The sequence below is a fragment of the Mesorhizobium sp. PUT5 genome (genome assembly GCF_052216645.1).
Classification (GTDB): Bacteria; Pseudomonadota; Alphaproteobacteria; order Rhizobiales; family Rhizobiaceae; genus Mesorhizobium.
The window spans coordinates 3,184,520-3,238,808 of sequence record NZ_JBQOSO010000003.1 but is presented as its reverse complement, the minus strand read 5'-3'; the positions used below and the strand labels follow the sequence as shown (position 1 = coordinate 3,238,808).

59 protein-coding genes and 1 tRNA gene (1 of these 60 only partly in view) are annotated in these 54,289 nt (G+C 66.8%); 27 read left to right on the top strand and 33 right to left on the bottom strand.

From position 1 onward, the window contains the following. Window positions 1–159, bottom strand: partial view of a cold-shock protein gene (locus ACTDI4_RS17285; protein WP_442842319.1) — the 5' portion only. It extends 54 nt beyond the left edge of the window; the window shows 159 of its 213 coding nt (coding positions 1–159); its start codon is at window positions 157–159; its stop codon lies off the left edge, out of view. A 345-nt stretch (window positions 160–504) separates the two neighbouring features. On the opposite strand from ACTDI4_RS17285, the gene ACTDI4_RS17280 reads away from it, so the two are divergent. Then, entirely contained in the window at window positions 505–849 is a 345-nt protein-coding gene (locus ACTDI4_RS17280; protein WP_442842318.1) for a hypothetical protein, read from the top strand. Between the two features lie 5 nt (window positions 850–854). Here ACTDI4_RS17280 and ACTDI4_RS17275 read toward each other — a convergent pair whose 3' ends face one another. After that, window positions 855–1,439: a methylated-DNA--[protein]-cysteine S-methyltransferase gene (locus ACTDI4_RS17275; protein WP_442842317.1), complete on the bottom strand. Its 585-nt coding sequence runs from the start codon at window positions 1,437–1,439 to the stop codon at window positions 855–857. A gap of 314 nt (window positions 1,440–1,753) precedes the next feature. On the opposite strand from ACTDI4_RS17275, the gene ACTDI4_RS17270 reads away from it, so the two are divergent. From ACTDI4_RS17270 to ACTDI4_RS17260, 3 genes are all read left to right on the top strand, one after another. Beyond that, window positions 1,754–2,554 carry a transglycosylase SLT domain-containing protein gene (locus ACTDI4_RS17270; RefSeq protein ID WP_442842316.1) on the top strand — a complete coding sequence of 267 codons (801 nt, stop codon included), beginning with the start codon at window positions 1,754–1,756 and terminating at the stop codon, window positions 2,552–2,554. A 754-nt stretch (window positions 2,555–3,308) separates the two neighbouring features. Further along, window positions 3,309–3,770 (top strand): GFA family protein, encoded by a 462-nt coding sequence (locus ACTDI4_RS17265; RefSeq protein WP_442842315.1) that lies wholly within the window; start codon window positions 3,309–3,311, stop codon window positions 3,768–3,770. A gap of 236 nt (window positions 3,771–4,006) precedes the next feature. Then, window positions 4,007–4,603 carry a DUF4142 domain-containing protein gene (locus ACTDI4_RS17260; protein WP_442842314.1) on the top strand — a complete coding sequence of 199 codons (597 nt, stop codon included), beginning with the start codon at window positions 4,007–4,009 and terminating at the stop codon, window positions 4,601–4,603. A 156-nt stretch (window positions 4,604–4,759) separates the two neighbouring features. On the opposite strand, the gene carB is transcribed toward ACTDI4_RS17260, so the two are convergent. The 3 genes from carB to ACTDI4_RS17245 form a co-directional block, all read right to left on the bottom strand. Further along, complete coding sequence (gene carB, locus ACTDI4_RS17255) at window positions 4,760–8,248, bottom strand: carbamoyl-phosphate synthase large subunit (RefSeq protein ID WP_442842313.1); 3,489 nt, start codon at window positions 8,246–8,248, stop codon at window positions 4,760–4,762. A gap of 263 nt (window positions 8,249–8,511) precedes the next feature. After that, window positions 8,512–9,120, bottom strand: a complete 609-nt coding sequence (locus ACTDI4_RS17250; protein ID WP_442842312.1) for a dihydrofolate reductase family protein — start codon at window positions 9,118–9,120, stop codon at window positions 8,512–8,514. 83 nt (window positions 9,121–9,203) lie between these two features. Beyond that, the gene (locus tag ACTDI4_RS17245; RefSeq protein WP_442842311.1) at window positions 9,204–10,571 is read right to left on the bottom strand and encodes an Nramp family divalent metal transporter; all 1,368 of its coding nucleotides are present in this window, start codon (window positions 10,569–10,571) and stop codon (window positions 9,204–9,206) included. Window positions 10,572–10,810: 239 nt separating this feature from the next. Between ACTDI4_RS17245 and mntR the strand changes: the two genes are divergently transcribed. After that, window positions 10,811–11,260 carry a manganese-binding transcriptional regulator MntR gene (gene mntR / locus ACTDI4_RS17240; RefSeq protein WP_442842310.1) on the top strand — a complete coding sequence of 150 codons (450 nt, stop codon included), beginning with the start codon at window positions 10,811–10,813 and terminating at the stop codon, window positions 11,258–11,260. Between the two features lie 65 nt (window positions 11,261–11,325). Here mntR and ACTDI4_RS17235 read toward each other — a convergent pair whose 3' ends face one another. Together ACTDI4_RS17235 and ACTDI4_RS17230 are read right to left on the bottom strand one after the other, a co-directional pair. After that, on the bottom strand, window positions 11,326–11,928 hold the full coding sequence (locus ACTDI4_RS17235) for a DUF922 domain-containing Zn-dependent protease (RefSeq protein ID WP_442842309.1): 603 nt from the start codon (window positions 11,926–11,928) through the stop codon (window positions 11,326–11,328). Continuing rightward, window positions 11,925–12,374 carry a GatB/YqeY domain-containing protein gene (locus ACTDI4_RS17230; RefSeq protein ID WP_442842308.1) on the bottom strand — a complete coding sequence of 150 codons (450 nt, stop codon included), beginning with the start codon at window positions 12,372–12,374 and terminating at the stop codon, window positions 11,925–11,927. Before ACTDI4_RS17230 ends, ACTDI4_RS17235 begins: the two co-directional genes overlap by 4 nt. Before the next feature lie 208 nt (window positions 12,375–12,582). Here ACTDI4_RS17230 and carA point away from each other — a divergent pair, with 208 nt between their 5' ends. From carA to ACTDI4_RS17215, 3 genes are read left to right on the top strand one after another with little or no spacing between them, the layout of a single operon-like run. Beyond that, window positions 12,583–13,779 carry a glutamine-hydrolyzing carbamoyl-phosphate synthase small subunit gene (gene carA / locus ACTDI4_RS17225; RefSeq protein WP_442842307.1) on the top strand — a complete coding sequence of 399 codons (1,197 nt, stop codon included), beginning with the start codon at window positions 12,583–12,585 and terminating at the stop codon, window positions 13,777–13,779. A gap of 55 nt (window positions 13,780–13,834) precedes the next feature. Continuing rightward, the gene (locus ACTDI4_RS17220; protein ID WP_442842306.1) at window positions 13,835–14,086 is read left to right on the top strand and encodes a type II toxin-antitoxin system RelE family toxin; all 252 of its coding nucleotides are present in this window, start codon (window positions 13,835–13,837) and stop codon (window positions 14,084–14,086) included. 12 nt (window positions 14,087–14,098) lie between these two features. Then, complete coding sequence (locus ACTDI4_RS17215) at window positions 14,099–14,482, top strand: helix-turn-helix domain-containing protein (protein ID WP_442842305.1); 384 nt, start codon at window positions 14,099–14,101, stop codon at window positions 14,480–14,482. A 9-nt stretch (window positions 14,483–14,491) separates the two neighbouring features. Here the strand turns inward: ACTDI4_RS17215 and ACTDI4_RS17210 are convergent, their stop codons facing one another. Together ACTDI4_RS17210 and ACTDI4_RS17205 are read right to left on the bottom strand one after the other, a co-directional pair. After that, the gene (locus tag ACTDI4_RS17210) at window positions 14,492–15,739 is read right to left on the bottom strand and encodes a TCR/Tet family MFS transporter (protein WP_442842304.1); all 1,248 of its coding nucleotides are present in this window, start codon (window positions 15,737–15,739) and stop codon (window positions 14,492–14,494) included. A 96-nt stretch (window positions 15,740–15,835) separates the two neighbouring features. Beyond that, the gene (locus ACTDI4_RS17205) at window positions 15,836–16,774 is read right to left on the bottom strand and encodes a LysR family transcriptional regulator (RefSeq protein WP_442842303.1); all 939 of its coding nucleotides are present in this window, start codon (window positions 16,772–16,774) and stop codon (window positions 15,836–15,838) included. 88 nt (window positions 16,775–16,862) lie between these two features. On the opposite strand from ACTDI4_RS17205, the gene ACTDI4_RS17200 reads away from it, so the two are divergent. Further along, on the top strand, window positions 16,863–17,432 hold the full coding sequence (locus tag ACTDI4_RS17200; protein ID WP_442842302.1) for an NAD(P)H-dependent oxidoreductase: 570 nt from the start codon (window positions 16,863–16,865) through the stop codon (window positions 17,430–17,432). 40 nt (window positions 17,433–17,472) lie between these two features. Here ACTDI4_RS17200 and ypfJ read toward each other — a convergent pair whose 3' ends face one another. The 3 genes from ypfJ to ACTDI4_RS17185 all read right to left on the bottom strand — a co-directional run bounded on the left by ypfJ (window position 17,473) and on the right by ACTDI4_RS17185 (window position 21,599). Then, entirely contained in the window at window positions 17,473–18,402 is a 930-nt protein-coding gene (ypfJ, locus tag ACTDI4_RS17195; RefSeq protein ID WP_442842301.1) for a KPN_02809 family neutral zinc metallopeptidase, read from the bottom strand. A gap of 174 nt (window positions 18,403–18,576) precedes the next feature. Beyond that, a complete protein-coding gene (locus ACTDI4_RS17190) occupies window positions 18,577–19,761 on the bottom strand; it encodes an MFS transporter (protein WP_442842300.1) in 1,185 nt (394 codons plus the stop codon). 167 nt (window positions 19,762–19,928) lie between these two features. Continuing rightward, window positions 19,929–21,599 (bottom strand): Na/Pi cotransporter family protein, encoded by a 1,671-nt coding sequence (locus ACTDI4_RS17185; RefSeq protein ID WP_442842299.1) that lies wholly within the window; start codon window positions 21,597–21,599, stop codon window positions 19,929–19,931. A 428-nt stretch (window positions 21,600–22,027) separates the two neighbouring features. On the opposite strand from ACTDI4_RS17185, the gene ACTDI4_RS17180 reads away from it, so the two are divergent. From ACTDI4_RS17180 to ACTDI4_RS17150, 7 genes are all read left to right on the top strand, one after another. Next, window positions 22,028–22,396, top strand: a complete 369-nt coding sequence (locus tag ACTDI4_RS17180) for an RcnB family protein (RefSeq protein ID WP_442842298.1) — start codon at window positions 22,028–22,030, stop codon at window positions 22,394–22,396. A 257-nt stretch (window positions 22,397–22,653) separates the two neighbouring features. Further along, window positions 22,654–24,579 (top strand): DNA primase, encoded by a 1,926-nt coding sequence (gene dnaG / locus ACTDI4_RS17175; protein ID WP_442842297.1) that lies wholly within the window; start codon window positions 22,654–22,656, stop codon window positions 24,577–24,579. 313 nt (window positions 24,580–24,892) lie between these two features. After that, entirely contained in the window at window positions 24,893–26,908 is a 2,016-nt protein-coding gene (gene rpoD / locus ACTDI4_RS17170; RefSeq protein WP_442842296.1) for an RNA polymerase sigma factor RpoD, read from the top strand. A gap of 209 nt (window positions 26,909–27,117) precedes the next feature. Then, window positions 27,118–27,411 carry a GYD domain-containing protein gene (locus ACTDI4_RS17165; RefSeq protein WP_442842295.1) on the top strand — a complete coding sequence of 98 codons (294 nt, stop codon included), beginning with the start codon at window positions 27,118–27,120 and terminating at the stop codon, window positions 27,409–27,411. 127 nt (window positions 27,412–27,538) lie between these two features. Beyond that, complete coding sequence (locus tag ACTDI4_RS17160) at window positions 27,539–27,964, top strand: secondary thiamine-phosphate synthase enzyme YjbQ (RefSeq protein ID WP_442842294.1); 426 nt, start codon at window positions 27,539–27,541, stop codon at window positions 27,962–27,964. A 144-nt stretch (window positions 27,965–28,108) separates the two neighbouring features. Then, the gene (locus tag ACTDI4_RS17155; protein ID WP_442842293.1) at window positions 28,109–28,759 is read left to right on the top strand and encodes a PadR family transcriptional regulator; all 651 of its coding nucleotides are present in this window, start codon (window positions 28,109–28,111) and stop codon (window positions 28,757–28,759) included. Between the two features lie 94 nt (window positions 28,760–28,853). Further along, window positions 28,854–29,147 (top strand): HlyU family transcriptional regulator, encoded by a 294-nt coding sequence (locus tag ACTDI4_RS17150; RefSeq protein WP_442842292.1) that lies wholly within the window; start codon window positions 28,854–28,856, stop codon window positions 29,145–29,147. Between the two features lie 27 nt (window positions 29,148–29,174). Here ACTDI4_RS17150 and ACTDI4_RS17145 read toward each other — a convergent pair whose 3' ends face one another. Together ACTDI4_RS17145 and ACTDI4_RS17140 are read right to left on the bottom strand one after the other, a co-directional pair. Next, window positions 29,175–29,564 carry a type II toxin-antitoxin system VapC family toxin gene (locus ACTDI4_RS17145; protein WP_442842291.1) on the bottom strand — a complete coding sequence of 130 codons (390 nt, stop codon included), beginning with the start codon at window positions 29,562–29,564 and terminating at the stop codon, window positions 29,175–29,177. Continuing rightward, window positions 29,561–29,920 carry a type II toxin-antitoxin system VapB family antitoxin gene (locus ACTDI4_RS17140; RefSeq protein WP_442842290.1) on the bottom strand — a complete coding sequence of 120 codons (360 nt, stop codon included), beginning with the start codon at window positions 29,918–29,920 and terminating at the stop codon, window positions 29,561–29,563. The genes ACTDI4_RS17145 and ACTDI4_RS17140 overlap by 4 nt, the downstream gene beginning before the upstream one ends. 87 nt (window positions 29,921–30,007) lie before the next feature. Between ACTDI4_RS17140 and ACTDI4_RS17135 the strand changes: the two genes are divergently transcribed. Further along, window positions 30,008–30,874, top strand: a complete 867-nt coding sequence (locus ACTDI4_RS17135; RefSeq protein WP_442842289.1) for an SDR family oxidoreductase — start codon at window positions 30,008–30,010, stop codon at window positions 30,872–30,874. Window positions 30,875–31,035: 161 nt separating this feature from the next. Here ACTDI4_RS17135 and ACTDI4_RS17130 read toward each other — a convergent pair whose 3' ends face one another. Beyond that, entirely contained in the window at window positions 31,036–32,226 is a 1,191-nt protein-coding gene (locus ACTDI4_RS17130; protein ID WP_442842288.1) for an OmpA family protein, read from the bottom strand. A 21-nt stretch (window positions 32,227–32,247) separates the two neighbouring features. Here ACTDI4_RS17130 and ACTDI4_RS17125 point away from each other — a divergent pair, with 21 nt between their 5' ends. The 3 genes from ACTDI4_RS17125 to ACTDI4_RS17115 all read left to right on the top strand — a co-directional run bounded on the left by ACTDI4_RS17125 (window position 32,248) and on the right by ACTDI4_RS17115 (window position 34,215). Then, window positions 32,248–32,937, top strand: a complete 690-nt coding sequence (locus ACTDI4_RS17125; RefSeq protein WP_442842287.1) for a hypothetical protein — start codon at window positions 32,248–32,250, stop codon at window positions 32,935–32,937. 296 nt (window positions 32,938–33,233) lie between these two features. Further along, on the top strand, window positions 33,234–33,695 hold the full coding sequence (locus ACTDI4_RS17120; RefSeq protein WP_442842286.1) for a YcgN family cysteine cluster protein: 462 nt from the start codon (window positions 33,234–33,236) through the stop codon (window positions 33,693–33,695). 157 nt (window positions 33,696–33,852) lie between these two features. Continuing rightward, window positions 33,853–34,215 carry a hypothetical protein gene (locus ACTDI4_RS17115; protein WP_442842285.1) on the top strand — a complete coding sequence of 121 codons (363 nt, stop codon included), beginning with the start codon at window positions 33,853–33,855 and terminating at the stop codon, window positions 34,213–34,215. A 137-nt stretch (window positions 34,216–34,352) separates the two neighbouring features. On the opposite strand, the gene ACTDI4_RS17110 is transcribed toward ACTDI4_RS17115, so the two are convergent. Then, the gene (locus ACTDI4_RS17110; protein ID WP_442842284.1) at window positions 34,353–35,084 is read right to left on the bottom strand and encodes an SIMPL domain-containing protein; all 732 of its coding nucleotides are present in this window, start codon (window positions 35,082–35,084) and stop codon (window positions 34,353–34,355) included. A 132-nt stretch (window positions 35,085–35,216) separates the two neighbouring features. On the opposite strand from ACTDI4_RS17110, the gene ACTDI4_RS17105 reads away from it, so the two are divergent. After that, a tRNA-Ile gene (locus tag ACTDI4_RS17105) sits at window positions 35,217–35,292 on the top strand. 57 nt (window positions 35,293–35,349) lie between these two features. On the opposite strand, the gene ACTDI4_RS17100 is transcribed toward ACTDI4_RS17105, so the two are convergent. The 17 genes from ACTDI4_RS17100 to ACTDI4_RS17020 form a co-directional block, all read right to left on the bottom strand. Next, window positions 35,350–36,462, bottom strand: a complete 1,113-nt coding sequence (locus ACTDI4_RS17100; protein ID WP_442842283.1) for a tyrosine-type recombinase/integrase — start codon at window positions 36,460–36,462, stop codon at window positions 35,350–35,352. A gap of 9 nt (window positions 36,463–36,471) precedes the next feature. Beyond that, the gene (locus tag ACTDI4_RS17095; RefSeq protein ID WP_442842282.1) at window positions 36,472–36,720 is read right to left on the bottom strand and encodes a helix-turn-helix transcriptional regulator; all 249 of its coding nucleotides are present in this window, start codon (window positions 36,718–36,720) and stop codon (window positions 36,472–36,474) included. After that, window positions 36,717–36,953, bottom strand: a complete 237-nt coding sequence (locus ACTDI4_RS17090; RefSeq protein WP_442842281.1) for a hypothetical protein — start codon at window positions 36,951–36,953, stop codon at window positions 36,717–36,719. Before ACTDI4_RS17090 ends, ACTDI4_RS17095 begins: the two co-directional genes overlap by 4 nt. Then, window positions 36,946–37,143: a hypothetical protein gene (locus ACTDI4_RS17085; protein WP_442842280.1), complete on the bottom strand. Its 198-nt coding sequence runs from the start codon at window positions 37,141–37,143 to the stop codon at window positions 36,946–36,948. Before ACTDI4_RS17085 ends, ACTDI4_RS17090 begins: the two co-directional genes overlap by 8 nt. Next, complete coding sequence (locus ACTDI4_RS17080) at window positions 37,136–37,423, bottom strand: hypothetical protein (RefSeq protein WP_442842279.1); 288 nt, start codon at window positions 37,421–37,423, stop codon at window positions 37,136–37,138. Before ACTDI4_RS17080 ends, ACTDI4_RS17085 begins: the two co-directional genes overlap by 8 nt. Before the next feature lie 3 nt (window positions 37,424–37,426). Then, the gene (locus ACTDI4_RS17075; protein WP_442842278.1) at window positions 37,427–37,993 is read right to left on the bottom strand and encodes a hypothetical protein; all 567 of its coding nucleotides are present in this window, start codon (window positions 37,991–37,993) and stop codon (window positions 37,427–37,429) included. A gap of 192 nt (window positions 37,994–38,185) precedes the next feature. Then, window positions 38,186–39,121, bottom strand: a complete 936-nt coding sequence (locus ACTDI4_RS17070) for a hypothetical protein (protein ID WP_442842277.1) — start codon at window positions 39,119–39,121, stop codon at window positions 38,186–38,188. Beyond that, window positions 39,118–39,516: a DUF551 domain-containing protein gene (locus ACTDI4_RS17065; protein WP_442842276.1), complete on the bottom strand. Its 399-nt coding sequence runs from the start codon at window positions 39,514–39,516 to the stop codon at window positions 39,118–39,120. Before ACTDI4_RS17065 ends, ACTDI4_RS17070 begins: the two co-directional genes overlap by 4 nt. Continuing rightward, window positions 39,513–39,860, bottom strand: a complete 348-nt coding sequence (locus tag ACTDI4_RS17060) for an HNH endonuclease (protein WP_442842275.1) — start codon at window positions 39,858–39,860, stop codon at window positions 39,513–39,515. Before ACTDI4_RS17060 ends, ACTDI4_RS17065 begins: the two co-directional genes overlap by 4 nt. A 76-nt stretch (window positions 39,861–39,936) precedes the next feature. Beyond that, the gene (gene istB, locus ACTDI4_RS17055) at window positions 39,937–40,671 is read right to left on the bottom strand and encodes an IS21-like element helper ATPase IstB (protein ID WP_442839287.1); all 735 of its coding nucleotides are present in this window, start codon (window positions 40,669–40,671) and stop codon (window positions 39,937–39,939) included. Beyond that, window positions 40,604–42,172, bottom strand: a complete 1,569-nt coding sequence (gene istA, locus ACTDI4_RS17050; protein WP_442839288.1) for an IS21 family transposase — start codon at window positions 42,170–42,172, stop codon at window positions 40,604–40,606. Before istA ends, istB begins: the two co-directional genes overlap by 68 nt. 244 nt (window positions 42,173–42,416) lie before the next feature. Continuing rightward, window positions 42,417–43,001, bottom strand: coding sequence for a hypothetical protein (locus ACTDI4_RS17045; protein WP_442842274.1), 585 nt, complete (start codon window positions 42,999–43,001; stop codon window positions 42,417–42,419). A gap of 53 nt (window positions 43,002–43,054) precedes the next feature. Beyond that, window positions 43,055–43,249 (bottom strand): hemin uptake protein HemP, encoded by a 195-nt coding sequence (gene hemP / locus ACTDI4_RS17040; protein WP_442842273.1) that lies wholly within the window; start codon window positions 43,247–43,249, stop codon window positions 43,055–43,057. A gap of 131 nt (window positions 43,250–43,380) precedes the next feature. Next, window positions 43,381–43,734 carry a YbaN family protein gene (locus ACTDI4_RS17035; protein ID WP_442843386.1) on the bottom strand — a complete coding sequence of 118 codons (354 nt, stop codon included), beginning with the start codon at window positions 43,732–43,734 and terminating at the stop codon, window positions 43,381–43,383. A 43-nt stretch (window positions 43,735–43,777) separates the two neighbouring features. After that, the gene (locus tag ACTDI4_RS17030; RefSeq protein ID WP_442842272.1) at window positions 43,778–44,974 is read right to left on the bottom strand and encodes an FAD-dependent oxidoreductase; all 1,197 of its coding nucleotides are present in this window, start codon (window positions 44,972–44,974) and stop codon (window positions 43,778–43,780) included. A gap of 178 nt (window positions 44,975–45,152) precedes the next feature. Then, on the bottom strand, window positions 45,153–47,411 hold the full coding sequence (locus tag ACTDI4_RS17025; RefSeq protein WP_442842271.1) for a TonB-dependent receptor family protein: 2,259 nt from the start codon (window positions 47,409–47,411) through the stop codon (window positions 45,153–45,155). A gap of 10 nt (window positions 47,412–47,421) precedes the next feature. Beyond that, window positions 47,422–47,640 (bottom strand): hypothetical protein, encoded by a 219-nt coding sequence (locus ACTDI4_RS17020; RefSeq protein ID WP_442842270.1) that lies wholly within the window; start codon window positions 47,638–47,640, stop codon window positions 47,422–47,424. On the opposite strand from ACTDI4_RS17020, the gene ACTDI4_RS17015 reads away from it, so the two are divergent. From ACTDI4_RS17015 to ACTDI4_RS16990, 6 genes are all read left to right on the top strand, one after another. Continuing rightward, window positions 47,633–48,655, top strand: a complete 1,023-nt coding sequence (locus ACTDI4_RS17015; protein WP_442842269.1) for an ABC transporter substrate-binding protein — start codon at window positions 47,633–47,635, stop codon at window positions 48,653–48,655. The genes ACTDI4_RS17020 and ACTDI4_RS17015 overlap by 8 nt on opposite strands. Window positions 48,656–48,670: 15 nt before the next feature. Further along, complete coding sequence (locus ACTDI4_RS17010) at window positions 48,671–49,480, top strand: ABC transporter permease (RefSeq protein WP_442842268.1); 810 nt, start codon at window positions 48,671–48,673, stop codon at window positions 49,478–49,480. A 2-nt stretch (window positions 49,481–49,482) separates the two neighbouring features. Beyond that, a complete protein-coding gene (locus ACTDI4_RS17005) occupies window positions 49,483–50,238 on the top strand; it encodes an ABC transporter ATP-binding protein (RefSeq protein WP_442842267.1) in 756 nt (251 codons plus the stop codon). Beyond that, on the top strand, window positions 50,235–51,452 hold the full coding sequence (locus tag ACTDI4_RS17000) for an NnrS family protein (RefSeq protein ID WP_442842266.1): 1,218 nt from the start codon (window positions 50,235–50,237) through the stop codon (window positions 51,450–51,452). Before ACTDI4_RS17005 ends, ACTDI4_RS17000 begins: the two co-directional genes overlap by 4 nt. Before the next feature lie 224 nt (window positions 51,453–51,676). After that, a complete protein-coding gene (locus tag ACTDI4_RS16995; RefSeq protein ID WP_442842265.1) occupies window positions 51,677–52,660 on the top strand; it encodes a LysR substrate-binding domain-containing protein in 984 nt (327 codons plus the stop codon). A gap of 2 nt (window positions 52,661–52,662) precedes the next feature. After that, window positions 52,663–54,216 carry a trimethylamine methyltransferase family protein gene (locus tag ACTDI4_RS16990; protein WP_442843385.1) on the top strand — a complete coding sequence of 518 codons (1,554 nt, stop codon included), beginning with the start codon at window positions 52,663–52,665 and terminating at the stop codon, window positions 54,214–54,216. The last annotated feature ends 73 nt before the right edge of the window (window positions 54,217–54,289 follow it).

Below are 54,289 nucleotides of genomic sequence, written 5' to 3'. Positions count from 1 at the left end.
CTCGATCTCGAAATTGACCTTCTGGCCGTCGACGAGCGTGGTCATGCCCGCGCGTTCCACGGCAGAGATGTGGACGAAAACGTCCGCGCCGCCATTGTCGGGCTGGATGAAGCCGTAGCCCTTGGTGGCGTTGAACCACTTGACCGTTCCAGTTGCCATGCGATGTTCCTTTACGTTGCTGGCGTTTCATTGACCGGACAGAACCCGGCCGGTGGCATCGAAATTTTGGAGAGAGACGTCAGCAAACGCGAAAAATCGCGAGGCCAGATCGTTCGGCCGAAATATCAACGGTGCGGATATAGGCAAAGCTTGCGGCAAAAGCAAGGCCGACGCAAAAATGGCGGCGTCGAATTTTTCGGCAGGGCGTGCCGTGCCGGCCCGGATGCCGGCCTGTGCGCACGTTGGGGCAGGGCCGCAGGTCCGCGCCCGGCCGGGAACGCAAGAGGGACGCGCGGCGCGCCCGGCAGCCGTCGGGCCGAGGTGCCGCAGGGCAGGAGAGTGCGCATGGTTCTGTTCAGGAAATCCGCTCTGGCGCTGGCCGTGGGCCTGTCGCTGCTGGCCGGCGGCGCGCAGGCGATCTCGCGCCACGATCCCACCCGCATGTCCTGCCATCAGGTGCAGGCCACGATCGCGCGCGAGGGCGCGGTGATCCTGCGCTATGCCTCGCCGCACACGCCGGGTCTGCCGCTCTACGACCGCTATGTCGCCAGCCGCGCCTATTGCGATGCCGGCGAGGTGCGCGCCCCGGCCTATGTGCCGAGCGCCGACCGCGCCTCCTGCCTGGTCCACAAATGCAAGCGCGTGGACTTCGACCGGCGCTCGCGCCGCTTCATCGTACCGGGCGACTGAACGCTTCAAAACCCGAACGACGCCTGTGCCGAAGGCGGCGGCCCCAGCCGCACGCCCTCCAGCGCCAGCATCCTTTCCTTGGAGGCCGAGCCGCCGGGGGCCGAAAAGCCGCCGATCCTGCCGCCGGCCGCCAGCACGCGGTGGCAGGGGATGACCAGCGGCACCGGATTGGCGCCGAGGGCCGCGCCCGTCTCGCGCGCCAGCCCGGCATGGCCGGCCTGCTTCGCCAGCTCGCCATAGGTGGTGGTCTGGCCGTAGGCGAGCGCGCGCGTGGCGGCATAGATGGCCAGCCGGAAATCGTCGACGCCGGCAAGATCGACCGGCACGTCTGTGAACTCCAGCTTGCGCCCTTGCGCATAGTCGCCGATTGCCGCAACCAGCCGCTCCACCCAGGGCGGCCGCGCCCCGCCTTCGGCCATTGTCTCCTCCAGGCGCAGCATGCGCCGGGCCAGCGCCTCGCGGTTGGCCTGCGGCAGAAAGAGCCGGGACAGCCCCGCCTCGCTCCAGGCGATGCCGAAGAAGCCGAGCGCCGTCTCGAACACGGCATTGCCAGCGCTGATTGGGCCAGCGCTGATTGGGCCAGCGACCATTGGGCCAGCGACCATTGGGCCTGCCACGGCGGGCGAAGCGCCGGGCGGCGGCGCCGTTGCCGGAACGCCGGGAGAGGGCGCGGATGGGGTAGGTATGGGCGATTCGCTCATGGTTCCTGTCCGATGTCGGGCCTGCCCGAAAGCCGCCTCTGATGCTGCTTCGGCTTGCGGCCGGTCAGGTACAAATCGGGAACATGGTGCCATATCCGCGCCGTTTGCGCCACCCGAAAAGCATCGAAACCACAGGTTGCCCGGCCGAATCCGCTGGTGTAAGGAAGTCTTTCACGATCCCGACCAACGGACCCGGACGCGGCTTGCCAGCGAAACATCACGTTCTCTGCCTCGGTGTGCTGCTGGCTTCGGCCGGTCTTTGCGGCTGCACCTCCACGTCGTCCATGGCGCCGGCGCCCGGCCTTGCCGCGGCGGACGTCGAGGCCGATAGCGGCCCGACGCTGGAGCTTCCCGAGACCGTGGCCGTCCTGCCCGAAATCGCCGATCCCGCCATCCAGATCGCCGCCCTGCCGGCCGAAGCCGCCGGCGGCAACGCCTTTGCCGGCTCCACGCCCGGCGTGCCGCTTGCCGCTATCGCCGCCGCTGCCGCGCCGTCCGCTCCGGAGAGCGTGGGGCTGGCGCAGCCGGCCGTCTATGTCGAGCCGTCCGCGCCCGAGGTTCCGCCGGCCGGCCGCGGCGAGATCGACCGGCTGATTTCCAAATACGCGCTGCTCTACGAGGTGCCGGAGGATCTGGTGCGCCGCGTTGTCCACCGCGAGAGCACCTTCAACCCGCGCGCCTACAGCAAGGGCCATTGGGGCCTGATGCAGATCAAGCACGCCACCGCGCGCGGCATGGGCTATTCCGGGCCGGCCACCGGCCTGTTCGACGCCGAGACCAACCTGAAATACGCGGTCAAATATCTGCGCGGCGCCTGGCTGGTGGCGGACGGCAACGCCGAGCGCGCCGACCGGCTCTACCAGCGCGGCTATTATTACGACGCCAAGCGCAAGGGGCTGCTGGACGAGACCGGCCTCGGCGTCGACCGCACGCGGCGCCACCGCCTGCCCGAAGCGCCGATGCCCGAAACGGTGCCGCCGCCGCCGGCCAAGCCCGAGGCCTGATCGGACGGCCGCACAAGGCGCTTCAATTAGCCTGCCAGGCCGCATTTCTTTCTCCCCTCTCCGCCTCGCTTGCGCTCGCCCCCAGGTAGGGCAAACGCATATGAGCTTGGGCGGACAGCACCCCCACCACTTACCCCTCCCCACAAGGGGGAGGGGAATGCGGAACCGCCGCGCCAAAATCCCCTCCCCCTTGTGGGGAGGGGTCAGGGGTGGGGGCTCTTCATAGCCGCCTCCGGGGCCTCGGGGGAAAGGCAGGCCGCGCCTTGTCCTCGCCACGCCCGGTTTTCATCCCGTCTGGCCATTGTCAAAGAGAAATCGGGAAGCGGGGCGCAGGGGCCGTGCCTTCCGAATATCTATATGTGGCGCAGTCCTTGCGCCCCGCTCGGTGTTTCCCACCCTGTCGGCCTTCATGCACGGGGTCCGTTGCCTCCCGGCTGCGCCGGGTTTCGGTGGGTGCTGCGGCGTTCTCCGCTCCCCTTTGCACTCGCTCTTGCGCCGGGGTCAGGCCTGTCGGGCGCTCCTTCCGGCACGGATACCGAGCCCGTGCCCGCAAAGGCCACCGCCATCCCTGCCTGATACCCGGTGCGCACCAGGTCCCGCCAGGAACGGTGAGGCCAGTATGGAAGAGACCCAAAGGGTGTGGACAAATTTTTTCGCGCGTCGCCCGCCTTTGCAGCGACCGGAAGCGCAAAAAGAGCTTTCGCGGCACGCGGCGAGGCCATAGCCTGCCCGAAGCCACACAAGGGAGCCGCCGATGGACGACAAGACATTCCAGCGCGAGGGAAGCTGCCGCTGCGGGCGGGTGCGCCTGCGGGTCGACGCACGGCCGCTGGTGACCATGGCCTGCCATTGCACGGGCTGCCAGAAGATGAGTTCCTCGGCCTATTCGCTGTCGGCCGCCATTCCCGCCCAGAGCTTCGCGGTGGTCGAGGGCGAGCCGGTGGCGGGCGGGCTGCACGGGCAGGCAAGGCACATGTTCTGTCCGCACTGCATGAGCTGGATGTTCACCCGCATCGACGGCATGGACTGGTTCGTCAATGTGCGCACCACCATGCTGGACGACCCGGCCAGCCTGCCGCCCTTCATCGAATCCTGGACGGCCGAAAAGCTGCCCTTCGCGCAAACCGGCGCGCCGCACAGCTATGCGGGCTTTCCGCCCATGGAGGATTTCGGCCGGCTGATGGAAGAATATCGGGGGTGGGAGCCAGTTCGCTAGGGGCAGACCTTGCCCGTACCCCCACCCGGCGCGCTGCGCGCGCCGACCTCCCCTCAAGGGGGAGGTAGGGCGGCCGCGTCTAGAAATGCGCCTTGCAGCGGGCGCACTTCCAGCGACCCTCGCAGCAGGGTCTGGCGATCCAACATCTTTCGAAAAGGCCGATGTCGTCGGCTTTTCAGGCAACCTCGTTGCCGTTGTCGCGTTTTGTCTCGCGGGGCTCAATCCGGAGATTTCCCATGAGATACCTCTTATCCATCGCCGCCGTGGCCATGCTGGCCGCCGCGCCCGCCGCGTTCGCGGCCTCCGACACGTCCGGCACGGCACCGGCGACCGATCAGTCGATGTCCAACGGCGCCATGTCCAACGGGGCCATGTCCGGCATGGCGATGGACAAGGTCGACACCGACAGCTTCGTCAAGACGGCCGCAAGCGCCAACGCCTTCGAGATCGAGACCAGCAAGCAGGCGGAGAAGGACGCGAGCTCCGCCGACGTCAAGGCCTTTGCCAAGGATATGATCAAGGACCATACCAGGATCGGCAAGCATTTCGAAAAAGCGCTGTCCAAGGGCAAGGTCACCGCGCCGTCGGGCGCCGAACTGCAACCCGACGATCAGGCCAAGCTCGACCAGCTCAAGGGCCTGAGCGGCGACGCCTTCCAGGCGAAGTATCTGGAATTGCAGACTGCCGCGCACAAGGACGCGGTCGCGCTTTTCACCGAATATTCCAAGTCCGGCGACAACAAGGCGCTGAAGACGTTCGCCAAGGAGACGCTGCCGGTGCTTGAAAAGCACGAGAAGCACGTCGAGAAGCTCGACAAGGCCCATGCCGTGTGAGACGCGCCGGGCCTAGACCATGATGCCGAAAGGTGTGAAGCGGTTTTCGGACGACATCATGGTCTAACTAATGGATTTTGCCGCATGTTGCAGCCAAGTGATTCCACTTGGCTGCAACATGCTCCAGCCGGCGCGACGTCAAGGGATCTGGTCCGATCAGGCGAAATACGCCTGCAGCGGGCGCACTTCCAGCGACCCGGCCTTGAGCGCGGCGATGGCCTCGGCCACCGCGCTCATGCCGGCCAGCGTGGTGTAGTAGGGCACCTTCTGCATCAGCGTGGCGCGGCGCAGCGACTTGGAGTCCGACACCGCTTTCTGGCCGTCGGTGGTGTTGAAGACGATCTGCACCTGCCGGTTGCGGATGGCGTCCTCGATATGCGGGCGGCCTTCCAGCACCTTGTTGATCTTCTCCGCCTCGATGCCGTTTTCGGCCAGGAAGCGCTGCGTGCCGCCGGTGGCCAGCACCCTGAAGCCGAGGCCGGCCAGGCGTTTGACCGGCGCCAGCACGCCTTCCTTGTCGTCGTCGCGCACCGACACGAACAGCGTGCCCGCGCGCGGCAGGTTGACGCCGGCGCCGAGCTGGGCCTTGGCGAAGGCCAGCGCGAAGTCGCGGTCCAGCCCCATGACCTCGCCGGTGGAGCGCATTTCCGGCCCGAGCAGGATGTCGACGCCGGGGAAGCGGGCGAACGGGAACACCGCTTCCTTGACCGCGATGTGGCCGGGCGTGCGCGCATCGGGCCTTGCGCCGTAATGGGCGAAGGCGGCGTCGAGCGTCTCGCCGGCCATGATGCGGGCGGCCACCTTGGCGATCGGCTTGCCGACGGTCTTGGCCACGAAGGGCACGGTGCGGCTGGCGCGCGGGTTCACCTCCAGAACATAGATGGTGCCGTCCTGGATGGCGTATTGCACGTTCATCAGGCCGCCGACTTTCAGCGCCCTGGCAAGGGCCGCCGTCTGCCGCTCCAGTTCCTCCACGATCTCGGGCGACAGCGAGTGGACCGGCAGCGAGCAGGCGCTGTCGCCCGAATGGATGCCGGCCTCCTCGATGTGCTCCATGATGCCGGAGACGAACACGTCCTTGCCCCCCTGGGCCGCATCGCACAGGCAGTCCACGTCCACCTCGATGGCGTCGGTGAGGTAGGTGTCGAACAGAAGCGGGTTCTTGCCGAGCAGCGTGTTGATCTGGCCGGTCTTGTCGTTGGGGTATTTCTGCTTGATGTCCTCCGGCACCAGCTCCGGCACCGTGTCGAGCAGGTAGGTCTGCAGCATGCCCTCGTCGTGGATGATCTGCATGGCCCGCCCGCCCAGCACGTAGGAGGGGCGCACCACCAGCGGGAAGCCGAGCTCGCCGGCCACGGTGCGCGCCTGTTCGACCGAATAGGCGATGCCGTTCCTGGGCTGGGTCAGGTCGAGCTTCTGCAACAGCTTCTGGAAGCGGTCGCGGTCCTCGGCCAGGTCGATCGCGTCGGGCGAGGTGCCCAGGATCGGAATGCCGTTCTTCTCCAGCGCTTCGGCCAGCTTCAGCGGGGTCTGGCCGCCGAACTGCACGATGACGCCGACCAGCTCGCCGCTTTTCTGCTCCATCTTCAGGATCTCGATCACGTCCTCCGCCGTCAGCGGCTCGAAATAGAGCCGGTCGGAGGTGTCGTAGTCGGTCGAGACCGTCTCCGGGTTGCAGTTGATCATGATCGATTCGTAGCCGGCCTCGGCCAGCGCGAAGCAGGCGTGGCAGCAGCAATAGTCGAACTCGATGCCCTGGCCGATGCGGTTCGGCCCGCCGCCGAGGATCACCACCTTCTTGCGGTCCGAGACGCCGGCCTCGTTGGCGGGGCTGCCGGCGAAGGGCTCCTCATAAGTGGAGTACATATAGGCGGTGGGAGAGGCGAATTCGGCGGCGCAGGTGTCGATGCGCTTGTAGACCGGGTGCACGGCGAGCGAATTGCGCAGATGCGCCACTTCCTTGGCGGTCTTGCCGGTAAGCGAGGCGAGGCGGGCGTCGGAAAAGCCCATGGCCTTCAGCCTGCGCAGATTGGCGGCATCCTGCGGCAGGCCGTGCTCGCGGATGCGGGCCTCCATGTCGATGATGCCGGCGATCTGCTCCAGGAACCACGGGTCGATCTTGCACATGGCGTGCACATCTTCCAGCGAGGTGCCCATGCGCATCGCCTGCGCCACCATGCGCAGCCTGTCGGGCGTGGGCGTGCCCAGCGCCGCGCGGATGGCGTTCTTGTCGTCGCCCTGGCCAACGCCGGGAATCTCGATCTCGTCGAGACCGGTGAGGCCGGTTTCCAGCCCGCGCAGCGCCTTCTGCAGCGATTCCTGGAAGGTGCGGCCGATGGCCATGACCTCGCCGACCGATTTCATGGCGGTGGTCAGCGTCGGCTCCGCGCCGGGGAACTTCTCGAAGGCGAAGCGCGGGATCTTGGTCACGACATAGTCGATGGTCGGCTCGAAGGAGGCGGGCGTGGCGCCGCCGGTGATGTCGTTGTCCAGCTCGTCCAGCGTGTAGCCGACGGCGAGCTTGGCCGCGATCTTGGCGATGGGGAAGCCGGTGGCCTTGGAGGCGAGCGCGGAGGAGCGCGACACGCGCGGGTTCATCTCGATGACGACGAGGCGGCCGTTCTCCGGGTTCACCGCGAACTGCACGTTGGAGCCGCCGGTCTCCACGCCGATCTCGCGCAGCACGCGGATCGAGGCGTTGCGCATGATCTGGTATTCCTTGTCGGTCAAGGTCAGCGCCGGCGCCACGGTGATGGAATCGCCGGTGTGCACGCCCATCGGATCGACGTTCTCGATGGAGCAGACGATGATGCAATTGTCCGCCTTGTCGCGGACGACCTCCATCTCGTACTCCTTCCAGCCGAGCACCGATTCCTCGATCAGCACCTCGGTGGTGGGCGAGGCGTCGAGGCCCGACTGCACGATCTCGAAGAATTCCTGGCGGTTGAAGGCGATGCCGCCGCCGGTGCCGCCGAGGGTGAAGGAGGGGCGGATGATGGCCGGCAGGCCGATCGCGTCGAGCGCCTGGGCGCCGACGCCCATGGCGTGCGAGACATAGCGCTGCTTGCGGTCGCCTTCGCCCAGGTTCCACTGGGTCTCCAGCGCGTCGAGCTCGGTGTCGGAGGCCCCCGATGCCTTCAGCGCGGCGCGCTCGGCCTCGTGCTTCTTGCGGTCGGCATCCTTGACGTCGGTGGCGTTGGCCAGCATCGACTTCGGCGTCTCCAGCCCGATCCTGGCCATGGCCTCGCGGAACAGGGCGCGATCCTCGGCCTTGTCGATGGCGTGGGCGTCGGCGCCGATCATCTCGACATTATAGCGCTCCAGCACCCCCATGCGGCGCAGCGACAGCGCCGTGTTGAGCGCGGTCTGGCCGCCCATGGTGGGCAGCAGCGCGTCGGGGCGCTCCTTGGCGATGATCTTGGCCACCACCTCGGGCGTGATCGGCTCGATATAGGTGGCGTCGGCCAGCTCCGGGTCGGTCATGATGGTGGCCGGGTTGGAGTTGACCAGGATGACGCGGTAGCCTTCCTCGCGCAGCGCCTTGCAGGCCTGGGTGCCGGAATAGTCGAACTCGCAGGCCTGGCCGATGACGATGGGGCCGGCACCGATGATCAGGATGGATTTGATGTCGGTGCGTTTCGGCATGTGTCGGGTCCGTTCGTGCTTGGCTCTGCGCAAAACCCCGGCGCGGGAAGGCCCGGCCGGTGCGCAAGGAGATTCAACTGTCAGGCTAGGCGGGCCTTATAGGGGAGGAATCCGGGGGAGGGAACCCCCGCAATCGCGCTTTTGCGCAATGGCTGCGGCTTTGCGGAATCTCGCCAAACCGTACCCCCATCCCTGACCCCTCCGCGCACGGGGGGAAGGGGACACGGAGCCGCCGCGCTTTTCGGTGCGGGTTTGCCAGTTCGTCAGGCGAAGGAGCCGGTGCGGATCTCGCCGCCGCGCTCGTAGGCGGCGATGACGACGCCGGTGGACGAGGTCTGTGACCCGGTCAGCTTGAGCGCTGCCGGAACGGTGCCTTCGCCGAACAGGCGCTTGCCCCTGCCGAGAAGCAGCGGAAACACCATCAGCCGGATCTCGTCGATCAGGTCGGCGCCCAGCAATTGCTGGATCAGGTCGCTCGAACCCTGGATGAGCAGGTCGGGGCCGTCCTGCTTCTTCAGCTCGCGCAGCGCGGCGAGGGGGTCCCTGCCCAGCCATTCGGTGTTCCGCCACGCCAGCGTGGCGGGCTCGTGCGTGGCGACGTATTTGGTCACCGCGTTGAAGGATTTCGCGATCGGATGGTCCTTCGGCGCATTCGGCCAGTAGGCGGCGAAGATGTTGTAGGTGCGGCGGCCGAGCAGCAAGTCGAACGGCTTGTCGAAGGTTTCGCCGACCACCTTGCCCGTCGTCTCATCCGCATAGTGGAACATCCAGCCGCCATAGGCGAAACCGCTGCTGGGGTCTTCCTTCGGGCCGCCGGGTGCCTGCATGACGCCGTCCAGGCTGACGAAGGTGGCTGCCTTGATCTTTCTCATCGCGCGTCTCCTTGGGTATCGCCCGAAGGACGTATCGCCGGAGCCGGCGCCGACATGGCGGCGCAAAAAATGCCGCCCGGCCTTCAGCCGATGCCGGCGAAGGTGTCGTAGAGCAGCTTGAAGTTCAGCGCCAGGATGATGGCCGCCACCACCCAGGCGAGGATGGCGACGCCGCGCGGGATGGCGAAGGAGCCCATCTTGTTCTTGTCGGACACGAATTGCACCAGCGGGATCACCGCGAAGGGCAGTTGCATGGACAGGATCACCTGCGAAAACACCAGAAGATCCGCCGTCCCGTGCTCGCCATAGATGGCGGTGACGGCCACGACGGGCACGATGGCGATGCCGCGCGTGACCAGCCGCCTGGCCCATTGCGGAATGCGCAGGTGCAGGAAGCCCTCCATGACGATCTGGCCGGCCAGCGTGGCTGTGACGGTGGAATTCAGGCCCGAGGCCAGCAGCGCCACGGCGAACAATATGGAGGCGATGGACAGGCCGAGCAGCGGCGACAGAAGCTCGAAGGCCTGGCCGATCTCGGCCACGTCCTCATGGCCGGAGCCGTGGAAGGCGACGGCGGCGACGATGAGGATGGCGGCGTTGACGAACAGCGCCAGCATCAGCGCCACGGTGGAATCCACCGTCGCCCATTTGATGGCGTCGCGGCGGCCCTCGTCGTTGCGCTCATAGGCGCGCGTCTGCACGATGGAGGAGTGCAGGTAGAGATTGTGCGGCATGACGGTGGCGCCGATGATGCCGATGGCGATGTAGAGCATGGCTGGGTTGGTGACGATCTCGGACGACGGCACGAACATGGCATGCAGGATGGTGCCGGCGGGCGGGGCTGCCACGAAGATCTGCACGGCGAAGCAGCCGAAGATGACGATCAGCAGGGCGATGACGAAGGCTTCGAGGAAGCGGAAGCCCTTGTTCATCAGCAGCAGCAGCAGGAAGGCGTCCAGTGCGGTGATGAGCGCGCCGCCGATCAGCGGGATGCCGAACAGGAGTTGCAGCGCGATGGCGGTGCCGATCACCTCGGCCAGGTCGCAGGCGATGATGGCCAGTTCGCAGGCGATCCACAGCAGGAAGGCGACGGGCCGCGGATAGTAGGCGCGGCAGGCCTGGGCGAGGTCGCGGCCGGTGGCGATGCCCAGCCGCGCGGACAGCGCCTGCAACAGGATCGCCATCAGGTTGGACAGCATGATGACGAAGAGGAGCGTGTAGCCGAACTGCGCGCCGCCGGCCAGATCGGTCGCCCAGTTGCCGGGGTCCATGTAGCCGACCGAGATCATGTAGCCGGGGCCGAGGAAGGCGGCCAGGCGCCGCACCCAGGTGGCGCCCTTCGGCACGGCCACGGTGGCATGCGCCTCCGGCAGGCTAGGCCGCTCGCCCCGCTCGACGCGCAGCAGCCGCCACTCTGAGCGTGAGCGGGCTATGGTCTTGGCGTCCTGCATGGGATTTTCCTGCGAGCTGGGGGCAAGCAAGTGTCCTATTTATGCCTGCGCTCAACATTATGCAATAGGCTATGTTTTATTGATGTGGCTTTTTGGCGGGGCGCGCGGGCAAAGAAAGCTCATGGAAACAAGGTAGCCTGTGCTATGAATGTGCAATGCCGGGAATGGGAGACGCCGGCGCGATTTGCCCCCGCCGGGCCGGCGACATTGAAGGGGCGACATTGAAGGGAAGCAGACAATTGGCGCCCAGGAAGGCCCGCATACCGCGCGACGAGCCGCTGCCGGCTGCCGATGTCCATTCGGAAGGCTTTCGGCAGACGCGCCAGGCGCAGCGCAGCGCGCTGGCGGAAGACTATGTCGAGCTGATCGCCGACCTCATCGAGGACGGTAACGAGGCGCGGCAGGTGGACATCGCCGCCCGCCTCGGCGTGGCCCAGCCCACGGTGGCCAAGATGCTGGCCCGGCTGGCGGCCGAGGGGCTGGTCTCGCGAAAACCCTATCGCGGCGTGTTCCTCACCGAGGCCGGCCGGCGCATGGCCGAGGAGGCGCGCATCCGCCACCAGACCGTGGAGGCGTTCCTGCGCTCGCTCGGCGTCAGCGCCGAGACGGCGCGCATCGATGCCGAGGGCATCGAGCACCACGTCAGCGCCGAGACGCTGGCCGCCTTCCGCAGGGCGATGGAGGCGTAGCCGCCGCCCGAATCCGGGGCAGGGGTGGGGGGATATGTTTGGCGGGCATCCGCACGGCCGCAGCCCTACGCCCCATTGACCAGCGCCAGGATCAGCCGGCGGATCGGACCTGCCTCGCCCATTTCCGCGCGGTCGAAATCGCGGCTGCGCTGCCGCTGCGCCTGCGAAAGCTCGCCAAGGCGCTTGGTCAGCACCTGCCTGATCTTCTTGCAACCGGGATCGTCGGCAACCTTGAGCCCGACGCTGTAGGCCTCGATCGCCTCCACCATCTCCTTGATGAAGACGCCGTGCAGCTTCTCGTGCTCGCGCATGCCGGCGATGAAGGCGGCCCATTGTCGCTGCACCGGCGCCGGCAGCTTCTGCGCCGGCTCGGGCACCGTATAGATGATGGTCAGGTTGGGCCGCGCCGCCGCCAGCGTGCAGCCGCCGGCACCGTCGGGCTCGTATTTGCGCGACCAGGTCAGCTTGAAGTTGGTATGGGCGATGGCGCGGCTGCCGTTGGAAAGCTTCGGGCCGCGCTCGCCGATCGAGGTGTAAAGCTCGATGCCGGTCGTGCCCGAAACCGCGTAGGTCTCGACCTTCTCCACCGCCTGCCATTGCGCCCCCGCAGCCGCGGCAGGCGAAACGAGCGAGCCGGCCAGCAGGCAAAGCGCGGCCTTCGCCCTCACGAAAGGGCGGCCTTCACCTGCGCGCTGGCGCGGCCGAAATCCATCTGCCCGGCATATTTGTCGCGCAGGGCCGCCATCACCTTGCCCATGTCCTTGATGCCCGCAGCGCCGGTCTCGGCGATCGCGGCACGGATGGCGGCCTGCGCTTCCGCCTCGTCCATCTGCCTGGGCAGGAACTCGCGGATCACCGCGATCTCCTCGCGCTCCTTGTCGGCCAGTTCCGGCCGGCTGCCGTCGTCGAAGGCCTTGGCCGATTCCTCGCGCTGCTTCACCATCTTGGCCAGCAGTTGCACGATGTCGTCGTCGCTGGCCGCCTCCTTGCCGCCGCCGCGATTGGCGATGTCGCGGTCCTTGACCGCCGCCTGCACCAGCCTCAGCGTCGAAAGGCGCGCCTTTTCGCCCGCCTTCATGGCCGTCTTCACTTCTGCTGCTATCCTGTCGCGCATCCCGGTCTCCTGTCTTTCGTGTGCGCGATAAATATCCGCATGGCGGGCCCGCGGCAATTGACCGTTCCGGCCCCTTCACTTATGTGCAGGTCCTGCAACCACATCGGTTACACGAAAATCGCGCGGGCATACTGCTGCGCGCTTCCTGCCGCGCGGACCGTCACCAGAACGGTTACACAGCGCGGCGCCGCCCTGATGGAGCATCGCCATGGCCACCGCCCCCTGGACCACCGAAGTCCCCACAGCCCTTTTGGTGCTGGCAGACGGCACGGTGATCGAAGGGCGAGGCGTGGGCGCCGCCGGCACGGCCGTGGGCGAGGTGTGCTTCAACACCGCGCTCACCGGCTACGAGGAGATCCTCACCGACCCGTCCTATGCCGGCCAGATCGTCACCTTCACCTTCCCGCATATCGGCAATGTCGGCACCAATGACGAGGACGGGGAAGACCTGAACCCGGCCGCCCGCAACGGCGCCGTGGGCGCCATCTTCAAGGCCGACGTGACCAGCCCTTCAAGCTACCGCGCCGCCGGCCATCTCGACGACTGGCTGAAGCGCCGCGGCGTGGTGGCGCTGTCGGGCATCGACACGCGCGCGCTTACCGCGCTGATCCGCGAGAAGGGCGCGGCCAACGCCGTCATCGCCCATGCGCCGGACGGCCGGTTCGACATCGAGGACCTGAAGCGGCAGGCGGCGGGCTGGTCGGGACTGGTGGGGCTGGACCTCGCCAAGGAGGTCACCTCCGGCCAATCGTCGGTGTGGACCGAAACGCCGTGGGTGTGGAACGAGGGCTATGGCGAGCAGGCCGAACCCACCATGCACATCGTGGCCGTGGACTACGGCGTGAAGCGCAGCCTGCTGCGCCTGCTGGCCGGCCTGGGCGCCAGGGTCACCGTCGTGCCGGCCAGGATGGCCGCCGAGGACATACTGGCCATGAAGCCGGATGGCGTCTTCCTCTCCAACGGCCCCGGCGATCCCGCCGCCACCGGCGAATATGCGGTGCCGGTGATCCGCGACCTGCTGAAGACCGACCTGCCGATCTTCGGCATCTGCCTCGGCCACCAGATGCTGGCGCTGGCGCTGGGCGGCAGCACCGGGAAGATGCACCAGGGCCACCACGGCGCCAACCACCCGGTCAAGGACCACACGACCGGCAAGGTGGAGATCGTGTCGATGAACCACGGCTTTTCCGTGGACACCGCCTCGCTGCCGCAGGGCGTGCGCGAAACCCACGTCTCGCTGTTCGACGGCTCCAACTGCGGCATCGAACTCACCGGCCGGCCGGTCTTTTCCGTGCAGCACCATCCCGAGGCCTCGCCCGGCCCGCAGGATTCGCACTATCTGTTCCGCCGCTTCGCCAACATGATCCGCGAACGCAGGGGCGAGCCGGCGGTGGCGGAACGCTGATCTGTAGCTATATCGCAGCTTGATTTTTTGCGATAATATCGCTATATATCCGCAGGTGAAAACGATCGTCCTGACTCCCGCGGCTGCGCGGGATCTCGACAATCTTCCCGAGGAGCCGCGTCGGCAGGTTTCGGAAGGGTTGATCGACTATGCCGTGAACGGCAATGGCGACGTAAAGCGCTTGTCCGGGCGCGATGGTTACAGGCTGCGCCTCGGCCGCTATCGCGTCATTTTCGCCGAAGACCAGACCACGATCCTGGCGATCTATATCGGCAAGCGCGAAACAACCACCTATCGTCGGAACTGAAAGGACGGCGAAATGAGCGCTCCCCAGATTATCAAGACGCCGGGCGGCGAGGAACTGGTCGTCCTGCCCAGGGCGGACTACGAGGCGCTTCTCCATGCGGCGGAGGAAGCCGCGGAGGACGCGGCCGATGTCGCGATCTACGATGCCCGCAAGGCCGGATTGGGAGAAAGCGAGCCGCTGCCGGCGGAACTTTCGCTCGCCGTGCTGCGGGGCGAAAGCCGCCTGCGGGCGCTGCGCAAATGGCGCGGCATGACCCAGGACGAATTGGCCGGGCGCACCGGGCTCACCCAGGGCTTTCTCTCGGACCTGGAGAGCCGGCGCCGCGCGGCGTCGGCCGAAACCGTCGACAGGCTGGCCCTGGCGCTGGACGTCCCCAAAGCCTGGATCGACGGCTGAGGCAACGCCTCACGCCTTCTGCGCCGCGGCGGCCGGCTTTGCGCCATCCGTGCGCTCCACCTTCAGCACCAGCACCGCGAGCGCCAGCGCCAGGAAGATGCCCGCCAGCACAAAGGGCGCGCCGCCGAACGTCACCGGCGCGCCGGGTGCGGTGAACCAGGCGAAGATGCCGGTATAGAGCAGGGGCGTGATGATGGAGGTGATCGAGAACAGGCTGGTCATGGCGCCTTGCAGTTCGCCCTGCGCCGAAGGCGGCACCTTGGCGGCGGCCAGGCTGCGCAGCGGCGGGTCGGCCAGGGCCTCCAGGCAGGTGGCCCCGACGACCACATACACCATCCAGCCCTGCCACGCCGCGGCATAGCCGAAGGCGGCGAGCGCGGTGAAGACAAGGCCGATCGCGGCGGTGCGCCATTCGCCCAGCCGCGGGATGACGCGCGGCAGCACCAGCGCCATCACCAGCGCGCCGCCCAGGCCGTACAGCCCCAGCGACAGGCCGATCTCGCGCTGGCTCCAGCCGTAGCGGTAGCTGCCGACGAAGGACCACACCGCCGGATAGACCATGTGGCCGAGCGTCATGAGGAAGAACACCAGCCCGATCCAGCCGATGCCGGGATAGGCGCGCATCTGCCTGAGCGCGCCCAGCGGATTGGCGCGCCGCCAGTCGAAGCGGCGGCGGTGCCGCCTTGCCAGCGTTTCCGGCAGCAGGAACCAGCCGACCAGGAAATTGCAGAAGGCGAGCGCGGCGGCGAAATAGAAGGGCACGCGCGGACCGAACTCGCCCAGCAGCCCGCCCAGCACCGGGCCGATGACGAAGCCGACGCCGAAGGCGATGCCGAGCAGGCCGAAATTCCTGGCCCGCGTCTCGTCGGTGCTGACGTCGGCGATCAGCGCCGAGGCGGTCGAATAGGAAGCGCCGCTGATGCCGGCCAGCACCCGGCCGATGAACAGGATCGGGTAGGACCAGGCGATGGCGCAGATGAGGTTGTCGATGGCGAAGGTGAACACCGAGGCCAGCAGCACCGGCCGCCGCCCGAAGCGGTCGGACAGATTGCCGATCAGCGGCGCGAACAGGAACTGCATGGCCGCATAGACGAAGAACAGCCAGCCGCCCTCGATCGCCGCCTCGCTGACGCCGACGCCCGAAAGCTCTTCCAGATAGGCCGGCAGCACCGGCATGATGATGCCGAAGCCGATGATGTCGAGCAGAAGCGTGGTGAAGACGAGCGCGAGTCCGCGCCTGACGAGTGCGGCTTCCATGACGGATCATCCTGTTTCTGTTCCGCCCGGCCGAAGCGGACGCTTCTTATAGGCGCGGCGCTGCGGCGTCACAACCGAGCACGGCGTCGATCGTTTTCATGCCGACATATGCCGCCGGTCGTGGATATGGCCGGACGGGGTGTCGGAAAGAAGCGCCCGCACGACCGCCGCCACATGCCGCACGCCCGCGTCCCGGTCGCGCCGGCTGTGCCAGGCCAGATGCAGCGGAAAGCCTTCCACCGCGACCGGCGGCTCGAATGCGGCGAAACGAGCCTCGGCGCCGGCCGGCACGCAGCGGCTGGGCAGCAGCGCGATCAGGTCGGTGTCTTCCAGCAGCGGCGGAACCATGAGGAAGGAGGGCACCACGATCCCCACCCGGCGCGAAAGTCCGCGCGCGGCCAGCGCTTCGTCCAGCGCGCCGCGCGTCTGCCCGCGCCCGGAGACCAGCACATGCGGATGCGCCAGCCAGCTTGCGAGGCTGAAACCGGCAGCCGCCGGATGCCCCTTGCGCATCATGACCAGGTAGCTTTCCTGCAGCAGCGTCTCGCGGTGCAGGCTCTGGTCCGGCTCCGGAAACACGGAGACCGCCAGGTCGGCCGCGCCCCTGTCCAGCGCCTCGCGCGCGGCGCCGGCGCCCACCCACGGCTCGATGACGAGGTCGATGCCCGGCGCCGTCTGCGAAAGGCGCCGGTGCATCGCGCCCGCGACCACCGAGGCCGGGAAGTCCGACATCACGATGCGCACCGTCTGCCGAAGGGTGGCGAGGTCAGGCTCGGGCGGGTCGAGCACATAAGCCGTCTGGGCCAGCAGCGTCTTCAGCGGCCCGCGCAGCGCCTCGGCCCTGGGCGTCAGCCGCATGCCGCCGCGCCCGCGCGTCAGCAGCGGATCTGAGAACAGGTGGCGGCAGCGATCCAGCGCGCTCGATGCGGCTGGTTGCGACAGGCCGAGCCGCTCGGCAGCGCGCGAGACATGCGCCTCGTCGAGCAGCACGTCGAGCACCACCAGCAGGTTGAGATCGACCGATCTTAAATTCATGAAATCAATAATAACATATATCAAAGATCGATTGGAGTAATTTTGATCGAAGCTTCATCCTCGCGGCATTCCACCAAGGAGAACCGCCATGAAGACCCTGATCCTGCTTTTCCATCCCGAGCCCGCCCGCTCCATCACCAATGCCGCGCTTGCCGAAGCCGCCCGCACCGTCGAGGGCGTGGAGATCGTCGACATGCAGGCGGCCTATCCCGACGGCCGCCTCGGCATGTTCGAGGCCGGCGCCGTGGAGGCGCAACGGCTGCTTTCGGCCGACCGGATCGTGCTGCAGTTCCCGGTGCAATGGTATTCCACGCCGCCGCTGCTGAAGGCCTGGCTGGATGCGGTGCTGACGCGCATGTACTACGTCTTCCACGAGACGGAGGGCGCGCGGCTGGAGGGCACGCCGGTCATGATCGCCGCCACCGCCGGCAATGTGCCGGAAGCCTATGCGCCGACCGGCCAGAACTTGTTTGCGATGGCCGACCTGCTGAACCCGTTACGCGCCGCCGCCTATCGCTGCAGGCTGCCGTGGGCCGAGCCGTTCGTGGTCTATCGCGCCGGCAAGCTGTCGGACGAAGAACTCGCAGGCGAAGCGGCGCGCTATGTCGAAACCCTTAGGGCCTGGACGGCCACGCCGGTGTCCGCGCTGGCGGCGTGAAGACGAAGGCGTAGGGGATCGCGAAGGGCGGGTGCTCGCCTCAGATCGGGTTGTTGAAGGTGTCGCAGTCGGAAAGCTTGCCGCTCTTGAAGCCGGCGGCGAACCATTTCTGGCGCTGGGCCGAGGTGCCGTGGTTGAAGCTTTCGGGCACGACATAGCCCTGCATCTTCTTCTGCAGGGTGTCGTCGCCTATCTGCTTGGCGGCATTCAGCGCATCCTCCAGATCGCCGCGCTCGAGGATGCCCTTCTGGTCGGTGTAGTGGCCCCAAACTCCGGCGAAGCAGTCGGCCTGCAGTTCCACCTGCATCGACATGTGATTGGCGTCGACCTCGCTCATCGACTGGCGCATCTGGTTGAACTTGGGCAGCACGCCGATCAGGTTCTGCACATGGTGGCCCACCTCGTGCGCGATGACATAGGCGTTGGCGAAATCGCCGGAAGCGCCGAACTGCTGCGAAAGCTGCCGGAAGAAGCTCATGTCCAGATAGACCTTGCGGTCGCCCGGGCAGTAGAACGGCCCCGAGGCGGCGGACGCGAAGCCGCAGGCCGAGCGCACCTGGCCGGAAAACAGCACCAGCTTGGGGTCCTGGTAGGTCATGCCGTTGGCCTTGAAGATGCCGCTCCAGACGTCTTCCGTCTCGGCCAGCACCGTGGCCACAAACTGCTTCATCTCGTCGTTGGCGCCCGACTGGTCGCCGGAGGGCGACATGGGTTGCGACTGGGTGATCTGGCCGCTGCCGTCGTCGAGCCCGCCGTCGCCCAGAACCTGCCACGGGTCGATGCCTATGGCCTTCAGCACGAAGAACAGCACGATCAGGATGACGATGCCGGAAATGCCGCCGCCGCCGACGCGGCCGCCGATGGGGATGCGGAACTGACCCGGTCCGCCGCCCAACCCGCCCCCGAGACCGCCGCCCTGGCCGCGCTGGTCCTCGATATTGTCGCTTTGCCGCCGGCCCTTCCAGAGCATTTTCTCTCCTCGCGATAGCTGTTGAGGTCGCCGCACCCGCGCCGCCACGCAAGTAAACTAGGTAGCGCAACGGCCGTTCCAAGTCACAGGCTTTTTCCGGCTCGGCAACGCAAGATTGCAGTGCGACGGGCAACAACCCGGCGCGGCTGTACGGCGCCGGAAAACGGCCGGCATCTACCGCGCGGGAGCGGGCAGGGGCGGCCTGGCGCTGCTGCGCAATTCGGCGGCATAGGAGGCCGTGGCGACCGCGACGGCGACGAAGAGCGCGACGGCGCCGAACAGCGGCAGGGCGCGGTAACCGTAGCCGGCATCGAGCACCGCCGCACCGAGCGAGGCGGCCAGCGCGATGCCCACATTGAAGCCGGCCGGGATGAGCGAGGAGGCGAGGTTGGCGGCATCCGCCGTCCAGCCGAGGATGCGAGTCTGCACCGCCGTGCCGATGGAGAAGTTCAGCCCGCCCCACAAGAAGATCGCCGCCACCATCGGCAGTGGATAGGGGCCGGCCAGATAGAGCGCGACCAGCATCGCGGCCTGTAGCGCCAGCATGACGATCAGCGAGGGCATCAGCTTCCAGTCGGAAAGCCGGCCGCCGGCGAAGACGCCCACCGTGGCGCCGACGCCGTTGAGCAGCAGCACCCAGGGCACCCAGCCGGCGGAAAGGCCGGTGACTTCCTGGAGCAGCGGGGCGATGTAGGTGAAGGGGCCGAATTGGCCCATCATCAGCATCAGCATGACGATGAGCGAGGTCCACACCTGCTGGCGGCCGAGCACGCGCACCTCCTTGCCGAGGCCGGCGGGCGGGCGCGGCGCGCCGACCCGTCGCGGCAGCAGCGCGGCCATGGCGACGGCGGCGGCGATGCCCAGCGCGCCCATCGCCCAGAAGGTGGCGCGCCACCCGAAGGCGTTGCCGATAGCCGTGCCCGCCGGCACGCCGACGATGTTGGAGATGGTGAGGCCGGCCAGGATGAAGGCGATGGCGCGGCCGCGCTGGTGGGGCCGCACGAGACTGACCGCCACCACCATGGCCACGCCGAAGAACGTGCCGTGCGCGACGGCCACCGCCACCCGCAGCGCCAGCATGGAGGCGAAGTCCGGCGCCAGCGCGCAGGCGGCCTGCCCCGCGGTGAACACGGAGATCAGCCCCAGCAGCAGCGTCTTGCGCGTCAGCGCGGGCGTGGCGAGCGTCAGCAGCGGGCCGCCCACGGCGATGCCCAGCGCGTAGCCGGAAACCAGATAGCCTGCCGAGGGGATCGACACGCCGAGCCCGTCCGCCACCTCCGGCAGCACGCCGGCGATGACGAACTCGGTGGTGCCGAAGGCGAAGGCGGCGAGAAACAGGGCAATGAGCGGAAGCGGCATGAGTTCGGCCTGCCAGCAAGGGGAAACGGTCTCAAACCACGGGCGCGGCCCGCAGGCAATCGGGAAATGGTGGATGCGGCCCCGGCCGCGTGAGCCGGGATTCGTTCCGGAGGGAAGACCCGCGCGCCACACGGTCCCGACTGCCTTGCGGCGATGGAAAGGGCCTCTCAGCCGGCCTTCAGGCGCGACTCGCGCAGAAGCCCGTGCTCCTCCAGCACCGGATAGGCGATCGAGGCCAGCAGCGAGTTGATCTGCTTGAGGTCGCGGATGGTGTCCAGGTGGATGGTGCTGGTCTCGACCGACCGCGGGGTGCCGTCGCGCAGGCGCAGGAAATGGCTCTGGCTGGTCTCCTTCTCGCGGTCGCGCAGCCGGTCCTTTTCCAGCACGAGCTGGCGGGCGGTCTCGGTGTCGTGGGAGACCAGCACGTTGAAGGCCATGCGCGCATTGGCCAGCACGGAGGCGTGGAAGGCGGTCAGCTCGCGCCAGCCCTCGGGCGTGAACTCCAGCCCGTGCTCGATCTTCTTGCGGACATGGACGAGCATGTTGCGCACGATGATGTCGCCCACCTGCTCCAGCTTCACGCAGGCCCCGATCAGCTCCTGGCAGCGTAGCGCCTCGGCCTCCGTCAGCGGATTCCTGGTGACCTTGGCGAGATAGAGCTTCACGGCCGCATGACGGGCGTCGACACGGTCGTCCAGCGCGGCCAGCGCCTTGATCTTGGCCTCGTCGGCATCCTCGTAAAGCTCGATGATGCGCTTCAGCATGATCTCGACCGTCTCGCAGATGCGCACCACCTCACGCGTGGCGTTGGCCAGCGCCTGCGAGGGCGTGCCGAGGGCGGCCTCGTTGAGCGCCGAAAGCTCGGCAACCTGAAGCGCGTCGGCCGGCTCCTGCGGGGCGGCCAGCGCCACGAGCCTCTCCGAGGCGCGGTAGACGACGCCCGCCAGCGGCAGGCCCGCCAGAAGGATGATGACGTTGAACAGGATGTGGGCGTTGACGATCTGGTCGGAGGCGGTGGTGCCGATGAAGGCGACGTCCGGCTTGAAGATCATGAACAGGACGAGTATGACGACCGAGCCCATGCCGCGCATGAGAAGGTTGCCGATGGGCACGACGCGCACGGCCGCGTCGGCGCCGCGCGTCAGCATGGGGGCGATGACCGAGGAGCCCAGGTTGACGCCCAGCACCAGCACCACGCCGAGTTCCGGGGTGATGAGGCCGCGGCCGGCGAGCGTGGCCATCAAAAGCACGGCGGCGATGGAGGACTGGAACAGCCAGGTGACGACGGCCGCCAGCAGGAAGGCGGTGACGGGGTCGCCGGAGAAATAGTTGATGATGACCGGCATGAGCTGGCTTTCGCGCAGCGGTTCGGAGGCCTGGCCGATCATCTCCAGCGACAGGATCAGGAGGCCGATGCCGACCAGGATGCGGCCGATCTGGCGCCAGTCGCGCCGCTCGGTGGCCATGAACATGAAGGTGCCGGCGATCAGGCACAGCGGCACCAGCAGCGTCAGGTCGAAGGTGAGCAGCTTGGTGACGATGGCCGAGCCTATCTCGGCGCCGCGCACGGCAAGCTGGCCAGCCGCGCCCGAGACGATGCCGGCGCCGGCGAAGGAGCCGACCAGCAGAGTGACGGCGGTCGAGCTTTGCAGGGCGATGGCAAGCCCCGTGCCCGCCAGCACGGCCATGATCGGATTGCGCATGGTGGCGCGCAGGCGCCGCCGCAGCACGTCGCCATAGGCGCGCTCGACGCCGGTCTTGACCATGCGGGTCGCAAACAGCATCAGCGCCACCGCGCCGGCGAGATGGATCAGGACGATGGAGCCGCTGTCGCTCATGGGCGGCGCGCTCCGGCACGCTGCTTCCCGGAGCAGGAGCCCGTCCCCGGCCTGGCGGCCGCATGCGCCTTCCGGGCGGGCACCGGGCAGAAGAACGGTGCAGGGCGGGCACGGGGCAGGGCGCGAATCATGGGCGGTTACGGGCTTTCAGCTTGGCCAAACAGATTAGCCGGGAAAATGTCCTTGTCCAGTTGAACGCGGCCCTCCACGCGCGACGGCCGATGCCGGAAAAGCGCATGCGCAGCCGCAGCCGGGCGCCGCCGCGCCGGCCCGCCGAAAACGCCGGCGGTGCGGCGGCGGATGCCAAGTCGCTGCAACCGGTTTTCGTAAATATGGATATTCATTACAAAAATGTAAGGTGCCCGTTCAGTTTCGGTTCATGGGCCCGATCGTATTCCTCGCACATCGACAACCGAGGAGTGCCTGAAATGAAACGTCTTGTCCTTGCCGCCGTCGCCGCCTCCATGCTGGCCGCGCCCGTCATGCAGGCGCAGGCCGCGCCGATCGCCGCGCCGGCCATGCCGCAGTCGAACCTGGTGCAGGCCGACTGGAAGAAGCCCAACGACCGTCGCCACATGCAAAGGCCGCCTGTCGTGAAGAAGAAGGACATGCGCAGGTCGCATTGGCAGCGTGGCCAGAAATATTCCGACTGGCGCCGCTACAAGGGCGTGAAGGACTACCACCGCTACGGCCTGAGGCGCCCCGGCCCCGGCCAGCAGTGGATCCGCGTCGGCAACGACTATCTGCTGGTGGGCATGATGACGGGCATCATCGCCGGCATCGCCGCCGCGCACTGACAGCCAAGCCTCCGGTCAAACGAGAAGGCGGCCCCTCCCTGCGGGCCGCCTTTCCCGTTTCCGGGGCCGGCCGGGGCGGTCAGCCCGCCTTCTTGTCGTTCTTCTGCGTTTCCAGCATGTAATACACTTGTAGGCTTCGACTTTCAGCCGCCATGAAGGCCCCGCCCCTGTGAAGATCGGGCATGGGCGCATGGCGGAGCGCTTTAGGAGTCGTGCCGGCGACGGGGCGTGGCTATATGAGGAAAAAAGAGTTTCCCATGCGCTTTCCGCCCGCCTTCCTCGACGAGATACGCGACCGCGTGCCGATTTCGGCCGTCATCGGCGCGCGCGTGGCCTGGGACCGCCGGAAGACCAACGCCGGCAAGGGCGACTTCTGGGGCTGCTGCCCCTTCCACGGCGAGAAGACGCCGTCTTTCCACTGCGAGGACCGCAAGGGCCGCTACCATTGCTTCGGCTGCGGCGTCTCGGGCGACCATTTCAAGTTCCTGACCGAGCTGGACGGGCTGAGCTTTCCGGAAGCCGTGGAGCGCATCGCCGACATGGCCGGCGTGCCGATGCCGGCGCGCGACGTGATGGAGGAAAAGCGCGAGCGCCAGCGCGCCAGCCTGACCGACGTGATGGAACTGGCCACCGCCTTCTTCCAGGAGCGGCTGCAATCGGCCGACGGCGCCAGGGCGCGCGCCTATCTGCGCGACCGGGGCCTCACGCCCGCCACGCAGCAGTCGTTCCGGCTTGGCTACGCGCCCGACAGCCGCAACGCGCTGAAGGAATTCCTGGCCGCGCGGGGCGTCGACAAGGACCAGATCGAAGCCTGCGGCCTGGTGGTCTTCGGCCCGGACGTGCCTGTGTCCTACGATCGCTTCCGCGACCGCATCATGTTCCCTATCCCGGATTCGCGCGGCAAGATCATCGCCTTCGGCGGGCGGGCGATGTCGCCCGAGGTCTCGGCCAAGTACCTCAATTCGCCCGAGACCGAGCTCTTCCACAAGGGCAACGTGCTCTACAATTATGCGCGCGCCCGCAAGGCCGTGGCGCGCGGCGGCACGCTGGTCGTCGTCGAAGGCTATATGGACGTGATCGCCCTGGCCCAGGCCGGCTTCGAGAATGCGGTCGCGCCGCTGGGCACGGCCCTGACCGAAAACCAGATGGAGCTTCTGTGGCGCGTGGCCGGCGAGCCGATGCTGTGCTTCGACGGCGACGGAGCCGGGCTGAAGGCGGCCTGGCGCGCCGCCGACCTCATCCTGCCGTCCATCCAGCCCGGCCGCACGGCGCGCTTTGCGCTGCTGCCCGAAGGCAAGGACCCCGACGACCTCGTCAAGGCCGATGGGGCGGACGCTTTCCGCGCCGTGCTCGACGATGCGCGGCCGCTGGCCGATCTTCTGTGGATGCGCGAGACCTCCGGCGCCGTGTTCGACACGCCGGAGCGGCGGGCGGAACTGGAAAAGACGCTGCGCGAGCTGGCGGGACACATCCGCGACGAGAGCGTGCGCTTCCACTACAATCAGGAGATGCGCGAGCGCGTGCAGAGCTTCTTCGGCGCGCAGCGCGGCCCCCGGCAACGCGGTTCCGGCTCCTCCGGCGAGCGCCGTCCCGGCGGGCAGTGGTCGCGCGGCGGCGCGCCGCAGCGCAGCGCCATCAGCGAAAGCCTCGGCCGCTCGGCGCTGGTGCGGCGCGCAGGCGAGGCGATGTCGGTGCGCGAGGCCACCCTCATGGTGGCGCTGGTCAACCACCCGGCGCTGATCGACGAGAATTTCGAGCATGTGGAGTTTCTGGACCTGGCCAATGGCGACCTGCGCAAGCTGCACGCGGCGCTGCTCGATGCGCTGGCGCATGACGAGGCCGACGACCGCGAGGCGGTGATCGGGGGGATCGAACGCGCCGGCTGCCGCGACATATGGGAGCGGGCGGTGGCGCTGGCGCGCAAGACGCGGCAATGGCCGGCGCTGGAGAACGCGGCGATCGAGGACGCGCGCGACGCCTTCGCCCAGGCGCTGCACTTGCACCGCAGCGCCCGCACCTTACATAGGGAGCTGAAGCAGGCCGAGGCCGCGCTGGCCACGGACCCGACCGATGAGAATTACCGCCATCTGGTCGAGGTGCAGGCGCAATTCCGCGACGTGCAGGCGACCGAGGCGCTTATCGAAGGCTTCGGCGTGTCGTCGGGACGGGCGGCCCGAAGCTGAGCAGGGGCCGGCGATTCGGCAATTGATTCGCTTTTTTGTCGCGAATCATGGCACAGGCGCTTGACCTTCCGCCGGATTGGCGGAATCAGGAGCGATTCGAGGTGTTAACCCCGGCCGGACATCGACGGAGAACCGATGTGGAGTGCCGGCACTGGACGGGAAGGGACGCCCGCCACAGATATCAGGGTTAATCTGGACTTAAGTGAGATGCGGTTAGTGGCTTGTCAGGTGCGTGTTCCAGCCGAACACCTCTGATTCGTCAGGATCGGCAGCGAAGCGGCCATATGGAAGGGCCGTCTGGAGAAGACAAAGAATGGCGACAAAGGAAAAGGAAGAGGTCGAGAACGAACGCGAGGGCACGACCGACGGCCCGCTGCTCGACCTTTCCGACGATGCTGTCAAGAAGATGATCAAGGCCGCCAAGAAGCGCGGCTACGTGACCATGGACGAGCTGAACTCGGTGCTGCCTTCGGAGGAAGTGACCTCCGAGCAGATCGAGGACACCATGGCCATGCTTTCCGACATGGGCATCAATGTCGTCGAGGACGACGAGCAGAGCGACGACAGTGACGGCGACGGCAACGATGGCGAGGAAGAAGCCAACGAGCTTGCCGAGCAGACCGGCACCGCGGTGGCCGCCGTCGCCAAGAAGGAGCCGACGGACCGCACCGACGACCCCGTGCGCATGTATCTGCGCGAGATGGGCTCGGTGGAGCTTCTGTCGCGCGAGGGCGAGATCGCGATCGCCAAGCGCATCGAGGCCGGCCGCGAGACCATGATCGCGGGCCTGTGCGAATCCCCGCTCACCTTCCAGGCCATCATCATCTGGCGCGAGGAGCTGAACGAGGCCAAGATCCTGCTGCGCGAGATCATCGACCTGGAGGCCACCTATGCCGGCCCCGAGGCCAAGCAGGCGCCGGTGGTCGAGCGCGTCGAGGAAGACGCCAAGGCCAAGGCCGACGAGAAGCCGCGCCGCGGCTCGCGCGAAGACGACGACATCACCAATGTCGGCGGCGAGACGCGTACGGACGACGACGAGGAAGACGAGGACGAGGCCAACCTGTCGCTCGCGGCCATGGAGGCCGAGCTTCGCCCCCAGGTGATGGAGACGCTGGACGTCATCGCCGACACCTACAAGAAGCTGCGCAAGCTGCAGGACCAGCAGGTGGAGAACCGGCTGGCGGCGGCCGGCACGCTGTCGCCCAGCCAGGACCGCCGCCTGAAGGAGCTGAAGGACCAACTCATCACGGCCGTGAAGTCGCTGTCGCTCAACCAGGCGCGCATCGAGGCGCTGGTCGAGCAGCTCTACGACATCAACAAGCGCCTGGTGCAGAACGAGGGCAAGTTGTTGCGGCTCGCCGAAAGCTATGGCGTACGGCGCGAGGAGTTCCTGCGCGAATACCAGGGTTCCGAGCTGGACCCCAACTGGATCGGCTCCATCGCCACGCTGACCACGCGCGGCTGGAAGGAATTTTCCGCGCGCGAGCAGCGCGCGATCCAGGACCTGCGCACCGAGATCCAGAACCTGGCCACCGAGACCGCCATCTCCATTGCCGAGTTCCGCAAGATCGTGAACCAGGTGCAGAAGGGCGAGCGCGAGGCGGCCATCGCCAAGAAGGAGATGGTGGAGGCCAACCTGCGCCTCGTCATCTCCATCGCCAAGAAGTACACCAACCGCGGCCTGCAGTTCCTTGATCTCATTCAGGAAGGCAATATCGGCCTGATGAAGGCGGTCGACAAGTTCGAGTACCGGCGCGGCTACAAGTTCTCGACCTACGCCACATGGTGGATCAGGCAGGCGATCACCCGCTCGATCGCCGACCAGGCCCGCACCATCCGCATCCCCGTGCACATGATCGAGACGATCAACAAGATCGTGCGCACCTCGCGCCAGATGCTGCACGAGATCGGCCGCGAGCCGACGCCGGAGGAACTGGCGGAGAAGCTCGCCATGCCGCTGGAGAAGGTGCGCAAGGTGCTCAAGATCGCCAAGGAGCCGATCTCCCTGGAGACGCCGGTGGGCGACGAGGAGGACAGCCACCTGGGCGATTTCATCGAGGACAAGATGGCCATCCTGCCGATCGACGCCGCGATCCAGGCCAATCTGCGCGAGACGACGACGCGCGTGCTGGCCTCGCTGACGCCGCGCGAGGAGCGCGTGCTGCGCATGCGCTTCGGCATCGGCATGAACACCGACCACACGCTGGAGGAAGTCGGCCAGCAGTTCTCGGTGACGCGCGAGCGCATCCGCCAGATTGAGGCCAAGGCGCTGCGCAAGCTCAAGCACCCCAGCCGGTCGCGCAAGCTGCGCAGCTTCCTCGACAGCTAAGCCGCCGCATGAAAGACGTTTCGGAAAACCCGGCTTCGGCCGGGTTTTTTGTCGGCCGGAGCATTTCTCTCCTCGTCATTCCCGGGCCGGCGCCCGCCCATGGCGTTTGCGGCCCGCGAGGTTCATAATCGCCGCGGCGGTTGGGCATTGAAGCCGGCGCCGCGCGTGGCGGTTTTGATCCGCGTCACGGCACCGGAGGGAGGTGAGACGTGACCACATACATCATGCTTCTGAACTGGACCGACATGGGCATCAAGAATGTGCGGGAGTCGCCCAAGCGTCTCGATCTGGCGCGCAAACAGCTTGCCGACATGGGCGGCGCCTTCAAGGAATTCTACCTCACCATGGGCGACCACGACATGGTGGCCATCTGCGAGGCCCCCGACGATGCGGTCGCGGCGCGTTTCGCCTTGCAGATCGGCATGGGCGGCAATGTGCGCTCGCGCACGCTCAAGGCGTTCCCCGAGAGCGCCTATCGCGAGGTGATCGCTTCGCTGGGCTGAAGGCGAGGCCGGCGGCGTGCTGGCGGATCGATTCAACGCGCCGCCCTATGTCGTTGATCTTCAAGGCAAGCCGGCCGGCTTCCGATTGCGCGGTTGCGCGCGCCATTCCGGCCGGATACGCTTTGCCATGGCCGGCATCCAGACGCTTCTTTCCCTGCAGACCGGCGGCGCCGGGCTTTACGAGTTCACCGACCGGGCGGAGGCCTTCGTCCAGGGAGCGGGCATCGAGACCGGCCTTCTGACCCTGTTCGTGCGCCACACCTCCTGCTCGCTGCTGATCCAGGAAAACGCCGACCCCGACGTCAAGCGCGATCTCGACGCCTTCTTCGGCCGCCTGGTGCCGCCGGCCGACGATCCGGCCATGGACTATCTGGTGCATCGCCTGGAAGGGCCGGACGACATGCCGGCACACATCAAGGCCGCCCTGACGGCGACTTCGCTGTCGGTGCCGGTCACCGGCGGCCGCCTGGCGCTCGGCACCTGGCAGGGCATCTACCTGTTCGAGCATCGCAGCCGCCCGCACCGGCGCGAGATCGTGTTGCACCTCGCCTGACGGGCGAGGCTTCCGGACGGCTCGTCTCGTCTTCGCACCGGCGCCCGCTCAAAAAACTGCGATGCATCGTAAGATATATCTTGAATTCGTTCCTCGGCAGGCGCAATTAAGATACATCTTACGATATAACGAAAGGAATATCCCATGCGTGAACGACATCATGATCATGAACGGGCCGAGCGCGCCTTCTGGTTCATGGCCGGCCGTGGCGGCATGCGCGGCGGTTTCGGCGGCGGCTCCGGCATGCGCGGCGGCGGCCGCGGCGGGGCGCGCGACATGCTGCGCGCCGGGCGCCTGTTCGGCGACGGCGACCTCAAGCTGATCGTGCTGGCCCTTCTGGAAGAGGCGCCCCGCCACGGATACGACGTCATCAAGGCGCTGGAGGAGCGCTCCAGCGGCGTCTACAGCGCGAGCCCCGGCGTGGTCTATCCGACGCTGACCTTCCTGGAGGAGGCCGGCCATGCCGTCTCGGTGGCGGAGGGAAGCCGCAAGGTGTTTTCCATCACCGAGGCGGGGCGGGCTCTCCTGGAGGAGAACCGCCATGCGGTGGCGCGCCTCTTCGAGCATCTCGAGCGTTTCGGCCGCAAGATGGCCCGGGCGCGCGAATGGTTCGGCTGGGAGGAGGAGGACAAGCCCGCACGGCCCGGCCGGGATGCCGTGGACCTGCGCGCGATGCGCCGGCGGCTGCGGGCCGCGCTAGCCGAGGTGCTCGACATGCCCAAGGACAAGCAGGCCGAGGCGCTTGCCATACTGGAGCGCGCCGCCGGGGAGCTGGAGGCGCTGGGGCGGGGCTGAAACGTGGCGCTTGCCCGATCGCGCGCAGGCCGGTACTGACAAGCGTCCCTGCCCTATATGAAAGGGCGAGGACGCCAGTCGGAGGAGGTCGCTCATGTCTTTCCTGAAACGTCTGTTCGGCGGCGGCTCGTCCGAGGCGCAGGAGCCGGGCTCTGCCGCGCCCGCCAAGAAGGTGGAGCACAACGGCTTCACCATCGCCGCCACGCCCTACAAGGAAGGCGGCCAGTACCAGACCTGCGGCGTTGTCTCCAAGGAGATCGACGGCGTGGTGAAGGAGCACCGCTTCATCCGCGCCGACCGCTTCGCGGGCCTGGACGACGCCGTCGAGGTGTCGATCAAGAAGGGCATGCAGCTCGTAGACGAGCAGGGCGAGCAGATTTTCAGGTAGGCTGCGGCGGGTGCCCGGGACCTGAAGTCAGGCCGCGGCCTCTATGTCGGTCAACCGGAAGTCCTCGCCCTTGAACAAGAGCGGCATAGCTTCCAGCCGCGCCGTGGCGTAGGCGATGCAGTCGCCGAAATTGAGCGCCGCCGGGTGCCGCCCCTTGCCGTAGCGCAGGAAGGCTTCGCGGGCGACGGCTGCGTGGTCCGCGGCGAAAGGGATGGCGCGGATCGCCGCCGTCTGCATATAGGCATCGAGCCGTCGCAACCCCTCGTCGCCGTAAAGGCTTGAGATGACCATGGCCGTTTCGAGCAGGCCGGGTGCGGCCATCGCCTTGAGCGGCGCTGTGGCGATCAGATGATTGAAACGCCCGGCTTCCGGCTCGAGCCTGAAAATGGCGACGATGGCCGACGAATCGATGATCATCGTGACGGCTTCATCGAGGCAGGAAGTTCCGGCACGCCGAGCGCGTCGTAGCCGAGCACCTCGTCTTCGCCCAGGTCAGACTGCATCGGCAGTTGCGCGGCTTCCCGCGCAATCGCCATGAGTTGCGCCTCCAATGCTCCGGCCTGCTGCGGCACCAGCCTTTCGCGCGCGACTTCGCGCTGAAGGCTCTGGCGTATCGCTTCGGTCACCGACACGCGGCGGCGGCGGGCAAGCTCGCGTGCCAGCTCTTCAACTTCCACGTTCTTGATCGAAAGCGCCACTATATACACCTCAATTTTTTGTATAATATAGCAGGTAATGCGCGCCGAGGCCAGCATCGCCGGCACACCCCGCATCACCCTCCCGCCTGCCTTGCCTTGCTTGCATCCGGCCGGCGGGGCGGGCAAGGATCGGGGCTGACCGCAACACGAGGCCCCGGGAAAATGTCGCTTCAGAAAAAAACCCTGTTCATCTCCGGCGGGTCGCGCGGCATCGGGCTGGCGATCGCGTTGCGCGCGGCGCGCGACGGCGCCAACGTCACCATCGCGGCCAAGACCGCCGAGCCGCATCCGAAGCTGCCCGGCACCATCTACACGGCGGCGCAGGCGATCGAGGAGGCCGGGGGCAGGGCGCTGCCGGTCGTCTGCGACATACGCGAGGAGGAGCAGGTGGCCGCGGCGGTGGCCGCCACGGCGGAGAAGTTCGGCGGCATCGACATCTGCATCAACAATGCCAGCGCCATCCAGCTCACCGGCACGCTGGACACCGACATGAAGCGCTTCGACCTGATGCACCAGATCAGCGCGCGCGGCACCTTTCTCGTCTCGAAAACGTGCATTCCGCACCTGAAGGCGGCCGCCAACCCGCACATCCTGAATCTGGCGCCGCCGCTCGACATGAAGGCCAAGTGGTTCAAGGGCCACGTCGCCTACACCATGGCCAAGTTCGGGATGTCGATGTGCACCCTTGGCATGAGCGCGGAATTCGCCGCCGACGGCATCGCCGTCAACTCGCTTTGGCCGCTGACGGCGATCGACACGGCCGCGGTGCGCAACCTGCTGGGCGGGGCGGGCGTCGCCGCCATGAGCCGCTCGCCCGAGATCATGGCCGACGCCGCCCACGCCATCCTGACCCGGCCGGCGCGCGCGACCACCGGCAATTTCTTCATCGACGAGGAGGTGCTGCGCGAAGAGGGCGTGACCGACTTCTCGCGCTATGCGCCGGGCGCCAAGGGGCCGCTCGCCGGCGATTTTTTCGTCCCGGACGAGGTGTTCGCGCGCACCGACACGAAAGTTACGGGGCTGTTCTAAAGGCCGGCGATAAAAAGACCCGGCCGGGGAGAACCCCGACCGGGCCTCTTGTCCCGCCGGAGACGGGACGGGGCAGGGAACCCCACGCTAAATCTGGGGCCGGCAGGCCGCGGAGTCAATGACAAGCTGATTCGCGACCCCGCCCGGCCTGCCATGGCGCGTCAGCGCGCGCTCACCGCCGGCGCCACCAGCGGCGTGATGCGGCGGATGGCGACGCGCCGGTTCTGCCGCTCGGGCGCCTGCGTGCTCACCTTCAGGTAGCGCTCGCCGTAGCCCTGGGTGGTCAGGTTCTCCGGCGGAATATCGAACATGTCGGTGAGCGCTTCGGCCACCGCCTCGGCGCGCCGGTCGGAAAGCGCCAGATTGGCGGTGTCCGAGCCGACGGCGTCGGTGTGGCCCTCGATCAGGAACATTTCGGCCGGGTTCTTCTCCAGCAGGCGCTCCATCGCGTCGGCCACGCCCTCCAGCTTTTCGGCCTCGCCCTGCGAGATGGTCGCCGAGCCGAAGTCGAAGTTCAGCGTGTCGAGGTCGACGCGGCGGGCGATGTCGCGCACGCGGGCAGAGCGCTTGACCTCGTCGATCGAGTAGAGGCGCTGCACCCGCTCCACCGGCGGCTGCTCGAGGAAGTCGTAATAGTCGTCCGGCCCGTGCGCTTCCTCCGCGTCGAAGATGTAGCGGTCGCGCGGGATGGTGAGCCGGAGCGGCGGCAGGTCGTCACCGGGATCGCGCCAATCGCGCACGTCGCCGTAATAGCGCTCGTCGACATAGTTCAGCACATATTCGCGTCCGTCCGGCGTGATGCGCGAGCGGCGGATAACGTCGCCGTTGCGGTTGCGGATGGTGACGACGCGCACGCCGTTGTCGCGCTCGATGGTTTCGCGGACCTGGCCGCGCGGCAGGTCCTCGTAATAGACATCCTTGGAGCGGTAGCGCAGGCGTTGCCGGTCGTCGCTCTCCACCATCGTCTGGTTGTTGAACTGCAGGATGACGCGGTTGCCGATCTCCTTCAGCACGTCCGCGCCTTCAGGGCGCGGACGCCGGGCGATGTCCTCGTTGGGCGCCCGGTCGAGCCGTTTGCCCTTCTCCTGCGTGACGGGCTGGATCTTCTCCGGCTGGATGGCCTGCTGCGCGGCCCTGTCGTCGGTGGGCGGCGGCCCCTGCTCGGCGGCCGCGGCCGGAGGCTGCGCCGGCTGCTGGCCCTGCGCGCCGGCTTCGGCCGGCTTTCTGCGCTGCCGTTCGCCGCCTTCGCCGCGCGCCGGCCTCTGCAGGTCCTTCTGGCTGTCGAGGATGGGCGCCTCGCCGCCCTGCTGTGCCTCGGCGGGCTGCTGCCGCTGGGGCGGCGTCGGCGCCACTTCGGGCGCCTGCTGCTCGCCTTGCTGCTGTTCGCGCTGCTTGCGGCGCTGCTCGCGCTTCTGTTCGGCATCGGAAGCCGGCTGCTCCGGCGCGGGCGCGGTCTGCTCGGCCTCGGGCTTGGGCCGCGGCGCCTGCTGCTCGCCTTGCTGTTGTTCCTGTTGCTGCTGTTCGCGCTGCTTGCGGCGCTGCTCGCGCTTCTGTTCGGCATCCGAAGCCGGCTGCTCCGGCGCGGGCGCCGCCTGCTCAGCCTCGGGTTGGCGCTGCGGCGCCTGCTGTTCGCCTTGCTGCTGTTCCTGTTGCCGCTGTTCGCGCTGTTTGCGGCGCTGCTCGCGCTTCTGCCCGGAATCGGAAGCCGGCTGCTCCGGCGCGGGTGCCGCCTGCTCGGCCTCGGGCTGGCGCTGCGGCGCCTGCTGCTCGCCTTGCTGTTGTTCCTGTTGCCGCTGTTCGCGCTGTTTGCGGCGCTGCTCGCGCTTCTGTCCGGAATCGGAAGCTGGCTGCTCCGGCGCGGGCGCGGCCTGCTCGGCTTCGGGCTGGCGCTGCGGCGCCTGCTGCTCGCCCTGCTGCTGTTGCTGGCGCTGCTGCTCGCGCTGCTTGCGGCGCTGCTCGCGTTCGTTGGGCACCGCGCAATCCTCGCCCTGGCATTCGGCCTGGGCCAGGATGACGGCTCGTGCCGCTTCGCCCTGCGCGGCCTGGGCCGCGCCCGCGAATGAAAAGGCGCCCAGCGGGGCGGAGGCGACCAGCAGGCCGAGGGCCGTTCCGGCTGCGATCCTTGGTTGAAATTTCATGCGATCTCTCCTTCTCGCGTCCTTCCGATCCACAATTGCCGTCCCCCGGGGATGGTTCCGGAATGGTGGCGATAGCGGGGCTCCCCGGCTATTGGCGGGCAAGGAACGGGCGCTCGGCGGGCATTTCGATGGCGAGATCGTGTCCGCCAGGCGCATTCGGCCTTCCGCTCCGTCGTCCCGGCCGCTTGACCTTGGGGCCGCGGCGATCCACATGGCCTGTCATGGATGCGCCTGTGCAAGACCCGCCCTTCTGGAAAACCAAGACGCTGGAAGAGATGAGCCCGGCCGAGTGGGAATCGCTGTGCGACGGCTGCGGCAAATGCTGCCTGTCGAAGCTGGAGGACGAGGACACCGGCGACATCTACTGGACCAGCGTGGCCTGCCGGCTGTTCGATGCCGGTACCTGCCGCTGCAAGGATTATGCAAACCGGCTGGCCGTGGTGTCCGACTGCGTAGGGCTGACGCCGCAGAACGTGCGCACCATTTCCTGGCTGCCCGCCACCTGCGCCTACCGGCTGGTCGCCGAAGGCCACGACCTCTACTGGTGGCACCGGCTGGTTTCCGGCAGCGCCGAGACCGTGCACGAGGCCGGCATTTCCATTCGGGGCAGGGTGCGGGCGAGCGAGGCCGAGCTTGCCGAGCCGGAAGACTATTTCGAGTATGTGCTGGACGAGGAGCCCTGAGCCGGGCGGCGGGGGATCGGCCGGGACACCGGCCGGAACCGGTGCGCGCCGATGAACCGGGCATGAACGGCCGATTCGCGAAAGGTTCACTTCCGCGGCGCTAGGGTGCGACCATCGCTACGGCGACAAGCTTCCTGCCCCCGCTTAGGAGAACAAAATGCTCGACATGATCCGCAAAGCCGCCCTTTCCGCCGCCGTCGGCTTCGGCGCGCTGGCCGCCGTTCCCGCCGCGGCGCAGGCCGACGGCATCTACCTGAATTTCGGCGACCGGCCCGATGCCCGCTTCGGCGTCTATGCCGGCAGCCGCGACCACGGCATGCGCGACTGGCGCCGCGACCGCGACTGGCGCCGCTCCTGCTCGCCGGACCGCGCGCTGGACAAGGCCGAGCGCATGGGGCTGCGGCGCGCCCGCGTCGTCGATGTCGGCCGCAACACCATCAAGGTGGCGGGCCTCAAATACAACTCGCGCGTGGTGGTGGTGTTCGGCCGCGACCGGAACTGTCCCATCGTCTACCGCTGAGATTCAAGGGCTGCGATTGCCTCCGGCTGCAGACGCCTTGCTACCGGCTCTACCTGAGGACAAAACCCCCGCGGGAGCGATCCCTGCGGGGGTTTTTCCTTGCCGGCGGCCGGGCCGGGCCCGGCCGAAGGGGTGGGTCACTTCAACTCGAAGGTGACATTGACCTGCACGTGATAGGTGTTCTCGCCGGGCTGCACGGGCACCTTGCCGGCGGCGGCGTCGAAGGTGCGGGCGGCCGCCATCGGCATGGGCATGGGGCGGAAGTTCTGGTCGCTGATCTCCAGCACCTTGCCGACGCCGGCGCCGGCGGCCTCCGCCAGGGTCTTGGCCTTGGCGATGGCGTCGGCCACCGCCTTCTTGCGGGCTTCCGTCATGGCCGCGGCCGGGTCTTCGTTGGTGAAGGAGATGCCGCCGCCCTGGTTGACGCCGAGCGACACGGACTTGTCGAGGATCTCGCCGGTCTTGTCGATGTCGCGCACCCTGACCGACAGTGTGTTGGACACCTGGTAGGCAACGAGTTCGGCCGTCTGCGTGCCGTCGGGCTTGTCGGAATAGGTGTAGCGCGGGCTGATCTGGATGCCGGCCGTCTGCAGGTCGCGGTCGGCGATGCCGGCCGCCTTCATGGCGGCGATGACGGCGGCCATGGCGTCGTTGTTGGCGTCGAGCGCCTCGCGGGCGGTCTTGGCCTCGCGCATGACCGAAAGCGTCAGCACCGCCACGTCCGGGACCAGCGTGGCCTCGCCCTCTCCGGACACGAGGATGCGGGGCGAGACCCGCGAATCGGCGGCCGAGGCGACGGCGGGAAGGGCGGCGGCAGCGGCCGCGATGGCAAGGACGACAAGGGGTTTGGTCACAAGGGGCTTGGTCATGAAAATCTCCGTTTCTGCGATCCCGTCAGGTTTCGCCTATGGCGCGAATATGGGCTCAATTGGGCGATCTTGTCTCGCCTTGCGCGAAAGCCTTGTGAACTTTGCGGAAAAACACTAAGCAGCCCGCATGTGGGGCCTGTAGCTCAATGGTTAGAGCCGGCGGCTCATAACCGCTTGGTTGGGGGTTCGAGTCCCTCCGGGCCCACCATTTATCCTTTAAAATCAGATACTTACAATCTGGTTCGCCACGAGGTTCGCCATTCGGTTAGCCACGGCGTCGTCTGACCAGTTTCGTGACCTTATCCATGCCTTCCGTAGCCAGCAGCGCCTGCTCTGCCTCGCGCGAATAGAGTTCGGCATGCTCGATATCGTCATGGCCGAGGATTTTCATAAGCTGCCTGGTCGATGCACCGCCCTCCGCGAGCATCTTGCCAAGGGTTTTGCGCAAGCCGTGCAAGGTGTGGCCCTTGCCGATCTTGGCGGTCGAAGTCCAATCGGCCATGCGTCCGGTGATTGATTTCGCGGAAAACGGCTCGCCATACTGTGTGACGAGGACCGTCTCACCACGACGCGGCGTAGCCTCCAGCACATCCTCCAGCATCGGCGTGATGGGCACGAACACCTCGGCGCCGCCCTTTTCCTGCGTCACCAAGAAGCCGTCAACATTGCGGGTCGTCTCTCCTTGCTGGACATGGCGTGTGCAACGCTGGTCCCATCGGAGGGTAACGATATCACTGCGGCGATTTCCCAGCCAAAGCGCAAGCGCATAGGTAAGGCGCGGTGTGGTGCCGACAGGCCATCGCCGCTCAAAAGCCTCCATGGCTTCTGGGGTCCAGGCTTTCCAGCCGACATATTCAGGCCGCCATTTCAGCTTGTATGACGGATCGACATCGATCCATTCCTCATCGAGGGCGGCGTAGATCATCTTCCTGATCGCCACCAGCAGATGCTTTGCTTTGTGCGGCGTGCTGGAATGGGTGGCGATGATGTCCTTGAGATGCCGGCGACGCATGTCCTTGACCGGCACGTCGCGCCATAGGAACGGATTGTCAGGCACGACGCGCGAAAGCAAGAAGCCTTCTGCCAATTTGGCGTTCTTGGTTTTCGTGGCGACGTCGTAGGCCTTCCATTCTGCGGATTGCATGACGCGCTTCCATGCCGCGCCAAACGTTTCCGGCAAGGATGCACCCGGCATCGCAACCACGGAGGCCTTCTTTGGCGGCGCTCGCCCTTCTATCGCTGCGCGGTACGCCGCCTCAAAATCGCTCTCGCCGGGACAACCAGGTAGGCTGATCGTCTTTCCATTGCGCCGAAACCGCCATCTTTCCGTGCCGTGGCGATCCTTATACGATGAGGCATATGGGTGTTCGGCGGTCATGTCGGCACGTTACGCCGCGCGGTTTCGACCTGACAATAGACGGTCTAAGACATTTCCACCGTCATCCGGCAAATCGGTAAAGGCCGCATCGAGCGCGATACGGTCCCAAACCGTCCTGCCGTCTACGCGCTTCGGCTTCGGCATCCGGCCATCCTTGACCATCTCATCGAATTTGGTCGAACCTACGCCCACGTATCGGGCCGCCTCATCGCGCGACAGGCCCCGGGGGGCATATGCGATCGGGTCGGCCCTCGTCATTCCCGCTCTCCGGTGAGGTTAGCGGCGAGTTTCAGACTGCGTAGGATGCCGATACACGCATCTAGTGTGTCCGCGTCGAGCACTAGCCCTTGGCTGTCCAGATACAGGCTTTCAATAGTGCGAATGCACAGGTCTACAGTCTGGTCGCGTACGTCAGCTACGATTTTCAGCGCCTCGCCGCGCAACAGCGCTTCGCGCATGATCACCCGCACCGCCTCCTTGCTCTCAGTCATCGGCGGGCTCCAGGGCGGCGCGGCCGGCAGGTAACACCACCCATTCCCATGCTTTACGGTCGAATTCGATCAGGCCAAGCCGCTTGAGCTTCGTGCGAGCCTGATCCCTGGCCCTGTCACTGCTGCCATATTTCGGATCGCGGATCAGCCGTTTGATCTCGTCGTGCAAGTCCATCGCCAGCTTAGCCATGCTTCACCTCCATGGCGCGGATGGCGGAAGCGATGCGACTTGGTTCTATCAACGCCTGCGTCTTTTCCAGTTTGCGCCCGCCGCCAACGTGGTGAACAAAATTCAAAGAGTCTGCTTTCGAAGCCGCCCGTTCCAGCGTCGGCCCATGGTTCTCGTCGCAGTGGAGGATGGTGTAGCCGGCGGCGTTGAGGGCATCGATTACACGCTCTGTTCTGGTGCTGATGCTGACGTCGTAGTGCGCATCGAACAGCGCATCAAAGATGATTTTGCGCGCGTCCATATCTCACTCCTTCATGCTGGCGAGGGCGGCGCGGGCTACGATACGGCCCACGAGGCCGGGGAGCATCGATTTCACCAGCGCGGCATCGTTCCAGCCGTCGGGCAACTCCAACTCTCTTGCGAGCCATTCACCCTCGCTGCGGGCGCCATCCATCCATCGGCCATCTCGCTCGATGCCGATATGGTAGGCGTTCCAGACATTTTCGGTGACATGCTCACGCAACGCCTCTTTCAGCCGCGTCACCTCCGCTGCGAGGCGGTCGCGGTCGGCTTCAGCCTTCACCAAATCATCGGAAAAGCTGGCCGCGTCACGGCAGGCATTCAAATATTCGCCCTTCCACCTGTCGCGCTCGGCTTCGGCTGCTTCGGCGCTGACTGTGTGGAGGTTGCGGGACGATATAACTTTGCTATCAGCAATTTTCTGTAGCTGATCCCGCTCCTTCGTCAGCGTCTCCACCTGCTCTTGGAGGCTGGCGGCTATGTCAGCGCGGATGTATTCGACAGTGCCCGGTAGGTTTTCCCGGTACATGTGCCATGTGAAGGCCCAAATCCGTTCGGGGGCATCAACCATGGCTGGCCACCCGTGCGTCTTTGCCTTCCGGCTTGTCTGTGGATCGCGCCACTCGGCTCCGCATTCCGACATCGTGGCCACTGTCTCCGGCACACAGAGGGCAAGCCGTCGAGCGCGGCTTATAACCGGCCAGATGTATGCAGTCGAAACCGCACTCAGGGCATTCATAATAGGTAAAATCAGGTTGGTCGCTCATTCCCCATCCCTCCCGGCCCGAGCGGCGGCGAGCACCACCTCGACGCCCCATGAGTTCAGTTCGCAGGCATCGTCGTGCGTGTAGTTCGACGGGTTGATCTCGGGAAAGCGGTCGATAATTTCTCTTGGCACCAGCACGTAGCCACCCCCCACCGGCATGTGGTTGGCGGCGAGGGCGGAACGCACGTAGTCGAGTTCGGCGGCTGCTACGGCGGCAATGTCGTCTTTGGCAAGCGCCCGGATCAGACTGGCGCAGCTTACCAGTGCGTCATCGATGCGCTGCCAATCTGCGGCCGCCGCATCCGTCACAGCGGGGGCGGGGGCAATGGCGAGGGCTGGTTCGTAAGTCGCCTCGAAAATGTCAGGCTTGCAGGGATAGAGTTCGCCCTTGACGCCCTGAATGATCCAATCGCCCCACGACACAAGATGCAATCCTTCGAGCGTGACGATCTGGAGCAGATCAGGTAGCGGCGCATCCATATCGACGCGCTGGAGCGTGCCAGCCTCGTTACGTGCGCCGTTCCAAGCCCGATGCAACCAGTTTGGCCAATCCGAATTGTCCATCCGGTGCGCTTCGGTCATCTGGAATGCTTCGATCACCACCGGTTTCTTGCGATACTGGCCTTCGCTCGCTTCCGTCACCTGCGCCGGATTGGCGGGCTGCGGGGAGGCGTAGAGGGGGCGGAACCCGCCCTCCGCCAACGGCAGACGCATGCCATATTGTTCTGGCGTCAGAATGCTCGACGGGGTGTCAATGTTCTGCCACGCCACCGCCTCTACCTGTGCAGCAGGAGAGGCGGATAGGGATTCGATGGCTGCGTCGATCTGCTTGATGACAGCCTGGCTCTCCTTGCGGTCTGCGTTCGGGAAACTCGCCATCCATTCCAGAATGTCGGCCTTCGCGTCTACCAGCGCCTTGTGTTCGGGGGTCATGCCGTGGCCCTCCGATCTGGAGCGGAGGAGAGAGGCATCCAGTGGGTGAGGGCGTCGAACTCGACCTCCGCCACATCTGCGAATAGGTCGTCGGCATAGCGCCAATAGCCGGATTCGCCCACCTCAGCGGCGACTTGGTCGTTATACAATTCGTAGTAGATAACTTCCGGCCACTCGTAACCAGCCTCCCAGACCTGTATCTTGGTCCCATCCTTCGGCGCCGTCTCAATCGGCTGCCATCCGCCACTGGCGGGGAGAGCGGAGAGATATGCTTCGATAATAGAAGCGACGACTTCTCGCCGTTCGTGTTCGGCCAGGCCGGAGCATCCGCCTTCGCTGTAACAGCCAAGCGCAGCTTCCAGCGCGCGTTCGTCCAGTTCGGTAGGTTTGGTCATGAGCGGGCGTCCTTCTGAGCGTAGAGCAGCCGGCGCGACGTGAAGTCGAGCTTCGGCGCTGGCTTGGGAGATTTTGGCGGTGAGGGGATTTTCTGCTTCGGCTTCGGCTTGAGGCCGAGCACGGACTTGGCGACAGCCCGCACCTGGGCGCGTTCGGTGGCCTCACCAGCGGTCTTTTGGACATGGCAGGCGACACAGGCGATTTGCAGGTTCGTTTCCGAGTGCTTGCCTCCGTCCGCCAACGGCGTCTTGTGGTCAAAATGCTTGATTGTCAATGACCGTGGAATCGGGACCCTGTATTTTCGTGCAAAAGGGACCCCGGTTTTGGGGTTGATGAAGGGCACGGCGGTTAGCGCCCGATCAGGCGAAGCTGGTCGGGGTTGCACAGCCTGATCGGGTGCGGTTCGTTGGTTTTTGGCTTTAGCTTTGAGAGCGGCTCTTGAAGCGCCAGGATTCGTTTCCGGTCTCGACGATCTCGCAGTGATGCGTCAGGCGATCGAGCAGCGCAGTGGTCATCTTGGCGTCGCCGAAGACGGTGGGCCATTCGCCGAACGCCAGATTGGTGGTGATGATGACGCTGGTGCGCTCGTAGAGTTTCGAGACGAGATGGAAGAGCAACTGCCCGCCGGCCTGGGCGAAGGGCAGATAGCCCAGTTCATCGAGCACGACGAAGTCGAGCCGGGTCAGGTGATCGGCAATGCGCCCCTGGCGGCCGGCACGGGTCTCGGTCTCCAGCCTGTTGACCAGGTCGACGACATTGAAGAAGCGGCCGCGCGCGCCGTTGCGGATAAGCGCCCGGGCAATGGCGATGGCTAGATGGGATTTGCCCGTGCCGGTGCCGCCGACCAGGACGACGTTACGCTGATCGGCGACAAAGGCTCCGCCGGCAAGATCGCGGATCAGGCTCTCGTTGACGGGCGTGCCGGTGAAGTCGAAGTCATCGACGTCCTTGGCCAATGGCAGCTTGGCGACGGTGAGCTGGTATTTGATGGAGCGGGCCTGCTTCTCCGATATCTCGGCCTGCAGCAGATCGCCGACGATCTTCGGAGGTTCGTGCTGCCGCTTGATGGCGACGCCCATGATCTCGTCATAGGCTGATCGCATCCCGTAGAGCTTCAGCGTGCCCATCAGTTCCAGAACCTCGGTGCGTTCCATGATTATCTGCTCTCCTTAGACGGTCATAGCGGGCGCAGTCGGCGATCGGCTCGTGAGCCAGCTTCAGCGCCTGGGGAATGGAAAGGATCGTGCCCGGCGCCGGGTCGCGGCGGCGGGCCAGGATGTTGAGGATCACCGCCGCCGACGAGACGCCGTGATCGAGCGCCTCCTGACAGGCCGCCTCGACCGCGTTCAATCCGTCGCTCAGCACACAGGTGAGGATCGACACCATCTGCCGGTCGCCGTCATCGGCGGCCTTGAGCTTGCGGCGCACCTTCTCCATGGCCGACGGCAGAACCCAATTCTTGAACGGTGCGCCGTTGCGCAGTCCACCGGGCTTGCGGGCCAGCACCGGGACGTAATGCCAAGGGTCGTAGATCACCTCGTTGCGGCCGAAGCAGCGGGCATGTTCGCCCACGACCACGCCGTCCTGGCGGATGACGATCCGATCGGCATAGGCATGGATCTCGACCGGCCGGCCGACGGCGCTCGACAGCACCGAGTATTTGTTGTTGTCGAAGCGCACCGTGCAGGTCTTCGACACCGAGGCGGGAATGCAGTGGAAGCCGTCGAAGCGCCCGGCATAGGGGATGAAGCTGCCGCGCTCCTCCTCGAACACCTCCCAGATCGTGCGGCCGTCCTGTTCGGGGTGCCGGTGCGCCTTGGCGTAGGAGACGCATTTGTCGGCCAGCCAGCCGTTCAGGTCCTCCAGCGTCTTGAAGCGCAGCCGCGGCGTGAAGAAGCGCTCGCGCACCAGCCCGACCTGGTTCTCGACCTGGCCCTTCTCCCAACCCGACGCCGGCGTGCAAGCTTCCGGTTCGACAAGGTAATGTCCGCACATCTGCGCGAAGCGGCGGTTGTAGCGGCGATCCTTGCCGATGAAGATCGCGTCCACCGCCGTCTTCATGTTGTCGTAGATGCCGCGCGTGCAGGTTCCGCGGAAGAAGGCGAAGGCCCGATCATGGGCGTCGAACACCATCTCCTGCGTCTCGCGCGGATACGCCCGAACAAAGAACATGCGGCTATGACAGAGCCGCATGTGCGCCACCTTCACCGTAACCGTCACGCCGTCCAGCAGGACGACCTCGTGACTCCAGTCGAACTGATAGGCTTCGCCGGGCGCAAAGCTCAGCGGGATATAGGCCTCGGCCGCGGCGCTGCCGCGTTGCTCTTCCCAATCCTGCGCATGCCGCCACACTGAGCTGTAGCTGCCGTCATAGCCGAGGCCGCGAAGCTCCTCGAAGATCCGGATCAGCGTCAGCCGTTCCCGCTGCGGCTTCGCTGCATTCGCCGACAGGAGCCCGTCCAGCTTCTCGCGCCAGGCCCCCATGCGAGGATAGGACTGATGCTTGCGCTCGTACCGGAACTCCGTCTCGTCCGAGCGCAGCACCTTGCGGACCACTTTCCGCGAGATCTTCAGCTCCCGGCAGATCGCCTTGATCGACTTCCCCTGCACCAGCGACAGCCGGCGTATCTTTGCAATCGTCTCCACAACCAACATCCAAAACACAAATGCCTCCGATCAAACCGGAGGCACTTTGATGACCCCACGTTAAGGGGTCCCGTTTGGACGAAAATTACCCCTCAAACAGGGTCCTCATTCCACGAAAAATCACAGCGATCTGCGGCTGATGCGGGCCGCCGGCAACGCCTGAGCGCCCGGCAACGCCTAAGCGCCCGGCTTCGGGCAAGCGCCGGGCCGGAAAGGGAAATCCGCTTGCGGACTGTTCCGACGCCCGGCAGAGCTAGTGGATCGTGGGGTGGCCGGCCGCGCCATCTTCAGCCCAAATATCTTCTGCCTCGCGCTCTTCGGCCCCGCTCTCTTCGCCATGCCGGGCGCGATCGAGGATGCGGGCGACCACATGGGCGGGAATGGGCAGCATCGTCTGGCCCAGGAATTTGAGGGTCAGGGCGAACGTGCCGGCAGCCATGGCGGCATTGTCGCACAGCGGCCGGCGGCACAGCTTCCTGAGGCACAAATCGATGGCGGGATCGTCGCCGTTCTGGATACCGGCGATCAGACCCATCACCAGCGTCTCGTCCCGGCAGATATTGCATGAGCCGACATTGAAGACGCGCAGCGGACAGATGGCGCACCGGCTCAATGTCGTGACGAAATGGGCGAGGGCGACGATGGCCGTTTCACCGTCCTTGTTGCCGAGCAGGGCGCGATAGAGAAGCTGCGCCTGCGTCCACGGCTCGGTCGAACGCAACACGGTGCCGCGGGTCCAGTGGCGGTAGCCTTCCAGCACCAGCCTTTCGGGAGGTCGATCGAAATAGGCCGTCTGGCCCGCCTCGTGCCCCGCGGCACCGTTTCTCTTGTCCGGCATTCCTTGAACTCCGGAATCGCGCCGACGACGCTGCATCGCGTCGCCGGTCGCCCCTATTTGTTCAGGATCAGCTTGCCCTGGCGCGTCACCTTCAGCCGATAGATCGCGCCGTGGTGCTCGATGCCGATCTCGCGTTCGCCCCGGAAGATCGCGTCGCTGGAGACCGTCCTCGACGGGGTGCCGAGCGCCGGAAGCGCCTGCGTTTGCGCCCGGCGGAGATAGAAGGTGGCGGGGTTATGGCTGTTCATGCGCTCGTTCCTGTGCCGTGAGCTTCGATGCGTCTTATTTCTGGAGTAAAACTATCAAGTTTTGAAGAAATTGCAATGACCGGCATGCGTCGGAATGCGAATTCCGCATATGGGATGCCGCCGTGCCAGCTCTAGGACGGCCGCGTGAACACGTAGGCGAGCCCGCCGAGCATCAGCATGGCGACGGCGACCGCGAGAAGCGGGCCGGGGTCGCTGCCCAGCCAGAACAGCGCAAAGCCGACGGACGTGCCCGCAAGGGACATCAGCTTGGCCTTGCGCGGGATGGCGCCGCGCCGGCGCCAGTCGCGCAGGATAGGCCCGAAGCGCCGATGATCGAGCAGCCAGGTTTCGAGGCGCCGCGACGACCGGGCGAAGCAGGCCGCCGCCAGGATGAGAAAGGGCGTCGTGGGAAGGACGGGCAGGAACGCGCCGACGAAGCCGAGCGCGACCAGCAGCAGGCCGAGCACGAGATAGAGGCCGCGCAGGGCAGGCGACCCGCCGCCATCTCGGTGCCGGGTCACTTCGGTTTCACTCCCGAACGTTCTCGGGCCGGAAGCCCATGCCGATCAGCCGGCCGGCCAGGTGCGCCAGAAGCCGCGACCGGGCGATCGCGCGCATGAAGGCGGGCGGGCCGGAGGAGGGCTTGCCGGCCGCCGCCTTGCGTTTGCGGCGCATCATGAGCTGAATCCTTTGCGTCGCCCTTGTCGGAAAGCTCCTGCGCTTCTGCACCGCGCGCAGATGCGTCGTCGTCAGCTTTCCCTCGCGAAGCGGCGCGGCCAGGATGTTCGCGGCCGCGATGGCGTCCTGGATGGCGAGGTTCACGCCGACGCCGCCGATCGGCGACATGGCGTGCGCGGCGTCGCCGATGCAGAGCAGGCCCGGCTTCCACCACCGCTTCAGCCTGTCCATGCGCACCTTGAGCAGATGGACCTGATCCCAGTCGGCCAGTTCGCCGAAGCGTTCGGCGGGAAGCGGCGTGACGGAAGCGAGCTTTGCCCGCAGGGCGGCGAGGCCGTCCTGCTTGACCTGCCTGAAGCTGCCCCTGGCGATGACGTAGCCAAGCTGCCAGAAATCGCCCCGGTCGATCATGACCAGGCCCTGGTTCGGTCCTGCATGGCTCATCGGCTGCGCCGGATCGCCGGCATTGCGCGACAATTTCATCCAGAGGACGTCGACGGACGAACCCAGATCCTCGACCTCGAGCGCGGCCGCCGTCCGCAGTATGGAATCGCGGCCGTCCGCGCCCACCACAAGGCTCGCCTCCAGATCGTGCTCGCGGCCGTCCGCACTGCGGGCCGTTACACCGGTCACCACGCCGTCCCGCTCGATCAGGCCGGTTGCCTCGCGACCCATCTCCAGCCGGAGGTGGGGAAAGGCGCGGGCCTTGCCGGCGAGAAAATCGAGAAAATCCCATTGCGGCATGAAGGCGATATATTTGCAGCGCGTCGGCAGGCGCGAGAAGTCGGCGATCGTGGCCTGCCTGCCGCCGATCTCGGCATGGAGGGTCGGCGCCTTCTGGTGGGGAAGCGTCAGGAACTCGTCGAGGAAGCCGAGTTGGTCCATCGCTTCCAGCGTCGAGGGGTGGATGGTGTCGCCGCGAAAATCGCGCAGGAAATCCTCGTGCTTTTCGATCACGGTCGTCCTGATGCCGGCGCGGGCGAGCAGAAGCCCGAGCATCAGGCCGGCCGGGCCCGCTCCGACGATGCAGCAATCCTGTTTCGGCATGGCGTTCGCATTCTCCGGTTCTTGCGGATTGGCGTTCCGCAATCGTCAGCCGGGTAGCCGAAGCGTGCCTGGACGATCGGTGCAAGGGCCGGATCATGAGCCGGAAGAGGGGCGCGATCAATGGGACATAGTGGCCGACAGCCGAAGCACGCATCCGTTGCAAACCCGCTGTCCCGGCTCAGAACCTTGCCTTCACCCCCGCGAAGAAACCGCGGCCGTCGCCCGGCAGGAAGGCTGCCTGGTCGGGCCGCGCCTGATCGACGATCAGCGTTGACGAGGCATATTTCTCGTCGAAGACGTTGGTGATCTCGCCGAACAGGCTCACGCTGTCGTTCAGCCGGTATTGCGTGCGCAGGTCCACCACCGCATAGGGGTCGGCATAGAGCGTGTTCATGTTGTCGACCGGTGTCTTTTCCGGGCTCCAGCGCAGCGCGCTTTGGAGAGACCACGCCTCGCTGACGTCGTAGTTCACCAGCGCGCTGACGATGTGGCGCGGCGCTCCGGCCAGCCGGTTGTCGCCGCGCAGCGGGTCGTCGACGAAGCGGAAGTCCTGATAGGTGTAGGCGAGGCGCGCGCCGAGCGCGTCGGTGACCTGCGCCGACAGGCCGAGCTCGACGCCGAAATGCGTGGTCTTGTCGGCATTGATGGCGCCGAGCGAGCTGCCGGTTACGTCGCGCAAGCTCAGCAGCTCGTTGTCGATCCAGGAATAGTAGGTCACCGCGTCCCAGCCGAAGATGCCGTGGCCGCCGCGCCAGCCGGCCTCGACGGTGGTGGCCGTCTGCGCCTTCAGGTCGGGCGTGCGGAAGGCGTCGGCGGCAAGGGCGGGGCTGGGCGGCTGCGGCCGGCCGGGGCTGCTGTTGGGCGTGCCGTTGATCGTGGCCAGGAGGTCGTCATGCGTCGGCGGCTCGAAGCTGCGGCTGACGGCGGCGAAGAAGGTGTTCTCGGCATCCGGCCGGAAGGTCATGCCGAGGCTCGGGCTCCAGGCGCCGTAGGAGCGCTCGTAGCTGGTGTCGACCGTCGGCACCGCCCCGTCGGGAAGCCGCATCGTCGGGTTGCGCGGGTTGTAGGCCACCGTGGGCCGTGTCGGCCGGTCGTAGCGATCATCGTTGTCGCGGGTCGCATGGGCGTATGAGACCGCCGGCGACACCATCCACTGCTCGCCGAGCGGAATGTTGAAGCCGGCATGCAGCGACAGCGTGGTGGCGTCGAGGTCGCTCTTGCCGAACAGCGCGCCCTGTGCGCCCGCCTGGTTGATGTAGTTCTCGCGGTCGGCCGAGCCGACCGAATATTGTGCCGTGGTCTCGAACAGCGGCAGGGGCGCCGCCTCGTCCGGCTTGTAGGCATAGCGCAGCACGCCGGTGAAGTCGCCGCCCTTGGTGGTGCGCACGCCCGACGAGATCGGGAAGCGGAACATGTCGTCGGTGTAGGTGTAGCCCAGCACCACGTCGATCAGGTGCGCGTCGAACTCGGCCGTGGTGCGCGAGCCGATCAGGAACTGGCTGGCCTCGCGGCGCGGCCGGTCGCGCACCACGTTGGGGCCGGGGTTGACGGCGGTGCCGTCCGGCAGCACGGTCGGACCGGTATGGACCTGGCGGGGGTCGGCGTCGAGCTGGCTCTTGGTCAGCGGCCCGGCCACGTCGAAGCCCAGATCCGTATAGCCGGCGAAGATGCGCGTCTTGACCGTGTCGGAGATCTGGTAGCCGACATTGCCGCCGACGGAAGCGCGGTGGGAGGAATTGTAGTCGCGAAAACCGTCGCGGCGGCTGAAATCGGCCTGCAACAGGCCGTCGAACGCATCCTCCGCGAAGCCCATGCGGCCGGAAAGCCCCGCCTGACCGAAGGAGCCGCCGCTTGCCGTGCCGGAAAAGCCGGGCTGCTCGGCGCCGGTCGGCGAAACCAGGTTGATGGCGCCGCCCAGCACGGTGGCGCCGAGACGGTTGGCCATGTAGCCGCGATAGACCTCCACCGAGCTGGCCTGCTGCGGATCGGCGAAGCCGACGATGTAGGAACCGTCCGCGCGGTTGAGCGGCAGCCCGTCCTGCAGCATGAGGATGCCACGCTCGACGGGGTTCTGCTGCAGGCCGGAGCCGCGGATCTGGATGCGCGGCTGGTCGTTGCCGCCGAAGAAGTCCTGCACCACCACGCCCGGAACCGTCTGCAAGGCGCGCGAGACGGTGAGGTTTGCCGTCTCCGGCATATCCTTGGCCGTGACCAGCGCCACGCCGCCGGGAAGCGCGCCGAAGCGTTCCGCGATCGGCGCCGTCGTGCCGGCCTCGACGAATATGGTGTCCAGCAGCGTGGCGCCGGGCGTGGCCGACTGGGCAAGGCATTGCCCGCTCGTCCCGGCCATAAGCAGCGCTGCCGTCGCGGCCAGCAGGCCGGCCTTGCCGCCCTGCGCATGTCTCCCCGTCAGTCGTCTCCCCGCATGGTCGCCCATCGTCGTCCCCTCAACAAAAGCGGGCCTGCCAGCGGGTTGGCCGAATAAGCAAAAAAGTCGGGGCGGGTGCATTCCCCCTCGCCGCCGGCGCGAACCAGATCACGAAATTTGCCGCCGCTCTTTGCGATTTCGCAAAGTGGAGTAAAATGATCTTCTTTAAAGCACCCGACGCCGGGCAGACGGCATGGGCCGCTGCGCCGGGCTTCTTTCGGGAGATCGCCATGGCCAAGATTCCGTCCTCGCTTCACAGCACGTCGCTTCCTCGCCGCGCAGCGCTGATCGCCCTTGGCGCCGGCCTGGCCGCGCCGGCTCTTTCCCGGCTGGCCGGTCCGGCCCGCGCCGCGGCGCTGGAAGAACTGGTGCTGTTCGGCCCGCCGGCCGGGCCGTCCATCGTGCTGGCGCAGGCGGTGGCCTCCGGCGCGCTGGCGCCGCTTGCCGGCAAGGCCAGCTTCAAGGTCTGGCGCAATCCCGACGAGATGCGCGCCGGGCTCACCTCCGGCACCATGGGCGCGCTGGTGCTGCCGGTGCAGGTGGCCGCCAATCTCTACAATCGTGGCATGAAGCTGAAGCTGCTCAACATCATGACAAAAGGGCTGATCTACATCGTCTCGGCCGATGCCGGCATAGATGGTTTCCCGGCGCTGAAGGGCAGGAAGCTGGCGGTTCCCTTCCGCAACGACATGCCCGACCTCGTCGTCGGCCGGCTGCTTGCCCATTACGGCCTGGAGCCGGGGAGGGACATAGCCATCGAGACCACCGGCTCGCCCATAGAGGCCATGCAGATGCTGCTGGCCGGCCGCGTCGATGCGGTTCTGGCGCCCGAGCCCGCCTGCACGACGGCGGCGATGCTGGGCAAGCTGGGCGGCAAGGACATCAGGCGTGTCATCGACGTGCAGGCCGTGTGGGGCGAGGTGACCGGCAAGGAGCCGGTGCTGCCTCAGGCCGGCCTGGCGCTGACGGATGCGCTGACTGCCGCGGCCCCCGGCCTTGCCGACGGCCTTCAGGCCGTGCTGGAAGCCGCCGCCGCCAAGGTCAACGCGGACCCCGCCGCCGCTGCGGCCAGTGCCGCCTCCGCGCTCGACTTTCCAGAGCCTGTACTGGCCGCCTCCATCGCCACCTCCAACCTGGTGGCGATCCGCGCCGGCAAGGCGCGGCCGGCCATAGAGGCGATGCTGTCGACGCTCGCCGACCGCGATGCGGCCATCATCGGCGGGCGCCTGCCCGACGACGGCTTCTATCTGTAGGGCTTGGAGAGTCCGTTGCGCGGGGCGCTGGACAGGCTGGGCCGCACCGGGCGATTCCTGTGGTCGGCCTGGTCGGGGCTTGCCGCGCTCGGGCTGCTGGCGGCGCTGTGGCAGGTCGGCCACGAGGCCTATGGCGACTTCATCCTGCCGACGCCGCTCGCCACCCTGCAGGCCGCGCTGGATGCGCTTTCGCGGCCCGCGACCTGGGACATCGCGCTTCTGACCATCGGCCGCGCCCTCAAGGGCTTCGTCGCAGCCGGCCTCGCCGGCGGGGCGGTGGGGCTGGCGGCGGGCTACTCGCCGGCCACGCTTCGCCTTGCGCGGCCGCTGGTGACGGTGCTTCTGGGCGTGCCGCCGATCGCTTGGATCGTGCTGGCCATGATCTGGTTCGGCTCCACCGACGGCACCGTGGCCGTCACCATCCTGGTGGCGGCGTCGCCCGTGGTGTTCGTCGGCGTCGCCGAAGGGGTGATGTCGCGCGACCGCGGGCTCGACGCCATGGCGCGCGCCTTCGGCGCCGGCGGGTGGAAGCGGCTGACCACGCTGTCGCTGCGCCACGTGGCGGCGCACCTGTTCCCGGCGCTGGTGCTGGCGCTGGGTTCCGCCTTCAAGGTCGCCGTCATGGCCGAGCTTCTGGCCAATGTCGGGGGTATCGGCGGCGAACTGGCGAAGAGCCGCGCCAATCTCGACATCGCCGGCGCTCTCGCCTGGGTGCTGATCGCCGTCGCCGCGCTGATCGCGGTGGAATACGGCGTCGTCCATCCGGTGCGCGCCGAGTTCGAGCGCTGGCGTACCGCCGCCCAGCCCTGGGGCGTCAAGAGATGAATGTGGCGACGACCCCTCTGGAGCTTGCACGCGTCGGCCACGCCTATTTCGGCCGCACCGTGCTCGACCGCATCGATCTGGCCGTCGGTTCCTCGGAGGTGGTGGCGCTGGTCGGCCCTTCCGGCTGCGGCAAGTCCACGCTGGTCCATGTCGCGGCCGGCATCGTCGAGCCGCTGCGCGGCAGCGTGCGGCGCGGCTACGGCCGCCACGCCATGGTGTTTCAGGAACCGCGCCTGCTGCCCTGGGCGACGGCGCGCGACAACATCGCCTATCCGCTGCGCATCGCCGGCATGCGGCGCGGCGAGCGGCAGGCATGCGCCGAGGCCGCCGCCACCCGCGTGTCCTTCGACGCCGCCGATCTCGGCAAATATCCGGTGGAGCTTTCAGGCGGCATGCGCCAGCGGGTGGCCATCGCGCGCGCGCTCGCCGTGGAGCCGGACTTCCTGTTCTTCGACGAGCCGTTCACGGCGCTCGACGTGGCGCTGAAGCGGCGCATGCAGGACCTCGTCATCGAGGCCGCGCGCGCTGCGCGCTTCGCCGCCCTGTTCGTCACCCACGACCTGATCGAGGCGGCGCGCATCGCCCACCGCATCGTCGTGCTGGACGCCAACGGCAACGGCATCGCCGGCCAGCGCCCGCTGCCGGGCGAGCCGGGCCTGCGCGACGACCGCGCGGTGTTCGAGACGGTGCAGCGCTTCCTGCGCGAGGACCCGCTGTTTTGCCACATCCACGACGTCGACGAACGGAAGCTGGCATGACCGTCGCAGCAAGCGGTCCCGCGCGCTCCCTGCCGCTGGCGAAGATCCTCGGCGACGAGGGGTTCCGCCTGTTCTTCCCGCTCGGCGCGCTCTATGCAGCGCTTTGGCCGTTCCAGTGGGTGCTGGTGTTCGGCCTCAACCTGCCGCTGGCGCGCACCACGCCGCCGGCGCTCTGGCACGCGCATGAGATGATCTTCGGCGCCTTCGGCGCGGCCCTGATCGGCTTCATCACCACCGCTGTTCCCGAATGGACCGACACGCAAAGGCCGCAGGCAAGGTTCCTGTTCCCGATGGCGGCGCTGTGGGGCGGCGGCCGCCTCGTCGGCTTCCTTGGTGCAGATGTTCTGGGCATCGTGGGCGCGCTGTGCGACATTGCCTGGCCCTTGCTGCTCGTGGGCTATGTGGCGCGGGTCTCGCTGCAGAAGCGCACCGACAGCCTGCTCGCCTTCGTCTTGTGGATCGGCGCGCTCGCCGCCTGCGAGGTCGCCGCGCGCTACGGCATGCTTGCCGCAGACATAGAGCTGGCGCAGCGCATGCTGCATGCCGCCGGCTTCGTCTTCCTCGGCCTGCTCGGGCTGGCGCTGGCGCGCATCACGGTGGCCGTCACCAATCTGGTTCTGGACCCGACCGAGGCGACCTCGCCGTTCCGCCCGCATCCGGGCCGGCTCAACCTCGCGCCGGGCCTGGTCGCGCTGGCGATTGCCGGCGACCTTGCCGGCCTGTCGCCGGCGGCCGGCGGCTATCTGATGATCGCCGCCGGCGCCGCCTTCATGGACCGCGTCGGCGAGGCGTTCGTCGGCCGCGAGGCGCTGCGCACGGAGATCATGGTGCTTGCCGGTTCCAGCCTGCTGGCGGGCGCGGGCCTGATCCTGGTCGGGCTCGCCCGGCTCGGCGCGCCGCTGGCGGAGGTGGCGGGCCTGCATATGGCGCTGATGGGCGGCCTCGGCCTCGGCGTGCTCGCCGTCTTTTCGATCGCCGGCCTGCTGCACACCGGCCAGCCGCTTTCCTTCACGGGCGCTACCCGGCTTGCCGCGCTGCTGCTGGCGGCGGCGGTGGCGCTGCGCGTATTGCCCGATCTCGGCCTGCTGCCGCAAATTCCCGGGCCGGCCTATGCCGGTGCGGCGCTCCTGTGGGCGGCATCCTTCCTGCTGTGGCTGAAGACCTACTGGCCTGCGCTTTCGGACGCCGCCACGCTCGCTGCGCGCCGCTGCTGAGCGACCGGCCACCTCCGCGGGGAACATCCGCTCAGAGCGCCGCGGCTCGCGGGTGCAGGCATCGAGGCGGAAACGTCCTGGTGCAGGAAGCCGACGGTTGCACATCGACGGACAACAGGGGCTAATGGTCAACGTGAAACTCCTCGGCGATTGAGCTACAGGCAATCGACGCGAAGGAGTGGCATTTTCGATCGAGCCGCGGCGCGCGGCGTGGATGACACCAGATGGTCCGCCGTTTCTACAGCCTGCCCTCCCTGATCGCGCTCGCGGCTTTCGAAGCGGCAGCGCGCCACCTCAGCCTGACCAAGGCGGCGGAAGAACTCAACGTCACCCCCGGCGCCATCTCCAAGCAGGTTCGGATGCTGGAGGAGGAACTCGGCATTCCCCTGTTCCTGCGCCGGCACAGGGCGCTCGAACTCACGCGCGAAGGCGAAACGATGGCGGCTGCATTGCGCGACGGCTTCGAGCGAATGTCCTCGACCTTCCGCCAGATCAAATCGTTGGGCGGACAGGCCGTGGCGACCATAGGCAGCACCATGGCGATGGCGCATCTGTGGCTGATGCCGCGCATGGGCGCATTCTGGAACAGGCATCCGGAAATCGTCGTCGACCATGTGATCTCGGATCATCCCCGCGGTCTGGACCGGCCCGACGTGGACCTGCGGATTCGCTATGGCGACGGCGAGTGGCCGGACGAACTTTCGGCCAAGCTCTACGACGACCGTATCTTTCCCATTGCAAGTCCCGCCTTCGCCAAGGCGTATCCGGCAAAATCGGTGGCTGACCTTGCGCGGATGCAGCTCCTGTCGGTGGAAGGCATCGACTGGACCTGGACCACCTGGTCGGAGTTCCTGCGCGAGGTCGGCCATCCGGACCGGCATGTCAACGTGCGGCGCTTCAACAGCTACGTGATCGCGCTGCAGGCCGCGCGCAGCGGCCAGGGGGTGGCGCTGGGCTGGGAGAGCCTTGTCGCGCCGCTGATCGAGGCCGGCAACCTGGTGCGGGTGACGGATGCCGAGATCGCGGCCCCGCAGTCCTACTTCGTCACTTGGACCGCCCGCCGGCCGCTGAGCTTGCAGGCGCAACTGCTGAGGGACTGGTTGCTCTCCCTTGGATCGTTGAGTTCAGCTCAAGCGAGCCGGCTTCCTATTTCGCTTGAACAACCGGTCCGCAGGCGTTCTCCTAGAGCCAAGGGAGAGCTAGCATGAGCATGACGGATACAGTCGCGACACAGGAAGCATCGGTATCCCATCGTCGAGGCGGCGGCCGGGTCGGGCGCAGGGCTGCGCGGAGCGCGCCGGTCGCCTCCTTCCCGACGCTCGTGCGCAACATTCCCGCCTACGAGATCGTTCCCGACGAGGCCGTCGAACTGATCCACCAGGAATCGCTCGCCATCCTGGAAGAGGTGGGATGCGAATTCCGCGATGACGAAGCCATCGCGCTCTGGAAAAAGGCCGGGGCGGACGTTTCCGGTACCCGGGTGCGCCTTGAACGCGGTTTCCTGATGGACCTCGTGTCGAAAGTTCCTTCGGAGTTCACGCTCCATGCACGAAATCCCGAACGCTCGGTGCGGATCGGCGGCAAGAACTCCGTCTTCGTGCCGATGTACGGCGCGCCTTACGTGCGCGACCTCGACAACAACCGACGCTACGGCACGCTCGCCGACCTCCAGAATTTCCACAAGCTCGCCTACATGGCGCCGGCGCTGCATTCATCGAGTTCCATCATCTGCGAGCCGATGGAAATCCCGGTGCCCAAACGCCATCTCCACATCATCCACTCGGCGCTGAAGCATTCCGACAAGCCGTTCATGGGCATCGTCACGTCGAAGGACCGCGCCGAGGACACGATGGCGATGGCCGGCATCGTCTTCGGCGAGGATTTCGTCCGCGACAATCCGGTCCTGGTGTCGATCACCAACTGCAATTCACCGCTGGTGTGGGACGCCACCATGCTGGACGCCATGAAGGTCTATGCGCGCCACAACCAGCCGCTGATCCTGGCGCCGTTCGCCCTTTGCGGCGCCTCGACCTCGGCCTCTTCCGTCGGGGCGACCGCGCAGGTCAACGCGGAAGCGCTGGCAGGGGTCGCTTTCACGCAATTGCTGCGCCCGGGTTCGCCGCAGATCTACGGACAGTTCATGGTGACCGTCGACATGAAGACGGGCGCGCCCATGGGCGGCACGCCCGAGGCCGCGCAGATGATGTATCTGATGGGCGCTTTGGCGAGAAAGTACCGGCTGCCGTGGCGCACGTCGGGTTTCCATGTCGGCTCGAAGCTCAACGACGCCCAGGCGGGCTACGAGGCGAACATGCTGATGCACGCCGCCATCCTTTCCGGCGCCAACTACATCTGGCATTCGGCCGGGTGGCTGGAGGCGGGCCTCACCTGCGGCTATTCCAAATTCGCGACGGACTGCGAACAACTCGTCGGCTGGTACAAATATGCCGGCGGCGTGCCGTTCGACGATTTCAAGGACGCGATGGCGGCGATCCGCGAAGTGGGTCCGGCCGGCCATTTCCTGGGCACCCAGCATACGCTCGACCATTTCGAGTCGGCCTTCTTCATGCCCAGCATGATGGATTTCAACTCCTACGAACAGTGGAAGGCCGAGGGGGCGAAGGACCATGACATGCGCGGCCGCGAGAAGGCGCGCGCCATGCTCGCCGACTACGAGGAGCCAAGGCTCGACGAGGGCGTTGCCGACGGCCTCAAGCATTTCATCGCGCAGCGCGAGGAGAGCCTGGCGGATACCGTCATGTGAGCGGCGGTCCCATCATGGATGTAAATCGGCCGGTAGGATGATCAGGATGCAGTCTGTGCTCGATATCGGGGTG

Coding starts and splice junctions, on each gene's coding strand:
- ypfJ (WP_442842301.1), bottom strand. CDS start 18,402: ATGCTCTGGAAGGGCCGGCGGCAAAGCGACAATATCGAGGACCAGCGC.
- carB (WP_442842313.1), bottom strand. CDS start 8,248: ATGCCGAAACGCACCGACATCAAATCCATCCTGATCATCGGTGCCGGC.
- ACTDI4_RS17065 (WP_442842276.1), bottom strand. CDS start 39,516: ATGACCAAACCTACCGAACTGGACGAACGCGCGCTGGAAGCTGCGCTT.
- ACTDI4_RS17280 (WP_442842318.1), top strand. CDS start 505: ATGGTTCTGTTCAGGAAATCCGCTCTGGCGCTGGCCGTGGGCCTGTCG.
- ACTDI4_RS17000 (WP_442842266.1), top strand. CDS start 50,235: ATGACCGTCGCAGCAAGCGGTCCCGCGCGCTCCCTGCCGCTGGCGAAG.
- ACTDI4_RS17070 (WP_442842277.1), bottom strand. CDS start 39,121: ATGACCCCCGAACACAAGGCGCTGGTAGACGCGAAGGCCGACATTCTG.
- ACTDI4_RS17135 (WP_442842289.1), top strand. CDS start 30,008: ATGTCGCTTCAGAAAAAAACCCTGTTCATCTCCGGCGGGTCGCGCGGC.
- ACTDI4_RS17160 (WP_442842294.1), top strand. CDS start 27,539: ATGGCCGGCATCCAGACGCTTCTTTCCCTGCAGACCGGCGGCGCCGGG.
- ACTDI4_RS17085 (WP_442842280.1), bottom strand. CDS start 37,143: ATGGCTAAGCTGGCGATGGACTTGCACGACGAGATCAAACGGCTGATC.
- ACTDI4_RS17150 (WP_442842292.1), top strand. CDS start 28,854: ATGTCTTTCCTGAAACGTCTGTTCGGCGGCGGCTCGTCCGAGGCGCAG.
- ACTDI4_RS17095 (WP_442842282.1), bottom strand. CDS start 36,720: ATGACGAGGGCCGACCCGATCGCATATGCCCCCCGGGGCCTGTCGCGC.
- ACTDI4_RS16990 (WP_442843385.1), top strand. CDS start 52,663: ATGACGGATACAGTCGCGACACAGGAAGCATCGGTATCCCATCGTCGA.
- ACTDI4_RS17210 (WP_442842304.1), bottom strand. CDS start 15,739: ATGGAAGCCGCACTCGTCAGGCGCGGACTCGCGCTCGTCTTCACCACG.
- ACTDI4_RS17230 (WP_442842308.1), bottom strand. CDS start 12,374: ATGCGCGACAGGATAGCAGCAGAAGTGAAGACGGCCATGAAGGCGGGC.
- ACTDI4_RS17140 (WP_442842290.1), bottom strand. CDS start 29,920: ATGCGGGGTGTGCCGGCGATGCTGGCCTCGGCGCGCATTACCTGCTAT.
- carA (WP_442842307.1), top strand. CDS start 12,583: ATGGCCACCGCCCCCTGGACCACCGAAGTCCCCACAGCCCTTTTGGTG.
- ACTDI4_RS17100 (WP_442842283.1), bottom strand. CDS start 36,462: ATGACCGCCGAACACCCATATGCCTCATCGTATAAGGATCGCCACGGC.
- ACTDI4_RS17245 (WP_442842311.1), bottom strand. CDS start 10,571: ATGCAGGACGCCAAGACCATAGCCCGCTCACGCTCAGAGTGGCGGCTG.
- istB (WP_442839287.1), bottom strand. CDS start 40,671: ATGGAACGCACCGAGGTTCTGGAACTGATGGGCACGCTGAAGCTCTAC.
- ACTDI4_RS17075 (WP_442842278.1), bottom strand. CDS start 37,993: ATGGTTGATGCCCCCGAACGGATTTGGGCCTTCACATGGCACATGTAC.
- ACTDI4_RS17155 (WP_442842293.1), top strand. CDS start 28,109: ATGCGTGAACGACATCATGATCATGAACGGGCCGAGCGCGCCTTCTGG.
- ACTDI4_RS17250 (WP_442842312.1), bottom strand. CDS start 9,120: ATGAGAAAGATCAAGGCAGCCACCTTCGTCAGCCTGGACGGCGTCATG.
- ACTDI4_RS17045 (WP_442842274.1), bottom strand. CDS start 43,001: ATGCCGGACAAGAGAAACGGTGCCGCGGGGCACGAGGCGGGCCAGACG.
- ACTDI4_RS17115 (WP_442842285.1), top strand. CDS start 33,853: ATGCTCGACATGATCCGCAAAGCCGCCCTTTCCGCCGCCGTCGGCTTC.
- hemP (WP_442842273.1), bottom strand. CDS start 43,249: ATGAACAGCCATAACCCCGCCACCTTCTATCTCCGCCGGGCGCAAACG.
- ACTDI4_RS17145 (WP_442842291.1), bottom strand. CDS start 29,564: ATGATCATCGATTCGTCGGCCATCGTCGCCATTTTCAGGCTCGAGCCG.
- ACTDI4_RS17205 (WP_442842303.1), bottom strand. CDS start 16,774: ATGAATTTAAGATCGGTCGATCTCAACCTGCTGGTGGTGCTCGACGTG.
- ACTDI4_RS17080 (WP_442842279.1), bottom strand. CDS start 37,423: ATGGACGCGCGCAAAATCATCTTTGATGCGCTGTTCGATGCGCACTAC.
- ACTDI4_RS17030 (WP_442842272.1), bottom strand. CDS start 44,974: ATGCCGAAACAGGATTGCTGCATCGTCGGAGCGGGCCCGGCCGGCCTG.
- ACTDI4_RS17260 (WP_442842314.1), top strand. CDS start 4,007: ATGAGATACCTCTTATCCATCGCCGCCGTGGCCATGCTGGCCGCCGCG.
- dnaG (WP_442842297.1), top strand. CDS start 22,654: ATGCGCTTTCCGCCCGCCTTCCTCGACGAGATACGCGACCGCGTGCCG.
- ACTDI4_RS17215 (WP_442842305.1), top strand. CDS start 14,099: ATGAGCGCTCCCCAGATTATCAAGACGCCGGGCGGCGAGGAACTGGTC.
- ACTDI4_RS17120 (WP_442842286.1), top strand. CDS start 33,234: ATGGATGCGCCTGTGCAAGACCCGCCCTTCTGGAAAACCAAGACGCTG.
- ACTDI4_RS17180 (WP_442842298.1), top strand. CDS start 22,028: ATGAAACGTCTTGTCCTTGCCGCCGTCGCCGCCTCCATGCTGGCCGCG.
- ACTDI4_RS17275 (WP_442842317.1), bottom strand. CDS start 1,439: ATGGTCGCTGGCCCAATCAGCGCTGGCCCAATCAGCGCTGGCAATGCC.
- ACTDI4_RS17200 (WP_442842302.1), top strand. CDS start 16,863: ATGAAGACCCTGATCCTGCTTTTCCATCCCGAGCCCGCCCGCTCCATC.
- ACTDI4_RS17190 (WP_442842300.1), bottom strand. CDS start 19,761: ATGCCGCTTCCGCTCATTGCCCTGTTTCTCGCCGCCTTCGCCTTCGGC.
- istA (WP_442839288.1), bottom strand. CDS start 42,172: ATGTTGGTTGTGGAGACGATTGCAAAGATACGCCGGCTGTCGCTGGTG.
- rpoD (WP_442842296.1), top strand. CDS start 24,893: ATGGCGACAAAGGAAAAGGAAGAGGTCGAGAACGAACGCGAGGGCACG.
- ACTDI4_RS16995 (WP_442842265.1), top strand. CDS start 51,677: ATGGTCCGCCGTTTCTACAGCCTGCCCTCCCTGATCGCGCTCGCGGCT.
- ACTDI4_RS17110 (WP_442842284.1), bottom strand. CDS start 35,084: ATGACCAAGCCCCTTGTGACCAAACCCCTTGTCGTCCTTGCCATCGCG.
- ACTDI4_RS17265 (WP_442842315.1), top strand. CDS start 3,309: ATGGACGACAAGACATTCCAGCGCGAGGGAAGCTGCCGCTGCGGGCGG.
- ACTDI4_RS17015 (WP_442842269.1), top strand. CDS start 47,633: ATGGCCAAGATTCCGTCCTCGCTTCACAGCACGTCGCTTCCTCGCCGC.
- ACTDI4_RS17025 (WP_442842271.1), bottom strand. CDS start 47,411: ATGGGCGACCATGCGGGGAGACGACTGACGGGGAGACATGCGCAGGGC.
- ACTDI4_RS17090 (WP_442842281.1), bottom strand. CDS start 36,953: ATGACTGAGAGCAAGGAGGCGGTGCGGGTGATCATGCGCGAAGCGCTG.
- ACTDI4_RS17185 (WP_442842299.1), bottom strand. CDS start 21,599: ATGAGCGACAGCGGCTCCATCGTCCTGATCCATCTCGCCGGCGCGGTG.